Source organism: Staphylococcus sp. HMSC068C09 (genome assembly GCF_001813735.1).
Classification (GTDB): Bacteria; Bacillota; Bacilli; order Staphylococcales; family Staphylococcaceae; genus Staphylococcus; species Staphylococcus hominis.
Window position 1 is genome coordinate 255,390 of sequence record NZ_KV813756.1, and the last position, 40,704, is coordinate 296,093.

General features: G+C 31.4%; 36 protein-coding genes, 2 pseudogenes and 1 riboswitch. Of the genes and pseudogenes, 21 read left to right on the forward strand and 17 right to left on the reverse strand.

What is annotated here, in order from left to right:
• From HMPREF2930_RS06010 to HMPREF2930_RS06025, 4 genes are all read right to left on the reverse strand, one after another.
• Positions 1-3,170 (reverse strand): peptidoglycan recognition protein family protein (locus tag HMPREF2930_RS06010; RefSeq protein WP_256278346.1); only part of this gene is annotated, 3,170 nt, incomplete at its 3' end.
• A gap of 151 nt (positions 3,171-3,321) precedes the next feature.
• Complete coding sequence (locus HMPREF2930_RS06015; RefSeq protein WP_017175782.1) at positions 3,322-3,741, reverse strand: GNAT family N-acetyltransferase; 420 nt, start codon at positions 3,739-3,741, stop codon at positions 3,322-3,324.
• 117 nt (positions 3,742-3,858) lie between these two features.
• Positions 3,859-4,329: a DUF2538 family protein gene (locus tag HMPREF2930_RS06020; protein ID WP_002448219.1), complete on the reverse strand. Its 471-nt coding sequence runs from the start codon at positions 4,327-4,329 to the stop codon at positions 3,859-3,861.
• A gap of 19 nt (positions 4,330-4,348) precedes the next feature.
• Complete coding sequence (locus HMPREF2930_RS06025) at positions 4,349-5,587, reverse strand: LCP family protein (RefSeq protein WP_017175781.1); 1,239 nt, start codon at positions 5,585-5,587, stop codon at positions 4,349-4,351.
• A gap of 362 nt (positions 5,588-5,949) precedes the next feature.
• On the opposite strand from HMPREF2930_RS06025, the gene HMPREF2930_RS06030 reads away from it, so the two are divergent.
• The gene (locus HMPREF2930_RS06030; RefSeq protein ID WP_017175780.1) at positions 5,950-7,119 is read left to right on the forward strand and encodes a serine hydrolase domain-containing protein; all 1,170 of its coding nucleotides are present in this window, start codon (positions 5,950-5,952) and stop codon (positions 7,117-7,119) included.
• A gap of 47 nt (positions 7,120-7,166) precedes the next feature.
• On the opposite strand, the gene rihC is transcribed toward HMPREF2930_RS06030, so the two are convergent.
• The 6 genes from rihC to HMPREF2930_RS06060 form a co-directional block, all read right to left on the reverse strand.
• Positions 7,167-8,069 carry a ribonucleoside hydrolase RihC gene (rihC, locus tag HMPREF2930_RS06035; RefSeq protein ID WP_017175779.1) on the reverse strand — a complete coding sequence of 301 codons (903 nt, stop codon included), beginning with the start codon at positions 8,067-8,069 and terminating at the stop codon, positions 7,167-7,169.
• A gap of 132 nt (positions 8,070-8,201) precedes the next feature.
• On the reverse strand, positions 8,202-8,492 hold the full coding sequence (gene qoxD, locus HMPREF2930_RS06040) for a cytochrome aa3 quinol oxidase subunit IV (RefSeq protein WP_002448242.1): 291 nt from the start codon (positions 8,490-8,492) through the stop codon (positions 8,202-8,204).
• Positions 8,489-9,094, reverse strand: a complete 606-nt coding sequence (gene qoxC, locus HMPREF2930_RS06045) for a cytochrome aa3 quinol oxidase subunit III (RefSeq protein ID WP_017175778.1) — start codon at positions 9,092-9,094, stop codon at positions 8,489-8,491. The genes qoxD and qoxC overlap by 4 nt, the downstream gene beginning before the upstream one ends.
• Positions 9,084-11,072 (reverse strand): cytochrome aa3 quinol oxidase subunit I, encoded by a 1,989-nt coding sequence (gene qoxB, locus HMPREF2930_RS06050; protein ID WP_017175777.1) that lies wholly within the window; start codon positions 11,070-11,072, stop codon positions 9,084-9,086. Before qoxB ends, qoxC begins: the two co-directional genes overlap by 11 nt.
• Entirely contained in the window at positions 11,072-12,184 is a 1,113-nt protein-coding gene (gene qoxA / locus HMPREF2930_RS06055) for a cytochrome aa3 quinol oxidase subunit II (protein WP_017175776.1), read from the reverse strand. The genes qoxB and qoxA overlap by 1 nt, the downstream gene beginning before the upstream one ends.
• 297 nt (positions 12,185-12,481) lie before the next feature.
• Positions 12,482-12,799, reverse strand: coding sequence for a DUF5011 domain-containing protein (locus HMPREF2930_RS06060; protein ID WP_017175775.1), 318 nt, complete (start codon positions 12,797-12,799; stop codon positions 12,482-12,484).
• Positions 12,800-13,067: 268 nt separating this feature from the next.
• On the opposite strand from HMPREF2930_RS06060, the gene HMPREF2930_RS06065 reads away from it, so the two are divergent.
• Positions 13,068-14,213 carry a globin domain-containing protein gene (locus HMPREF2930_RS06065; RefSeq protein ID WP_017175774.1) on the forward strand — a complete coding sequence of 382 codons (1,146 nt, stop codon included), beginning with the start codon at positions 13,068-13,070 and terminating at the stop codon, positions 14,211-14,213.
• An 88-nt stretch (positions 14,214-14,301) separates the two neighbouring features.
• Here the strand turns inward: HMPREF2930_RS06065 and folD are convergent, their stop codons facing one another.
• On the reverse strand, positions 14,302-15,159 hold the full coding sequence (gene folD / locus HMPREF2930_RS06070) for a bifunctional methylenetetrahydrofolate dehydrogenase/methenyltetrahydrofolate cyclohydrolase FolD (RefSeq protein ID WP_017175773.1): 858 nt from the start codon (positions 15,157-15,159) through the stop codon (positions 14,302-14,304).
• A gap of 210 nt (positions 15,160-15,369) precedes the next feature.
• Between folD and purE the strand changes: the two genes are divergently transcribed.
• Genes purE through purD form a run of 11 tightly spaced genes read left to right on the forward strand, consistent with a single transcriptional unit; the run spans position 15,370 to position 26,607 of the window.
• Positions 15,370-15,852, forward strand: coding sequence for a 5-(carboxyamino)imidazole ribonucleotide mutase (gene purE, locus HMPREF2930_RS06075; RefSeq protein WP_002448044.1), 483 nt, complete (start codon positions 15,370-15,372; stop codon positions 15,850-15,852).
• Complete coding sequence (gene purK / locus HMPREF2930_RS06080; protein ID WP_070597260.1) at positions 15,839-16,963, forward strand: 5-(carboxyamino)imidazole ribonucleotide synthase; 1,125 nt, start codon at positions 15,839-15,841, stop codon at positions 16,961-16,963. Before purE ends, purK begins: the two co-directional genes overlap by 14 nt.
• Positions 16,964-16,966: 3 nt before the next feature.
• Positions 16,967-17,671 carry a phosphoribosylaminoimidazolesuccinocarboxamide synthase gene (purC, locus tag HMPREF2930_RS06085; RefSeq protein ID WP_017175771.1) on the forward strand — a complete coding sequence of 235 codons (705 nt, stop codon included), beginning with the start codon at positions 16,967-16,969 and terminating at the stop codon, positions 17,669-17,671.
• On the forward strand, positions 17,671-17,931 hold the full coding sequence (gene purS / locus HMPREF2930_RS06090) for a phosphoribosylformylglycinamidine synthase subunit PurS (protein ID WP_002448160.1): 261 nt from the start codon (positions 17,671-17,673) through the stop codon (positions 17,929-17,931). Before purC ends, purS begins: the two co-directional genes overlap by 1 nt.
• Before the next feature lies 1 nt (position 17,932).
• Complete coding sequence (gene purQ / locus HMPREF2930_RS06095; RefSeq protein ID WP_017175770.1) at positions 17,933-18,604, forward strand: phosphoribosylformylglycinamidine synthase subunit PurQ; 672 nt, start codon at positions 17,933-17,935, stop codon at positions 18,602-18,604.
• Complete coding sequence (purL, locus tag HMPREF2930_RS06100) at positions 18,597-20,786, forward strand: phosphoribosylformylglycinamidine synthase subunit PurL (protein ID WP_070597261.1); 2,190 nt, start codon at positions 18,597-18,599, stop codon at positions 20,784-20,786. Before purQ ends, purL begins: the two co-directional genes overlap by 8 nt.
• On the forward strand, positions 20,765-22,249 hold the full coding sequence (gene purF, locus HMPREF2930_RS06105) for an amidophosphoribosyltransferase (RefSeq protein WP_017175768.1): 1,485 nt from the start codon (positions 20,765-20,767) through the stop codon (positions 22,247-22,249). The genes purL and purF overlap by 22 nt, the downstream gene beginning before the upstream one ends.
• Entirely contained in the window at positions 22,242-23,270 is a 1,029-nt protein-coding gene (purM, locus tag HMPREF2930_RS06110; RefSeq protein WP_017175767.1) for a phosphoribosylformylglycinamidine cyclo-ligase, read from the forward strand. Before purF ends, purM begins: the two co-directional genes overlap by 8 nt.
• A 2-nt stretch (positions 23,271-23,272) precedes the next feature.
• The gene (purN, locus tag HMPREF2930_RS06115) at positions 23,273-23,839 is read left to right on the forward strand and encodes a phosphoribosylglycinamide formyltransferase (protein WP_017175766.1); all 567 of its coding nucleotides are present in this window, start codon (positions 23,273-23,275) and stop codon (positions 23,837-23,839) included.
• 15 nt (positions 23,840-23,854) lie between these two features.
• Positions 23,855-25,333 carry a bifunctional phosphoribosylaminoimidazolecarboxamide formyltransferase/IMP cyclohydrolase gene (gene purH / locus HMPREF2930_RS06120; RefSeq protein ID WP_017175765.1) on the forward strand — a complete coding sequence of 493 codons (1,479 nt, stop codon included), beginning with the start codon at positions 23,855-23,857 and terminating at the stop codon, positions 25,331-25,333.
• Positions 25,334-25,368: 35 nt separating this feature from the next.
• Complete coding sequence (gene purD / locus HMPREF2930_RS06125) at positions 25,369-26,607, forward strand: phosphoribosylamine--glycine ligase (protein ID WP_017175764.1); 1,239 nt, start codon at positions 25,369-25,371, stop codon at positions 26,605-26,607.
• Between the two features lie 71 nt (positions 26,608-26,678).
• Here the strand turns inward: purD and HMPREF2930_RS11235 are convergent.
• The 5 genes and pseudogenes from HMPREF2930_RS11235 to graF form a co-directional block, all read right to left on the reverse strand.
• Positions 26,679-27,800, reverse strand: a pseudogene (locus tag HMPREF2930_RS11235) (IS3 family transposase).
• A gap of 213 nt (positions 27,801-28,013) precedes the next feature.
• Positions 28,014-28,822, reverse strand: a pseudogene (locus HMPREF2930_RS06140) (energy-coupling factor transporter transmembrane protein EcfT).
• Positions 28,815-30,218 (reverse strand): ABC transporter ATP-binding protein, encoded by a 1,404-nt coding sequence (locus HMPREF2930_RS06145; RefSeq protein WP_017175760.1) that lies wholly within the window; start codon positions 30,216-30,218, stop codon positions 28,815-28,817. The pseudogene HMPREF2930_RS06140 and the gene HMPREF2930_RS06145 overlap by 8 nt, the downstream one beginning before the upstream one ends.
• 12 nt (positions 30,219-30,230) lie before the next feature.
• Positions 30,231-30,806: an ECF transporter S component gene (locus HMPREF2930_RS06150; RefSeq protein ID WP_017175759.1), complete on the reverse strand. Its 576-nt coding sequence runs from the start codon at positions 30,804-30,806 to the stop codon at positions 30,231-30,233.
• A 92-nt stretch (positions 30,807-30,898) separates the two neighbouring features.
• Positions 30,899-31,000: riboswitch (TPP riboswitch) on the reverse strand.
• 287 nt (positions 31,001-31,287) lie between these two features.
• Positions 31,288-31,407: a glycopeptide resistance-associated protein GraF gene (gene graF, locus HMPREF2930_RS11640; RefSeq protein WP_002448238.1), complete on the reverse strand. Its 120-nt coding sequence runs from the start codon at positions 31,405-31,407 to the stop codon at positions 31,288-31,290.
• 152 nt (positions 31,408-31,559) lie between these two features.
• Between graF and auxA the strand changes: the two genes are divergently transcribed.
• The 5 genes from auxA (at position 31,560) to ptsP (ending at position 37,046) form a co-directional block, all read left to right on the forward strand.
• Positions 31,560-32,855, forward strand: coding sequence for a lipoteichoic acid stability factor AuxA (auxA, locus tag HMPREF2930_RS06155; protein WP_017175758.1), 1,296 nt, complete (start codon positions 31,560-31,562; stop codon positions 32,853-32,855).
• 153 nt (positions 32,856-33,008) lie between these two features.
• A complete protein-coding gene (locus HMPREF2930_RS06160) occupies positions 33,009-34,181 on the forward strand; it encodes a class I SAM-dependent rRNA methyltransferase (protein ID WP_017175757.1) in 1,173 nt (390 codons plus the stop codon).
• A gap of 65 nt (positions 34,182-34,246) precedes the next feature.
• Positions 34,247-34,789, forward strand: coding sequence for a DUF697 domain-containing protein (locus tag HMPREF2930_RS06165; RefSeq protein WP_017175756.1), 543 nt, complete (start codon positions 34,247-34,249; stop codon positions 34,787-34,789).
• Between the two features lie 272 nt (positions 34,790-35,061).
• On the forward strand, positions 35,062-35,328 hold the full coding sequence (locus tag HMPREF2930_RS06170; protein WP_002448249.1) for a phosphocarrier protein HPr: 267 nt from the start codon (positions 35,062-35,064) through the stop codon (positions 35,326-35,328).
• A 2-nt stretch (positions 35,329-35,330) separates the two neighbouring features.
• Entirely contained in the window at positions 35,331-37,046 is a 1,716-nt protein-coding gene (gene ptsP / locus HMPREF2930_RS06175; RefSeq protein WP_017175755.1) for a phosphoenolpyruvate--protein phosphotransferase, read from the forward strand.
• Between the two features lie 51 nt (positions 37,047-37,097).
• Here the strand turns inward: ptsP and HMPREF2930_RS06180 are convergent, their stop codons facing one another.
• The gene (locus HMPREF2930_RS06180) at positions 37,098-37,331 is read right to left on the reverse strand and encodes a glutaredoxin family protein (RefSeq protein WP_017175754.1); all 234 of its coding nucleotides are present in this window, start codon (positions 37,329-37,331) and stop codon (positions 37,098-37,100) included.
• A 195-nt stretch (positions 37,332-37,526) separates the two neighbouring features.
• On the opposite strand from HMPREF2930_RS06180, the gene HMPREF2930_RS06185 reads away from it, so the two are divergent.
• The 3 genes from HMPREF2930_RS06185 (at position 37,527) to HMPREF2930_RS06195 (ending at position 40,672) form a co-directional block, all read left to right on the forward strand.
• Entirely contained in the window at positions 37,527-38,873 is a 1,347-nt protein-coding gene (locus HMPREF2930_RS06185; RefSeq protein WP_017175753.1) for a cytochrome ubiquinol oxidase subunit I, read from the forward strand.
• Positions 38,873-39,889, forward strand: a complete 1,017-nt coding sequence (locus tag HMPREF2930_RS06190) for a cytochrome d ubiquinol oxidase subunit II (protein ID WP_017175752.1) — start codon at positions 38,873-38,875, stop codon at positions 39,887-39,889. The genes HMPREF2930_RS06185 and HMPREF2930_RS06190 overlap by 1 nt, the downstream gene beginning before the upstream one ends.
• 123 nt (positions 39,890-40,012) lie before the next feature.
• A complete protein-coding gene (locus HMPREF2930_RS06195; protein WP_002448135.1) occupies positions 40,013-40,672 on the forward strand; it encodes a potassium channel family protein in 660 nt (219 codons plus the stop codon).
• Positions 40,673-40,704 lie beyond the last annotated feature (32 nt).

Consider the following 40,704-nt stretch of genomic DNA (forward strand, 5'->3'; position numbering starts at 1 on the left):
TTAGCTGAAGTAGGGTCGTCATAGTAAAAACTATTACCATTAGTTATAACTAAATCATCGTTATAGTCTTCTACTGTATCGAAAGATGAAGCGTTAGTTAAATCATTTAGTGCAATCCAACCTGTTTGATTATTAACTGTACCGTATAAATACGTTTTACCATCAACAATTGTCGATTTAGAAGCTGTGAAAGTTTGATTAGCAATGTTGTTTTTATCTAATCGTTGTTGATTAGTGCCCCAAGCAATCGTATACAAGCCCTTATTATTTTGATTGACAGTATAAGTACCTTTCACTTTTTGTTCTTTATCTAAATTTTTAATATTTAAGTCTTTAACATTATACCAACCTAATGGGGTATTTCCAGAAGTACTAGATAATAAAACATATGTATTATCATCTAATTTTTTTTCTTTAGTTACAACATATGTTTTGTTAGCATATTGCTTTGCATGCTTACCACTTGCATCGTAAATACTTGAACGTATACCATCATTTGTTGAATTTACTTGAGCAATTTTTGAAACAGTTTGAACACTACTTGTTTTTTGACTCGTTTTTACAGTTTGAACATCGTCTGATAAAATCCAGCCCCAAACATTATTGATAACACCGTGAAGATACGTATTTGAGCCTACTTTTAAAGCGTCTATAGATTTTAGAACATCTCCCTTTGAAGGAACAGTTGCTTTAATTTGAGACGAACTGCCCCAAGGTGTTTCATATATATTACTATTTCCTTTGATATTGTAATTTTTAATACCATCATTTATAGGTGTTGTAGTTTGAATATTAATTTCTGATGAAGGAATCCAACCGTGTGATTGATTACCATTAAAGTCAGAAATCAAATAAAAGTTTTTATTATTTAATGTCGCTTTTTTAGTTACACGATAAGTATTACCGTTAATAGAAGGATTTATTTTTCCTGATGAGTCATATACTGTTGTGTAAGCACCACTATTTTTTTTAGCTACTTGTCCTAAAGTGTTATTTAATTGAGAAACATTAAGTACATTAGTTGTATCCGCTTTGTTTTGAATATCATTTAAATAATATTTACTTACCCAACCAGTTAAACCATTTACTGAACCATATACATAAGTTGATTTACCTACTTGTTGTGATGCACTCGCTTTAAATGGAGATTGATTTGATTTAGATACTGTTCCAGCAATTTGATTATAATTACCCCATGGAACCGTGTATAGTGTCGTTCCAGGTTTAATAGTATACGATTTATTTACTTTTGTTTTAGAAGTAGTATTATTATAAATCGTTTCACTTTGTTTAACCCATCCATATAATTTTCCACTATTATAATCGGATACTAGGTAATATTTATCTTTACCAAGCTGTGCAGATTTTGTAACTGCTAAAGTATTATGAACTTGATTCGTTGTTTTTCCCTTAGAATCATATACAGTAGTATAAAGACCGCTATTATCTGATTTAATTTGAGCTAAGCCATTATTAGATGTTACTGTTAATTTTTTATTATTTACACTTGGTTTAGTAGTAGGAGTTGAATTATTTGTAGATGTTGTACCCCATGGTGCAACTTTACCCATTTTAATTAAATATTTTTCGTTAATTAAATCATATAATTCATCATAACTATAATTATGATTACTCAAGTAGGCATGTGGATCAGCGTGATCTGTACCTCCAAGATAACGACTAATAGCATAATGAGTCCATACTGTTCCATTAGCATCATATTCAGCACTATTTGGTTTTAATCCATAATATTGTAATTGTGTAGCAGCGTAATCTGCATAGTTATTCATTGAACGTGCAAATGAAGCATAATCATGTGTATGGACAATTTCAACATTAATAAAACGATTATTTCCATATGGTCCAGCTCCCCAAGATAAATAATCAGTAGGGGCAGTTTCAATAATACGATTTCCATCTACAAATGCATGTACAAACGCATTTGTATAATTATTTCTCATATAATTAATTTCGCCTTCAATCGTTGAATTGTCATTTGCAGTATCATGAACGACGATGCCTTCAGGTTTTCCTACTCCATTTCGATACCCATATTTAGGGAAGTAAGATGTATAATGTTCTTCAATCGAAGGAGCTTTCAAATTATTTGAGCGAATATAATTATTAATTGAAGATTTAACTTGTGGTACATATTTTGGTAGTGAAGAAGTAGTTGAATATGTACTTACTGTAGCTGGACCACCTTTTCCACCGATACCTTTATACACTGATGATGTAGAGTCAGAGACAGATGCATCATTTGATTGAGTTGAAGTTGTAGTTTTATTATTAACATTAGTATTATTTAAAGCTGCACTGTATGCACGTACTTTTAAAGTATTATGCATTGGTGAAGTTTGAGTATTATTATTTTGAAGAGTAGTATCTTCATTGTTAACTGTAGTGTTGTCTGATTTATTTGATAAATTGTTAGACGTACTGTCACTTTCAGTAGTAGAAGTAGAAGATGTTGATACTTTATTATTGTCATTATTTGTCGTTGTCGTATCATCATCTACTTTTTGTTGCTTATTATTAACGAAAGTAGTGCTTGATTGAGTTTTTGATATGCTATTGTTTTGACTATCTACGTTATTTAATGTTGTTTTAGGCTCATCTGTATTTAACTTTTGTGTATTTGAAACTTGAGCACTTTCATTATGAGTTGGTTGTGTTTCAGTAGTTACATGATTTGAATTTATTTTATTATTAGACTCTGCTGATGTAACTAATTTAGTTGAATCAGTTGAAGTAGTAGAGGTAGTAGCTACTTCATTATTATTATGTTTTGTATTATCAGATTGATAATTTGAAATTGTATCATTGTTTTTAAGTGTATCATTAGTATTAGAACGCGTTGAGTTATTTTGAGATGACGCTGATTGATTTAAGTGATCTAATTTTGCATCATATGTGTATGTATTATTAGTAGTATTTGATTTTACTAATGTAGGGTCTTGGTAAGTTTGCACCCCAGAGATATTTTGAGCTGCATTACTGACTTGATGTTTAGCTACATTGGCATTTTCAATATTTTGTTGATCATCGATTACATTATTAGCAGCCTCTTGTTTGTTTTCAGAGGCTTCAGCATGATGTGTAGTAAATGCTGCACCAAATAAAGTAAGGGCGATCATTGATGGGAATTTAAAGCTAAATTTTTTCGACATAATAGTTGCTCCTTTTTTAATTTACTTTTTTATTATAACGTCAAGAAAAGTAAGAGTAATTATTTTTAACTAATTTGTAAACTAAATTTAATTTTGTTTTTAAAAAATATCTAGCTGGTGTAAATGGAATTCAAGTATCGAAAAATATAATTTAAATTATTTTATACATTTTAATATGAACAATATTTTCTTCTTGAAAAGGAAGACCAATACTAACATAACCTAGTTTTTCATAGAACGGTTTAGCTTGTAGTTGTGCGTTTAAAATAAGTTTATGATGATGTTTTCGTTTTGCAATACTTTCAATCGTGTTCATTAATGTTTTACCGAATCCTTTATTGCGATAAGGTTTTAAAATTGCTACACGTTCTACTTTTATACCATCTTCATATGGACGAAATCGTGCACAAGCAAATGGATGATTATCGTGATATCCAATAATATGAGTAGAAGTATTTTCAAATGCATCTAATTCGTTTTCTAATGGAACCCCTTGCTCTTCTACAAAAACTGACTTTCTAATTTCAAAACAGTCAGAAAGCATAGATTGATTAATTACTTCTCTAAACATGTGACATTTACCTACTCTCTTAAATTAAATAAACTCAATCATTGTATAGAATCATTTTATATTATTTAAATATAGAAAAAAAACTCCTTTTACTAAAAAGTAAAAAGGAGTAATAAATTATAATGCTTCTTGGCGAACAATTGCGCAATATTGCCAAAAGATCCTTAATTGTGCGATGTTCCAGTTATTCATACCCATAGTGAAACCTGAAGGTCTAAAAAGATTAACGTCTGTCACCTCTAAAGCAGCTGCAATTAAATATTGCAAAGGAATACTAATGCTTTGCATTGTTTCTGTAATTCCATTTTCATCATATACCCAAGAAAAGGGTAAATCAGATTCAAATACATCTACTTTATTAAAAATTTCAGGTAAAGCAACAATGTAACAAGCTCCATTTACAATTGGATTCACTGAATTTTCACCATAGTATACTAATAATGCCTCATAGTTTTCACGATGTTCATGATTAACATAAAAGAATTCACTTCTGAATAAAGCCATGTCTTGACTATGAATAATTTGTTGTTCTAATACGTTAAACATACCGTTAATATTAGCAATTTTTTCATATGTTTTGCGTGACATTCTACGTGCTCCTCTCAAATTAATATAATTGATTTATTTCATTTTGATTGTTGAAGTCGTTTGAGTTGTCTGGATTGTTGCTATTGACTTGATTACTCGTTTGATCTTGCTGAACCATAGTACTATCAGATGGATTTTGTTCTGATTGTGATTGCGTAGAAGGGTTAGTATCATTATTTTGAATAGAGTTTTCATCTGTTGTGGTATCTTTTTGACTATTTTCTAACAGAAACGAATCAATAGGTGTTAACGGTACTAGATTGCCATAATGTTTAATGACTCTTTCATCCAATAAATCATTCTTATCTGTTATTTTAGATAGTCCTAAATCAGAACGCAATAAATTTGAATATTTTAATATGCTCTTAATGCTAGGGTGATAATAGTAGATACCATTTAAATAATCATTGTCACCTTTAAGTTGAGACTTTTTAAAGTCTATATTATCAGATAAATAAATTGAAGCTATCGATTTAATTTCTTCCGTTGTTAGGTTATGTTTAGCATTTTTACCTACTATTTGAACGAGTTCATCTAGTCTGTCATATGAATCTAAATTTTTTGCTTTCTGAAATAAAATTTTGATTAAATCCATTTGTCTCTCGCCACGTTTCAAATCTGAATCGTGATGACGCGTGCGTGCTACAGCCAAAGCTTCATCACCATTTAATTTGTGATACCCTTTTTTAACTTTGATTCTTCCAGTATCATCTGTGTTAGGTTCATCTAAATCATAAGGTACATCGTAATAAATACCACCTAATTTATCTACTGCTTGAACAAAGGCATCCATATTAATTCGAACATAATAGTCGACAGGGACATTAAGTGTGGCTTCAACAGTATCCATAGTAGCAATAGGACCTCCATAGGCATGTGCGTGTGTGATTTTATCGTAATAACCTACTTTAGGAATATAACTGATTGTATCACGAGGAATACTTAATAAACGGATTTGTTGTTTATTTGGACTAAGTGTTGCTAAAATCATTGAATCAGTTCTTGAATGTTCAGTCGTTTGACCATTTTTACGTCTACCTTCATTATCGTCTATCCCAAGAAATAATATTGATATAGCGTTTTTAGAAGGGTTTATTTTGCTATTTCTTAAAGTAGAATGACGTTTTGCATCAGATTTATTATATGAAGATTGCAAAGCATTCTCAGAATGATGATATAAATTGACAATAAAAATGACAGGAACAACAATAAGTAATAATGTTAATAGCATCATAAAATATTTTAAAAAACGATTCATAATTATGTGCTCCTATACGTATTTATTAAAAAAATAAGTTAATAATTTAATCATACCATTTTAATATAAAAGAATAATAATTATTACTCCCATAGCCATAAATTGTATTACTAATTGGCTAAAATTACAACTTAATTTTAATATAAAAAGATAATGTTTAAAAACTTTTATTTACAATGAAGCAGGCTTGAAAATTTACTTTATCGGTCTAAAGAATGATGTAATAAAAAATAGTCGGAGTAAGATATATTAAAGATGATATTTTAGGGGGGATAATATATAATATAATTTATTGAAAGAATAAAAAATTAATAAAATAGTGTAGAGTTAATAGTTTTTATTAAATTGTAATGAGGCAGCAAATGAAAAAAAGAATAGAAATAATAACATTAATCATAGTTTTAATCATCTTAGTAACATTATTCGTTATATTCTTAATGAAAGTATATAAAACAAATCATAAAGATACAGAATATAACAAAATTAATGATAATAAAACGTATTTACAAAAAAGAGATTATCATGTATCGAAATTGCCACATTTAAAGATAATTGAAGTCGAAGAACCACATATCAAAAATATTGATGAATATTTAAAAGCAATTCATTTTAATGGGGCAGTTACAGTTCTTGAAAATGGTAAATTAAAGTTGAATAAAGGATACGGTTATCAAAATTTTCATCATAAAACTAAAAACTCACCAAATACAATGTATTTAATTGGTTCCGCACAGAAATTTACAACTGGATTAATTCTAAAAAAATTAGAAAATGAAAATAAAGTGAATATAAATGATTCTGTCACTAAATATTTACCTTGGTTTGAAACGACAAAAAAGATAACTTTAAAAGATCTAATGTTACATAGAAGTGGGCTATATAAATTTGAAGCTTCTCCTAAAACTAAAAGTCTTGATGGTGCAGTACATGCAATACAAGCAAGGGGAATTGATGAAAAATTTTATCATAAACATTTATATAATGATGCTAATTACTTAGTGCTTGCTCAAGTAATAGAAGTAGTCACACATAAACCCTATGCTGCGAATTATTATGATGATTTAGCACAACCATTTAGTTTACAACATAGTGCTTTCTTTAATGAAAAACCATATAAAAAATATATGGCTACAGGATATAAAATGATTGACGGTAAATTAACTGCTATGAAACCAAATATATTAGCTCAATATTATGGAGCGGGTAATTTATATATGACAACATATGATATGGCTCATTTAGTAAATAATTTAAAAAATAATAATATTTTTAGTGAATCAGTGTCAATACCACTGACTCAGCAATTAGGAACAACAGCATATCCTGAATCTTATCGTTACGGATTTTATGTTACACCGCAATATAACAGAATTAATGGTGTATTCTATGGACAAATATTTACCGTCTATTTCAATCAACATTATGTCATCGTACTTGCTTCAAATATAGGTGATAATTCTAAAGTAACAAATGAAAATCGAATCTCATATATTTATCATAAAATACTAAATCAACAATCTTATTATCAATAAGAGTAAAATTAAATATTAAAAGGTCGGAACATTAATTGTTTCGACCTTTAATTTTTTAAAGTATTTAAAAATATTGTTTTATAATGTTCATTTATACTTGATACGACTACAGAACAATTAGGATAGGAAGATTCAAAATCAACTACAGTAGCACCACGAGTCAGTGACCCTTGTAATTCAATTTGCACATCTGCTTCTTTAATTTCATAACTCTTAGGATCAAGTAAATAAAGAATCGTAAATGCATCATATAGTTTTATTCCTTCTTTAAAATCTTCACCGCGATAGTGTTGGAAAATATGATACAACATTTGTGTTGTGTTGTTTTTATCTTTAAGAGTGTCTAAATAAGAATGAGTAAATAATGATTGACGCGCTAAATCTAAGCCAATCATCGTTAAAGGTAAACCAGCATTAAAAACGATATGAGCTGCTTCAGGATCACAATAAATATTAAATTCAGCTAGGGGAGTAACATTACCTCTTCCAGTACTACCACCCATCATAATAATTTCTTTAACATGGTTTTTGCATTCAGGATACGTATTAAAAAGTAGAGCTATATTTGTTAAAGGGCCTAAAGTTACAAGAGTAATAGGTTCATTAGAATGACTTAATATCTCATTCATAGCTTCTACAGCATGAGAAGACGCTAAATCTGAAGTAGAAATTGTAGGGAATTGATAGCCATCCATACCACTTTCTCCATGAATATGACTAGCATCTTGTATTTCACTTATTAATGGTTGAGAAGCTCCTCTATGAATAGGGACCTCACTGTTGAAAAAGGCTTTTAATTTTAAAGCATTCGCTGTGGTTTTCTCAACACCTACATTTCCATTTACAGTAGAAATCATTTTGACATCAAATTTTGTATGAGATAATGCAAGAGCGATTGCTGCTGCATCATCTATACCTGGATCAGTATCAATAATAATAGGTAATGACATGAATACACCTCCAAAGATTTTTACTTTTTCTTATATCTATCATACACAAAGAAGTAATTAATATAAACAAAACAAAAAGCCTGTACAAGTTAAAAAACTCGTACAGGCTTTTTAAGAAAGGTAGAAATTGAATTATAAGTGACTAGAATGTCCACCTTGCATAACCCAATAAGTACCAATAACTGTGATTAAAGTAATAATAATCGCAAAGATAACTTTGGCAGATTGTAAACGTCCATCTTTACCTTCAGTTAAGTGCATGAACATTAATAATTGTAATGCAGCTTGGATGAAAGCAAAACCAAAGATAATTGTTGTTTTAGCATGGAATGTCATGTTTGTGTATAGAGTTACAAAAACTGCTAATAACGTTAAAACGATTGAAGCAATAAAGCCAACTGTATGTTTTACGATTGTGTTCATCCGCTATACACCATCCCTATCATATATACGGCAGTAAAGATGAAGATCCATACAACATCTAAGAAGTGCCAGTATAAACTTACTATAAATAATTTTGGAGCATTAAATTTATTTAATCCACGTGTTGCTACTTGGATTAATAAACAAATAATCCAACCGATACCTAATGAAACATGGGCACCATGTGTACCTAATAGGATGAAGAAACTTGACCAGTAAGAGCCTACTTTAGGTGTTACACCTTCAGAAGCATAATGTGCAAATTCATAAATTTCGAATCCGACAAATACTAAGCCAAGGATTACTGTTAAAATCATCCAAAACATCATTTTACCTTTTTCTTCTTTACGTAAGTAGTAAATTGAAATACCACAAGTATAAGAACTGATTAATAAGGCAAATGTCATGATTAGGACAAGTGGTAATTCAAACAATTCAGTTGTCAATTTACCACCGTAACCGCCCCCATGTTGCAACGTTAATAACGCTGCAAATAGGGTACCGAATAATGCAAATTCGGCTGTAAGGAAAATCCAGAAGCCAAGTTTATTCAATTGACCTTCATGCGTACGTGAATCAATAGTGTTTGTATCATGACTCATGACCTACAGCCTCCCTTTCTTTAATACGTGCTTCTCTTAAACGTGCTTCGTTTTCAGCAACTTCAGAAGCTGGAATATGATAACCGTGATCTTGTACGAAACTTTGATAAATCATAGTTCCGAAGATACCAGCTACACAAATTAGGAATGGAATGATAGATTCGAAGATTAAGAAGAAACCACCAACTAACATGAATATACCCATAAATACACCAGTATGTGTGTTGTTAGGCATATGAATGTCTTTGTAGTTATGATTGTCTAAGAAATGACGACCATGTTCTTTCATATCAACAAATGTATCATAGTCATTCCAATCTGGAGTGATTGCGAAGTTGTATTTAGGTGGAATAGCAGAAGCTGTTGACCACTCTAAAGTACGACCTAAACCATCCCAGTTATCTCCAGTTGCTTCACGTGGAGATTTAATGTGGCTGTAGATAATGCTTGCTACTAAGAATAGGAAGCCGACTGCCATCATTAATGCACCGATAGTTGAGATGAAGTTTAATAACCACCAACCATCAGATGGCATATATGTGTATAAACGACGTGGCATACCGTCTAAACCAAGAATGAATTGTGGTAAGAAACATACGTTAAATCCAATCATGAATAACCAGAATGCCCATTTATTTAATTTTTCATTTAATTTGTAACCCATCATTTTAGGATACCAGAAGATTAAACCAGCTAGACAGGCAAATACTACACCAGTAACCAATGTATAGTGGAAGTGAGCTACTAAGAAATAAGTGTTGTGATATTGATAGTCAGCTGATGCCATTGCTAACATTACACCAGTAACCCCACCTAATAAGAAGTTAGGGATAAAGGCTAATGAGAATAACATTGGTGACTCAAAAGTAATACGTCCTTTATATAATGTTAATAACCAGTTAAATAATTTAACTCCGGTAGGTACACCGATTAACATTGTTGAGATTGAGAAGAATGAGTTAATTAAAGCACCATTACCCATTGTGAAGAAATGGTGAACCCAAACTAAGAAACTTAAGAACGCGATACCAGCAGTTGCCCACACCATACTTTGGTGACCGAATAAACGTTTACGAGCAAATGTTGGAATAATTTCTGAATAAATACCAAATGCAGGCAAGATAACGATATAAACTTCAGGGTGCCCCCATACCCAGAAGAAGTTTGCCCATAACATTGGCATACCGCCATCTGCTACTGTAAAGAAATGAGTTCCGAATACTCTATCAGCTGTCATTAAAGCAAGAACAACTGTGAATACTGGGAATGCTAAAATTACGATTAATGTCGTAATAAAAGTAGTTACAGTAAACATAGGCATTTGCATAAACTTCATAGTAGGTGTTTTACATCTAAGTATTGTTACAAAGAAGTTAATACCTGTCATTAAAGTACCGATACCTGAAATTTGAATTGCTACTAAGTAGTAGTTAACTCCTGGACCAGGACTAAATTCTCCTGCTAGTGGAGCATAGTTTGTCCAACCAGCTGCTGGTGATCCACCTACGATAAATGATAGGTTAAATAAAATCATACCAACAAAGAATAACCAGAAGCTGATGTTGTTCATTACAGGGAATGCCACATCACGAGCCCCAATTTGTAAAGGAACAACAACGTTCCATAAACCGAAAACGAATGGCATAGCCATAAAGATAATCATGATAACGCCGTGCGTACTAAAAATTTCGTTATAGTGATTTGATTCCAAGAAAGTATTATCCGGAATAGTTAATTGAGTACGAAGTAATAACGCATCAATACCACCACGAACGAACATTAATACTGCACAAATTAAGTACATTAAACCGATTTTTTTATGGTCTACGGATGTGAACCATTCTTTGTATAGATATTTCCATAATTTGAAATAAGTAATTACTGCGATTAAACCGATAACTAAGAATGGGGCACCAATTTGTGCCATAGTAATCATCCAGTTACCTTTAACGAGTAATTCATCCCATGGAAAATTCATTAATGTTCACCTCCATGATCATTATCTGCTTTAGACGCATTCTCGTCTTTAGCTCCTTTATTGATTTTTTCCATTTCCTTAGCGTTGTGAGTTTCTTCATCTTTGAACTCACTATCGTAAGGGTCATCGTTGCCTAAAATCATTGGCTTCATACCATGACGAGGATAGTTGACATTTGTAACTGTTACCTTACGAGCTGGTTTTTGAGGTTTATCTGTTACATCTTTGTAAAGATCTTTTTCAGCAACGAAGTTAGGATCTTTTTGAGTATAGTTGTAACGTTTATATGCATAGAAGATATACTCTGGATCAGCTGCAGGATCGACAAATGCCATGTGAGTACCACTAAATGTTAATTCTTTATTTGGAGTACTTGGTAAGATTTGTTTATCAAACTCATCTTGGCTAATAGTTTTCTTACTTTTAGCATCTTTAACCCAAGCATCGAAATCTTTTTGGTTTACAGAGTGAACTTTAAATGTTTGGCGAGAGAAACCTTCACCATTGAAGTTAGAGTTACGTCCTCTGAATGTACCAGTTTGATCGGCTGTTAAAGTCCAATTCATTGTCATGCCAGTCATGGCATATTTTTGACCACCTAATTGAGGAATCCAGAAACTAGTCATTGTATCCATAGATTGTAATTTAAATACAACTGGACGGTTTTTAGGAATAGTTAATGTATTCACTGTTTCAACCTTTTGTTCTGGATAAGCAAAGAACCATTTATATCCGGCACTAACTGCATAGACAACTAATGGGTCTTCTTTACTTTCAGGTGGTTTCTCGTAATCGTATAATGTTTTAACTGTTGGAATAGCTAAAGCAATTACGATTAAGATTGGTACCACAAACCAAATTGTTTCAATTAAAGAATTGTGGTGCATCTTACCAGATTCGTCATTTTTATTGTAACTATACTTGAAAATAAAAACAGCGAACATAGTAAGTACAACAGCAACAATAACAAGCATGAAGATGATTGAGTAAATAATCAAGAACTTCTGACTACTTGCTACTGGCCCTTTTGCATTAAACACTTCTATGTTTGAACAACCACTAAGTAAAATTAGTGTGCCAAACATAAGAAGCAACGACTTAAATTTTGACACTTTTTTGACCTCCTAATACTACAAATGTAGGGCTTACCATTAATTTTAGTTTATTACGCGATATTTACAAGACCTTATTAGAAAAAAATTACAATAATAAATAGGAAAAAACTAGTAACAATAGGAATGACGGGGAATGTAAGGTTTGTTAAAATTATGTGTCTATTCTGTGAAAAATGTCAAAAATAGAAAATTGTTCGTTACATTTGAGAAACATTATCAATTCTAGCGTTTACAATAAAAATTAAATAAAAAAGACGAGATATTCATCTCGTCTTTTTCAGAAAATTGACACATTTATTTAACTTTTATGTAACGTGTTGATGATTCTTCGGCTCCCTCTGAGTCGATGACATTATATCTTACTTTATAAGTACCTACTTTTGACGTATCTACGTGACCATCAACTGTAATTTTATGTGTTAAATCACCATCTTCTTTATCATAGGCACTAATTCCATTTAATACATTATAATCTTGACCTTTTTCAATAACAATATCGTTTACTCCTTTAAGCTGTGGAGTATGATTTGAAGTAGCTTCTGCACTTAAATTTGGAGTCACAAGAGTAGCGGAGACACCGAGAGCTGAAAGAGATTGTATGAGTTTATTCATTACGTTAACCTCCGAATGTAATAAGTCATTTGAATAATTTAACTATACTTTAATTTCTGATTTTTAACATCATACTATAGTCTTAATATAGCTTATTCAAGATTAAATTTAAATGAACTTAAGATAAATAAATATTAAATTTATGTAAAATGAAAGTTCTGTGAATTTAAAAAAATCTATATTACATTATAATAAGTATTGTACTAAAATATATTTGTAGTAAATAAATATATTTTACACATATAATTTTAAGTAGGAGTGGATTTGAATGTTAACAGAACAAGAAAAAGGAATTGTAAAAGAAACTGTTCCAGTATTACAAGAAAGAGGAACAGAGATCACTTCTTATTTTTACAATAGAATGTTTCAACAACATCCAGAGTTAAAAAATATGTTTAACCAAACTAACCAACAAAAAGGATTCCAATCTACTGCTTTAGCTCAAAGTGTATTAGCAGCTGCAGTTAATATTGAGCATTTAGAAAATATTTTGCCAGTTGTTAAAGAAATTGCATATAAACATTGTGCGTTGCAAGTACCACCAGCTGGATATGATATCGTAGGAGAAAACTTAATTGAAGCAATTAAAGCTGTTTTAGGATTAGAAGATAGTCATCCTATTATTCAAACTTGGAAAAAAGCATATCAAGAAATTGCTGATGTATTTATTCAAGTTGAAAAAGATATTTATAGTAAAATGTTATGGGAAGGTTTCCAACCATTTAAAATAGAAAAAATTGACCAACTTTCATCTGATATTAAATCCTTTACTGTAGTATCAGATAAATATGATTTAAGTCAATTTACACCAGGAGAATATATTACAGTTGATGTAAGTAGTGAAAAAATGCCTTATCGTGCAAAACGTCACTATTCAATTGTTAGTGGCGATAACAATCATTTAACTTTTGCTGTCAAACGTGATGTATCTACAGACCATGAAGGTGAAGTTTCAACTATTTTACATGATGAATTAAAAGAAGGAAATGATATTAACTTATCAGCTCCAGTAGGTCCATTTGGTGTGGTTAACCAAAATCAACCACAAGTATTTATTGGTGCGGGTATTGGTGTCACACCACTTGTTTCAATGTTTGATAAAGTAGCTGAAAATGGAAGTCATGCACAGTTTATTCAAGTAACTGGAGACGTTAACGATACACCATTCACTTCTCATTTAAAAGATATTTCAAAACGCTACGACAACGCGAAATATGAATTATATGATAGACAAGCTAAAGGTTATTTAACTAAAGAAACTCTTGAAAATTATGTGAATAATGATAGTGAAGTATATGTTTGTGGAAGTGCTAAATTTATTCAATCAGTGATTGAAGTATTAAAAGAAATAGGCGTAAGCCAAGAACATATTCATTATGAAACATTTGTTCCAAAATTAAGTGTTTCAGTATAAATGTAATATATTATTAAAAAAAGAGAGAGGCATAATTAATTTGAAATTATGTCTCTCTCTTTTTTAATAATAAACGTTTGAATTTAAATTATTCAATGCCTCTACGCATTTTTTCAGCTAATAATGTATTATTTAAAACCATCGTAATAGTTAAAGGACCTACACCGCCTGGTACTGGAGTAATAGCACCTGCAATTTCTTTTACTTCTTCAAATTCAACGTCACCTTTTAGTTTGCCATTTTCATCAGGAGTATTACCTACATCCACAATCACTGCGCCTTCTTTTACATCGTCTTTAGTAACTAATCCAGGTTTACCTACTGCACTGACGATAACATCTGCATGTTTTAAATGGCTATGCATATCTTTAGTACGTGAATGTAAGATTGTTACTGTCGCATTTGCTTGTAATAATAACTTAGACACGGGTTGACCTACAATGTGACTTCGGCCAATTACGACAGCATTTTTACCTTCTAAATCGATATCTGCATGTTTTAAAATTTCCATAATTCCTAATGGTGTACAAGGAACAAACGTTTGTTCATCAATGTATAATTTACCAATGTTTGATGGGTGAAAACCATCAACGTCTTTTTCTGGATTAATTGCTTCTAAAATTTTTTGTTCGCTAACCTGTTTAGGAAGAGGTACTTGGACTAAAATACCACTTACCGAATCATCATTATTTAAACGATCTAGTTCTTTTAATACGTCTTCTTCAGAAGTATCTTCAGATAAATGAACAATTTCAGATATCATCCCTATTTTTTCAGCAGCTTTCTTTTTAGAATTAACATAGCTTTGACTTGCACCATCATTCCCAACTAAAATAACGGATAATTTTGGTGTATATCCCTTTTCTTTTAAAGTTTCAACTTGGTCTTGCAACCCTTGTCTATAATCTTTTGCAATATGTTTCCCATCTAAAATTTTTGCAACCACAAAAAACTCCTCCTTGTTTATTAAACATCTGTCTATAGATTAACTTTAAAGGTATAAAAACGTCAAATTTTAGCTAAAAAGCGTAAATTAAGTTAAGAAACATAGATAAAGTTCGATTTTTGATTGAAATTAAATCTTATACTTGGTATGCTATACGTGTAATATACAACTAATAAGATTTATATTTTAAACTTTGAAAGGGTGTACAAAGTGAAAGTAGCAGTCATTATGGGTAGTTCCTCAGACTGGAAGATTATGCAAGAAAGTTGTGCAATGTTAGAACAATTTGAAATACCATATGAAAAGAAAGTAGTGTCAGCACATCGTACGCCAAAGTTAATGTTTGATTTTGCAAGTGAAGCACGTACAAACGGTTATGACGTTATTATTGCTGGCGCTGGTGGTGCAGCACATTTACCTGGGATGGTTGCTTCAATGACAACGTTACCTGTTATCGGTGTACCTATTGAATCTAAAAGTTTAAAAGGACTAGATTCACTATTGTCTATTGTTCAAATGCCTGGTGGAATTCCTGTTGCTACAACGGCAATCGGTAAATCTGGGGCTAAAAATGCTGGTATTTTAGCAGCGAGAATTTTAAGTATTGGAAATGATTCAGTTCGTAAACATCTTGAACAATATGAACAATCTTTAGTAGATAAGGTAGGCGAAATGCAAGATGAACTTCAATAGATTAAAGTTCGGAGCAACAATTGGTATTATTGGTGGAGGACAATTAGGTAAGATGATGGCACAATCTGCCCAAAAAATGGGCTTTAATGTAGCGTGTTTAGATCCTAATCCAGATAGTCCATGTAAATCAGTAGCAGATGTTTTTATCACGGCAGAGTATGATGATGAAGAAGCCTTAAACAAATTGGGTCAACAATCAGATGTGATTACTTATGAATTTGAAAATATATCTGCTCAACAACTTAAGCAACTAACTCAACAATTTAACATTCCTCAAAGTTATCAAGCAATTGAATTATTACAAGATCGTTTAACTGAAAAACAAACATTAGAATCTGCAGGTACGAAAATTGTTCCTTATGTATCTTTAAAAGATGAAAAAGATTTGAATCAAGCAATTGAAACATTAAGTTATCCATTTATCGTAAAAACACGTTTTGGTGGATATGATGGTAAAGGACAAATTTTAGTGAAAAATGATTCCAATGTTGAAGAAGCTAAAGTACTTGTTTCAAATCATGAATGTGTGGCAGAAAAATTTTTAGATCTCGATCGAGAAGTATCTTTAACTGTAACGATTGGTAATCAAAAACAAATTGCTTATTTCCCACTACAAGAAAACGAGCATCGTAATCAAATACTATTTAAAACTATTATTCCAGCTAGATGCGATAAAGAGCAAGAAGCGAGAAAAGAAGTAGATAAAATAATCGAAAAAGTTCACTTTGTTGGTACTTTTACCGTGGAATTCTTTATTGATAAATCAAATCACTTATATGTAAATGAAATTGCACCGAGACCACATAACTCTGGACATTATACGATTGAAGCATGTGATTATTCTCAATTTGATACACATATCTTAGCAGTAACTGGTCAAGATTTACCTCAAGAGATTGAAATTTTAAAACCAGCTGTGATGATGAATTTACTAGGACGCGATTTAGACTTATTAGAAGATAAATTTGGAGATCATCCTGAATGGCATGTCCACATCTATGGAAAAACAGAACGAAAATCGGATAGAAAAATGGGGCATATGACCATTCTTACAAATAATGTTAATGAAACTGAAAATGAAATGTTGAAACAATTTAAAGGGAGAGAATAATCAATGTCATTACTTTATGAAGGTAAAGCAAAAAGAGTATTTTCAACTGAAACAGTACATCAGTTGAGAGTTGAATACAAAGATGAAGTCACAGCAGGTAACGGCGCCAAAAAGGATAAGATGCAAGGGAAAGGACGTTTAAATAATCGAATTACTTCAATTATTTTCGAATATTTAAATAAACATGGCCTTGAAAGCCATTTTATTAAACAGCTTTCTGAAACTGAGCAATTAGTTAAAGAAGTAAAGATTATACCACTAGAAGTAGTTGTAAGAAATATTGCAACAGGTTCTATTACGAAACGTTTAGGTTTTGAAAAAGGCCATGTATTTGATGAACCACTTGTAGAATTCTTTTATAAAAATGACGATTTAAATGATCCATTGATTACTGATGATCATGTCAAATTACTTCATATTGCTAATGATGAGGAAATTAAGGCATTAAAAGATATGGCTAAAAATATTAATAAAGTATTAATTCAATTAATGAATGAAATGGATTTAAGATTAGTAGATTTTAAAGTTGAATTTGGAAAAACAGAAAATGGTGATATTTTATTAGCGGATGAAATTTCACCAGATACTTGTCGTATTTGGGATAAATATTCAGATACGAATTTCGATAAAGATGTATATAGAAATGATACTGGTTCTTTAATAGATACGTATCAAACATTTTTGGATAAATTGGAGGAACTAAAATAATGAAAACAATTGAACTTCACATTACATTACAACCACAGGTATTGGATACACAAGGTCAAGCATTAAATCGTGCTGTGCATGACTTAGGTTATAAACAAGTTAATGACATTAGAGTAGGTAAAGTATTATATATGACTGTTGATGAAGCTACAGATGAAGCAGTAAATAATATTATTACGACATTAAGCGAAAAGTTATTTGCTAATACGGTTATTGAAGAATATAGTTATAAAATTGTTGATGAAAAGGAGAATGCATAATATGAAATTTGCAGTTCTCGTTTTTCCAGGATCTAACTGTGATAGAGATATGTATAATGCGGCTATTAAAACAGGTGCAGAAGCTGAATATGTAGATTATCGTGAAACATCTTTAAAAGGTTTTGACGGGGTATTAATTCCAGGTGGTTTTTCATTTGGTGACTATTTACGTTCAGGGGCTATGGCAAGTGTCGCTCCAATTATTAGCGAAGTGAAACGTTTTGCCAGTGAAGGTAAGCCCGTTTTAGGTGTATGTAATGGATTCCAGATTTTAACTGAGATAGGACTATTACCCGGCGCCTTATTACATAATGATTCACATCTATTTATTAGCAGAAATGAAAAACTGAAAATTGTTAATAATCAAACTCCTTTTACTAATTTATATGGAGAAAATGAAATTGTTGTTTATCCTGTAGCACATGGAGAAGGACATTATTATTGTACAGATGATATGTACAATGAATTAGTTGAAAATAATCAAATTATTTTAACATATGAAGATAACCCGAATGGGTCTCATGAACATATTGCAGGTATTGTAAATAAAGCAGGCAATGTATGTGGAATGATGCCTCATCCTGAAAGAGCACTTGAAACACTTCTTGGTACAGACAGTGGTGTTAAATTATTCGAAGCAATGGTAAATAGTTGGAGGGAACAAAATGTCTAAGTTTATCGAACCTAGTATTGAAGAAATTAAACTTGAAAAACTATATCAAGACATGGGTTTAAGTGATGAAGAATATAATAAGGTACGTGAGATTTTAGGAAGAGAGCCTAACTTTACAGAAGTAGGTATTTTCTCAGTCATGTGGAGTGAACATTGCTCTTATAAACATTCTAAACCTTTCTTAAAGCAATTCCCGACAACTGGCGAGCATGTCCTTATGGGACCAGGTGAAGGTGCTGGAGTTGTAGATATTGGTGATAATCAAGCGGTAGTTTTCAAAGTAGAATCTCACAATCATCCTTCAGCAATCGAACCTTATCAAGGTGCAGCTACTGGTGTAGGAGGTATCATCAGAGATATCGTATCGATTGGAGCAAGACCCATTAACCTACTAAATAGTTTGCGATTCGGTGAATTATCAGTAAAACAAAATCAACGTTTATTAAAAGGCGTTGTCCGTGGTATTGGTGGTTACGGTAATTGTATTGGTATACCAACTACAGCAGGAGAAATCGAATTCGATGAACGTTACGATGGAAATCCGCTTGTCAATGCAATGTGTGTAGGTGTTATCGATCACGATATGGTACAAAAAGGTACTGCTAAAGGTGAAGGAAATTCAGTCATTTATGTAGGCCTTAAAACTGGACGTGATGGTATTCATGGTGCCACATTTGCATCTGAAGAATTAACTGAAGAAAGTGAAAGTAAACGACCTTCAGTACAAATTGGTGACCCATTTGTAGGTAAAAAATTAATGGAAGCCACACTTGAAGCAATCACATTTGATGAACTTGTAGGTATCCAAGATATGGGAGCAGCAGGTCTTACCTCTTCTTCATCAGAAATGGCTGCTAAAGGCGGTAGTGGATTAGTACTGTATCTAGATCAAGTCCCAACACGTGAACCAGGAATCTCACCATATGAAATGATGTTATCTGAAACACAAGAAAGAATGTTACTTGTTGTTGAAAAAGGAACAGAACAAAAGTTCTTGGACTTATTTGATAAACATGAACTTGATAGTGCAGTAATTGGTGAAGTAACGGATACTGACCGCTTCGTTCTTAAATACGAAGATGAAGTGTATGCAGATATTCCTGTTGATGCACTAGCTGATGAAGCACCTGTCTATATTTTAGAAGGTGAAGAAAAAGAATATAATACCTCAAAAAATGATTATAGTGAGATCAATGTACAAGATGTATTTAAGAAATTATTAAAGCATCCAACAATTGCTTCGAAACATTATTTATATGAACAATACGATCAACAAGTAGGTGCTAATACCATTATTAAACCTGGACTACAATCATCTGTAGTAAGAGTTGAAGGAACAAATAAAGCCATTGCTTCAACCATTGATGGTGAAGCTCGATATGTATTTAATCAACCTTACGAAGGTGGGAAAATGGTTGTGGCAGAAGCTTATAGAAATTTAATTGCTGTAGGCGCAACACCATTAGCTATGACAGACTGTTTAAATTATGGTTCTCCAGAAAAGAAAGAAATTTACCAACAATTGATTGATTCTACAAAAGGAATGGCAGAAGCTTGTGAAGTATTAAAAACACCGGTAGTATCAGGAAACGTTTCTTTATATAACGAAACTAGAGGAACTTCTATTTTCCCTACACCAGTAGTAGGAATGGTAGGACTCATTGAAGATATTCAATATTTAAATGATTTCCATCCAGAAACAGGGCATACATTATATCTTGTAGGAGAAACAAGAAATGATTTTGGTGGAAGTCAAATTGAAAAACTTTTATATAGTAAAGTCAATCATGAGTATGAAGAAATTGATTTAGGTGATGAAGTGGCAAAAGGCGAAGCAATAAAAACATCTATTAGAAATGGAATTGCTTCTCATGTACAAACTGTAGGTAAAGGCGGTTTACTTATTACGCTTGCTAAAATAAGTGCTTATTATAATTTAGGATTAGAAGCAAAAGTAGAACTCTCTGATGCACAATTATTTAGTGAAACACAAGGACGTTATGTCGTTGCAGTCAAAGAAGGACAAACACTAGATGTAGATGGAGCTATTAAAATTGGTGAATTAACAGATGTTGATGAATTTAAAGTATCTAATACTACATCTACAATGACAGAAAAAGTCTCAGATATTAAAGCAATTTGGGAAGGAGCTATTTCAGAATGTTTAACTACAGTGGATTAAACGAAGAATGCGGTGTCTTTGGCATTTGGAATCATTCAGAAGCAGCTCAGTTAACTTATATGGGATTGCATAGTTTACAACATAGAGGGCAAGAAGGTGCAGGGATTGTAGTTTCTGATGAAGATACTCTAAAGGGTGAACGTGGTTTAGGTTTACTTACTGAAGCCATTAAAGAACCACAACTTAATAAACTAAAAGATGGCAATCATGCTATTGGACATGTTCGTTATGCGACATCAGGAAATAAAGGTATCGAAAATATCCAACCATTTTTATATCATTTCTACGATATGAGTGTCGCAATTTGTCATAATGGTAATTTAATTAATGCACAAACTTTAAGACAGTACCTTGAAAAACATGGTGCCATTTTCCACTCATCTTCTGATACTGAAGTGATTATGCATTTAATTCGTCGTAGTAAAGCTCCTACATTTGAAGAGGCGCTAAAAGAAAGTTTACGACAAATTAAAGGCGGATTTACTTTCGCAATATTGACTAAAGACGCTTTGTATGGTGCTGTTGATCCAAATGCGATTCGTCCTCTAGTAGTTGGTAAGATGCAAGATGGAACATACATTTTAGCTAGTGAAACATGTGCCATAGATGTGCTAGGAGCAGAATATGTTCAAGATATTCATGCTGGAGAGTATGTTGTCATTAATCACAATGGCATTGAAGTAAAATCATATACAAGTCACACTAACACAGCTATTTCAGCAATGGAATATATTTACTTTGCGCGTCCAGATTCAACAATTGCTGGAAAAAATGTGCATGCAGTTCGTAAAGTTTCTGGTAAAAAATTAGCTCAAGAAAGTCCGGCTCAAGCAGATATGGTTATCGGTGTTCCAAACTCATCATTATCTGCAGCTAGTGGCTATGCTGAAGAGATTCAATTACCTTATGAAATGGGGCTTGTGAAAAACCAATATGTCGCACGAACTTTTATTCAACCTACACAAGAATTACGTGAACAAGGAGTACGCGTTAAGCTATCGGCAGTGAAAGATATTGTAGAAGGTAAAGACATTATTTTAGTTGATGATTCTATTGTAAGAGGAACAACAAGTAAACGTATTGTCAAAATGCTTAAAGATGCTGGAGCAAATAAAATACATGTACGTATAGCTTCTCCAGAATTTATGTTCCCTAGTTTTTATGGAATTGATGTGTCTACTACTGCTGAATTGATTTCTGCTAGTAAATCTCCAGAAGAAATTTGTGAGTATATTGGTGCAGATTCTCTTGCATATTTAAGTGTTGAAGGTCTTATAGAATCAATTGGATTAGATTTTGATGCACCATATAGTGGATTATGTGTAGAAAGTTTTACAGGAGATTATCCAGCAGGTCTATTTGACTATGAAGAAAACTATTTAAATAATTTAAGTACACGTCAAAAAGAATATATTGATAATCATAAACATTATTTTGATAGAGAGGGAAATATACATGTCTAAAGCTTATGAACAATCAGGTGTTGATATTCATGCAGGTTATGAAGCGGTAGAAAGAATGTCTAGTCATGTTCAACGTACAATGCGTAAAGAAGTACTTGGTGGATTAGGTGGATTTGGTGCGACTTTTGATTTATCCCAGCTTAATATGAAAGCGCCAGTATTAGTCTCTGGTACAGATGGTGTAGGAACAAAATTAAAGCTTGCCATTGATAATAATAAGCATGACACGATTGGTATTGATGCAGTTGCCATGTGTGTAAATGATATTCTTACAACGGGCGCAGAACCGCTATATTTTTTAGATTATATAGCAACAAATAAAGTTGTTCCGGAAGTGATAGAGCAAATTGTAAAAGGTGTGAGTGATGGTTGTGAAGCTACTCATACTGCTCTTATTGGTGGAGAAACAGCCGAGATGGGTGAAATGTATCACGAAGGAGAATATGACTTAGCAGGTTTTGCTGTAGGGGCAGTCGAAAAAGATGAATATATTGATGGATCTGAAGTAGAAGAGGGACAAATTATCATTGGTTTAGCTTCTAATGGAATTCATTCTAATGGGTATAGTTTAGTAAGAAAGTTAATTCAAGAATCCGGAATTAATTTGAATGATTCATTTGATGGAAGTACTTATCTTGATACATTTTTAGCTCCGACTCAATTGTATGTGAAACCTATTTTAACTTTAAAAGAAAAAGTTAAAATCAAAGGCATGAATCATATTACTGGTGGCGGATTTTATGAAAATATACCTAGAGGCTTACCTAACGGGTTAGCAGCTAAAATTGATACACAATCCTTCCCAACACCAAAAGTATTTGAATGGTTACAACAACAAGCTGACATTGAAACGAGTGAAATGTATAACGTTTTTAATATGGGCATAGGCTATACTGTCATTGTAAATAAAGAAGATGTATCTAAAGCACTTGATATCTTAAAAGAACAAGATATTGCTGCATATCAAATAGGGGAAATTGTTAAAAGTAATGATGCACCGATTTATCTTGAGGGGGTATAGATATGACTAAGGTGGCTATATTTGCCTCTGGATCAGGAAGTAACTTCGAAAATATTGTATCTAAAGTTGATAAGGGGCACCTTAATAATATAGAAATTACTTCTTTGTATACAGATCATCACGATGCTTATTGCATTGAGCGTGCAAAACAGTTGAAAGTGATGGTTCATATTAATGAACCTAAAGACTTTGAAAACAAAGCAGAATATGAACAAAAATTAATTCAACTTCTTCATAGTGAAGAGGTGGAGTGGATTATCTTAGCAGGTTATATGAGATTAGTGGGACCAGACTTATTAAATGCTTATGAAGGTAAAATATTGAATATTCATCCTTCATTATTACCAAAGTACAAGGGGAAAGATGCAATTGGTCAAGCATTTAATAGTGGGGATAAGGAAACAGGTTCAACAGTTCACTATGTAGATAGTGGAATGGATACGGGAGAAATAATTGAACAACGAAAATGTGATATAAAACCGGACGATACAAAAGAAGCGTTAGAAGAACGTGTGAAACAATTAGAATATGAACTTTATCCAAGTGTAATAGCTAAAGTTATTAAATAAGGAGCATAGTTAATCATGAAAAAAGCAATTATTAGTGTTTCAAATAAAAGTGGAGTCGTGGAATTTGCTAAATCATTAACGCAATTAGATTATGAATTATATTCAACGGGCGGTACAAAACGTGCTTTAGAAGAAGCTAATGTAACTGTTAAATCTGTATCAGAGTTGACGCAATTCCCTGAAATTATGGATGGTCGTGTAAAAACGTTACATCCAGCAGTACACGGTGGTATTTTAGCAGATCGTAATAAACCTGAACATTTAGAACAATTATCAGAACAACACATTGATTTAATTGATATGGTTGTGGTCAACTTATATCCTTTCCAACAAACTGTAGCTAATCCAGATGTAACTGAAGATGATGCAATTGAAAATATCGATATTGGTGGTCCAACTATGTTACGTGCTGCAGCCAAAAATTTTAAACATGTAACAACCATTGTCCATCCATCTGATTATAATGAAGTCATTCAACGAATTAAAGAACATCGACTTGATGAATCATACCGTAAGTCATTAATGATTAAAGTATTTGAACATACAAATGAATATGATCATGCAATTGTAAGTTTCTTCAAAGGAGATAGTGAAGAATTACGATATGGTGAGAATCCTCAACAATCAGCACGTTTTGTTCGTACTTCTAATAGTAAACATACTATTGCTGGTGCGAAACAATTACATGGTAAGGCATTGAGTTTTAATAATATTAAAGATGCAGATTCAGCATTAGCATTAGTGAAAAAATTTAAAGAACCAGCTGCCGTTGCAGTTAAACACATGAATCCATGTGGTGTAGGTATTGGCACTGATATTGAAACTGCATTTAAACATGCGTATGATGCAGATAATCAGTCTATCTTTGGTGGGATCATTGCACTCAATAGAACAGTTACCAAAGATTTAGCGGAAACGTTACATTCTATTTTCTTAGAAGTTGTCATTGCACCAAAATTTGATAAAGAAGCTTTAGATATTTTAACTCAAAAGAAAAATATTCGCTTATTAGAAATTGATATGACAATTGATAATCGTGAAGAAGAATTTGTTTCAGTCTCAGGTGGATATTTGGTTCAAGATAAAGATAATTACGAAGTGTCTAAAGAAGAAATGAAGGTTGTTACAGACGTTGAACCTACCGATGCTCAGTGGGAGGCAATGCTTCTAGGATGGAAAGTTATTCCATCAGTGAAAAGTAATGCAATCATTTTAAGTAATAATAAACAGACAGTTGGAATTGGTGCAGGACAAATGAATAGAGTAGGTGCAGCTAAGATTGCATTAGAGCGCGCAATTGAAATAAATGACAATGTAGTAATGATTTCTGATGGCTTCTTCCCAATGGATGATACTGTTGAACTTGCTGCAAAACATGGTATTAAAGCTATTATTCAACCAGGCGGTTCAATTAAAGACCAAGATTCGATTGATATGGCTAACAAACATGGTATTGCTATGGTTACTACTGGTATGCGTCATTTTAAACACTAATTTAAAATAATTGAGAGAATAGAGGGAGAAAAGAAATGAATGTTTTAGTTATAGGTGCAGGCGGTCGTGAACATGCATTAGTATCAAAATTACATCAGTCGCCACTTATTGAAAAACTTTATGCTATTCCTGGAAATGATGCAATGACTCATTTAGCTGAAATACACACTGAAATTGCTGAAACCGACCATAAGGCTATTTTACAATTTGTTCACCAACATCATATAGAATGGGTGATTATTGGTCCAGAACAACCATTGATAGATGGTTTATCTAATAAATTGAGAGACAATCATGTTAAAGTCTTTGGTCCTAATAAAGAAGCAGCCCAAATTGAGGGTTCTAAATCTTTTGCTAAAAGGGTAATGGAAAAATATGATATTCCAACTGCTGATTATAAAGAAATAGACAATAAAACTGAAGCACTTAATTATGTAAATGATTGCGAATTACCTATTGTAGTCAAAAAGGATGGGTTAGCTGCTGGTAAAGGCGTAATTATTGCTAATACACGAGATGAAGCAATTGAAGCGGTAGAAGTGCTATATCCACAAGAAGATGGAAAAGTTGTCTTTGAACAATTTCTTGAAGGAGAAGAATTCTCATTAATGACATTCATTAATGGTGATTATGCAGTTCCTTTTGACTGTATTGCTCAAGATCATAAACGTGCCTATGATAATGACGAAGGTCCTAATACTGGTGGGATGGGCGCTTATTGTCCTGTTCCTCATATTTCAAATGACGTTTTAGAACGTACAAACAAAGATATTGCTCAACCAATTGCTAGAGCGTTAAAAGAAGAGGGTTATGACTATTTTGGTTTACTTTATATAGGTGCAATTTTAACTAAGGAAGGTCCTAAAGTTATTGAATTTAATGCACGATTTGGTGATCCAGAAGCGCAAGTATTGTTAAGTCGTCTAGAAAGTGACTTGATGGCACAAATCGTTGCTCTAGACCGTAAAGAACCTATTCGTTTTCAATGGATTAACGATTATGTGGTAGGAGTAATGCTTGCTTCGAAAGGCTATCCTGGGTCATATGATAAAGGTGCAGAGGTTTCAGGCTTTGAATTAAATAACCATTATTTCGTTAGTGGTTTGAAAAAAGAAAATGATACATTTCTTACATCTGGCGGACGAGTTGTATTAGCCATTGGAAAAGGAAAAACTATTCAACAAGCACAAAAAGATGCTTATGGAAATGTAGAAAAAATTAAGAGTGATCAACTATTTTATCGTAAAGATATTGGAAATAAAGCACTCAAATAAACTAAAAATAATAACCCATAGATGATAGGCACTGAACCCTTAAAATGGGAACTTAATAAAAACACTATGTTCTAGGCTGCTAATTCTCTGTATTTTACAGAGGATAAGTAGCCTAGTTTTTGTTGAATTCGATTATTATTATAGTTTTTAATGTACTTTTCGACATTATCTATTACAATCTGATTAGAGCTATTAAGCTGATTATTGATGTAAAAAGTTTCAGACTTTAGCGAGGAATGGAAACTTTCTATCGAGGAGTTATCGGCAGGTGGTTTCTTTCGGGACATACTTCTGGTAATACCTTTTTCTTCGCATCATTGATAATAAGTATAAGATGTATAAACGCTGCCTTGATTACTATGTAATATACAACACTCAGGTATATCGATTTGATTTAATGTATCATTAACTAAACTTAGGTCTTGTTTATCGCCTATTTTATACGTCACAATTTCTCCGTTATAAATATCCATTATCGAAGATAAATACAATATAGAATGACCAAATAGTAAATAAGCAATATCGGTTGTTAATACTTCCATGGGCAACTCTCTTTAAATTATCTGTTTTATAATACGGTTTACCTCTCCTTGTCCTCTTTTTAGGTCTAACTCGGCAGTTCAAATGATGCTTCTGCATAATTCTTTGTACTCTCTTATGATTAATTAGTGATGTATAACATTGATTAATCAATGTTGTAATCTTACGATAACCGTAGGTATAGTGGTTAGCTTCACATAATTCAATAAATTTTTGTGTTACGGTATCATTTTTATAGGTTTTGTTTTTCCATTGGTAATATGTTGATTTAGGTATGCTTAATACTTCTAGTATCAATTTGATTGAATAGTTTATTTTTAATTGATCCACTAAATCTATGACTATTGTTGGTACCACTTCCTTTCCAATGTCTTGTACTTTTTTTAAATATCCAATTCTATATCTGTTCTCTTATTTTCTAACTTTAATTGTTCTACTTCTGACAGCTTTTCTAATCCTTTACCGTAGGTATATTGTTTACCAACGTGTTGTGAAAATCTATAACTTTCCCCATTTCGATACCATCGCTAAGTTTTCACTTGTGTTCTATTTCTAATATTTAATTCTTTCATAATTTCTTTCGTTGAAAAGCCTGTTGCTTTCATTTTAACTGCTTTATATTTTGTTTCTACTGAATAAGAAACTCTTTTCATAGAAAAAACACCTCCGTATGATTCATTTTAATATGAATTCAACGAAAGTGTGTTTATATAATTCCCACTAATTGGGGGCAGTCCAGATATTCATCTATGGGTTTTTTATAATGTTAGGGTTTAATATACGAGCAAGATAAATTTACTGTATTTTTGAAACTGTTTTTATCTTTGAACTCAATTTTTACTTTAGTTTGTCTTATGTTAGATATATTACTCTAACATTTCTGAAACACGAGCATCTTCAATACCAGTGATTGGAAAATATTGAGATAAATAAAAAGCAATAATAAGTAAAGCAATTGTCATACCAACAAAAAGAATATCTTTGTATGAGAAAGGTGCTTTATAATAATAGGTACGTGGGCCATCTTTAAATCCTTTGATTCCATAGCTACTGATAATTGATGTGCACGACGTATGTTTTGACTTAAAACTGGAATAAGTAAGTGTTTTATACGTTTAAATCCACGATAATTGGAAGCATCAATCATTTGGTAACGCATTTTTAAAGAACGTCTTAATTGGATAAATGATGTGAAAATAAGTGGTACCATACGAATAGCAGCCATAAATGCATAGGCGATTTTAGGTTTTACTTTTAAATGTTGCATTAAACTATAGAAAATCATTACAATTTGCGATGTTAATGCAATTAACACACCAAACATTGAAACAGTAATTGTTCTTAAAGATAAGTGAAGACCTCTTACAATGCTCTCAGTACTAATATGAATAATTCCCCATTCAAATAACATATGTGTACCATCACCATATAAAATCATGAATAATGATGATAGCAAGGCAAAGAGAATGGTTGCTGATAAAAATGCAGCAATGACTTTAAAAGCTGTACCATTAAAAGATAATAAAAATATAAACATTAATAAAGTAATATAAATCATGTAATCAAAATTATGCACAAAAATGATAAAAATAAATAATAAAACTCCAAGAATTAATTTCGTAATAATATTTACATCATCTACAAGTGTATGACGCTTTTTCCAACGTTCAAACATTTGATTCACCTGCCATTTCTAAAAGCTTATGATTTTCTACGACAAGTCGACGTGTTGGATAACGATGAATAATTTCAGGGTCATGCGTCACCATTACGATAGTTTGTCCTTGTTTTACACGTTCTTCAAATAGCTTAATCAATTGAAATGTATTATGACTATCAAGTCCAAATGTTGGCTCATCTAGTAAAACAATTTCAGCTTTTGAACTTAAAGCAGTTGCTACGCTTAATCGACGTTTTTGACCTGTAGATATTTCAAAAGGATGATGATGTTTAACTTTTTCTAAATGTAAAAGTTTCAAAAGATGCTCAGTTTCTTCTTTCGATTTTGCTTTATCAAGATGATTATAATGAATATTAATTTCGTCATAAACTGAATTTGTAATAAATTGAAGTTCAGGATTTTGGTATACAAGATACATATTTTGAGCAGCATCTTTAATTTTCTTCAGTAATCGCTTCTCATAAAACATTGTACCGTTGTATTTCACTAATTGCATCATAGATTCGAGTAAAGTAGTTTTACCAGCTCCATTTTTTCCAGTAATTGTAATCCATTCTCCAGGATGAATATTTAGTTCTGAAACTTCAAATAGTGTATTTTTACTACGAATTATTTGTCCGTTTTGAAATTTAAAAAGTGTATTGGAATATTGGGGAGTTAAATCTTTTCGAATAGGTGCATAATCCCAAGCATGAGGATGCCATACGCCAAATTCAGTGAGTAACGATTCACAATGTTTGAGTATGTATTCAGGTGTATTATCAGCTATAATTTCTCCATCATAGTTCATTAATATGACTCGATCTACATGATGCCAAATATGTTCCACTTTATGTTCTACAATTAATACCGTTTGATCAGTCCATAAGTGAATTAATCGTTGCCATAAGTCAGCAGTTGCTTGTACATCTAACATAGCTGTAGGTTCATCTAAAAAGAGTGTATCAGCTTTCTGTAAAATCGTTTCAACGATAGCAAGCTTTTGTTTCATACCACCACTTAAATTATTTACGAAAGTTGAATTATCCACATCTAAATCTACAGACGCAAGTGCTTTTTTAATTTGTTCATCCATGTCTTCTCTTGGCACTTTTTGATTTTCTAAGACGAAAGCTAATTCTTCGTAAACTTTTGGCATACAAAATTGTGTATCTGGGTCTTGAAAAATAACCCCGGAATTAGGATCAATGTCTAGTTCATCATATTTCATCGGTAATTCTATAAGATTAGGAACAATGCCACTAAGGACATTAAGCAATGTGCTTTTACCAGATCCTGAAGGACCTAGTAAAAGCACTTTTTCTTTATCTTTAATTTCTATATTTAGATTATCGAAAATTTTTCGATCACCATTTGGATATTTTAGACGTAAATTTTTGACTTTTAACACAATCATTTCCCCTTATAAGTTGTCGTAATCTTTTTGAGAGGCAGGACGGAATAATTTAGTTACTCCAGTTTGATCTAAGGCTTTTACAATTAAATAAGAGAGTATACCAGACAGTACAATACCACTAATAGCACGGAAAATGATGAAAAGTAGTAAGTTCCAACCCGCAACTTCGTTTAGATAGCCGTAAAAATAATCTACAGGGAAAGATACTAATGCTGTTACTAAACCAGCTAACATTGCTACCATTAAAGAACGTGATTTGTATTTAAAGATAGCAAACACAATTTCACATGCTAGACCTTGTAAAATGGCATATACTATAGTAGGAATATCAAATTTCCCCATAACAATAGTTTCACCTGCACCAGCAGCAAATTCAGCAATTAATGCAATACCTGGTTTAGGAATAATTAAGTAAGCCACAATAGCAGCCATAAACCAAATACCGTATGTAAGTTGCTCTAGATGTATACCAGCTACTTGAGCTAAATTATATGGCAACCACCATAAGTTATAAATGATTGCAAAAATAACAGCAATCAGCACCGTAACTAGAATTTCTGAAAGTTTTAAACCTTTAGACATAAAATAGTTCCTCCTAAAAAAACGCACAACCCTTCGTAGAAAAGTTGTGCGTAAATTTAAATAAAAATGCTATTGATTATTAAAAACATGATTTATTTAAGTTAACACTTTCCTACGCTAGTTTTTAACTAGATCAGGTTCAAAGGGTTTGAGGTTAAGCCTCATCTCAGTGCTATACACCCCTAGTGCATTTATATTTTATTTATTTTAAATGTATGACTTTTAATAGTAGATGTCAAGATGCTTTTAATCTATATTTAATTAAAAATAAATTATAATTAAACAGTTTACATATTTAACAATAAACAGTTTACATATTTAACAATTAAAATGTAATTAGTTCTAAAAATAATGAAAGAAAGTAGGATAGATTTATTTCCAACTCAGCCATCGATAGCCAATATATTAAAAATACCTGAGACAGCTTGTATGTCTCAGGCTTATTCATTAAATATTCTTAATGATGACATAAATAAGAAAATTAGTCTAATGTATTTTGAACATCTTGTTTAGTTTGTTCAATATCATCAGTTTTTTCTTCTTTTTGTTCTTTTAATTTTTCTTCATATTCTTTTGCTTTTTTTGCATCTTCATGTGTCATAGGACAACTCTCCTTTTTCATAGATTACTTTACAAAACTAATATACCCAATTAATAAAAGAATAAACTTCATCTCAGTCTAGAGAAGTATTTTATTTTTTATTAAAGACAAGAATAGAAAGTTCATATATAATTAATTTTGAGGTGAACTGTATGTCTTTTCTTAAGAAACACGCCGAGATTATCTATAGTTACTTGATCGGTATCGTTTCACTCTTCACAGGTCTCATTATCTTAATCAATTTGCCTTTAATCCATAAACTAAAAGATAAAGATAAAATTGATTTAAAAATACATAATATATGGGACTTTCTTAATGCATTTTTTAGTGAAATAATTAGAGTGATGAGTAGATTCATAGGCAACTTTCCAGTTGTAAGTGCAGTCATAATTATTCTATTTGGTATTCTAGTCATATTGATTGGATATACGTTATTTAGAACAACCAAATACGATTACGACATCTCAATTTTCTTTTTAGTTATTGGTATTTTATACTTCCTCATTACAATTACATTGATGACTCAAGTATATGGTTTTTGGGCAATTATATTCATTATTCCATTTGTGATTCATACAGGATATATTGTTTATAAAGATGAATTGTATCAAGAAAATAGAAAAGTTCATTATTTATGGATTATTATTTCATATGGAATAAGTTACTTGATTACTCAACTGTCATTGTATGGCAAAATCGATGCAAATGAGATTGAGCCTATTGATATTTTAAGTGTAAATACATTCTTCATCATTATGTGGTTATTAGCTCAAGCGGCAATTTGGAATTTCTTATTCTTACGCCGTGCGTTACCTTTAACAAAAGAAGAATTAGGGGAAGAAGAGCCTGAATTATCAAGAACTCAAAAAGGAAACGTTTCGACTCAATCAAAAGTTCATTTTAAACAACTTCAAGATAAAACATCAGAATATGCACGTAAGACAAGAAGAAGTGTAGATTTAGATAAAATTAGATCTAAACGCGATAAATTTAAAAGTAAATTTAAAAATATTGTAGATATAGAAGAAGATGATATTCCTAAGTGGATGAGACCTCCTAAATGGATTAAACCAGCATATGTGGAAATTTTCTGTGGTTTTATCTTATTCTTATTTACATTTATAGAATTTAATAATAGAAATGCTCTATTTGTATCTGGAGAATGGGAATTATCACAAACTCAATACGTGATTGAATGGATTACACTGTTAATATTACTCTTTATTATTATCATTTACATTGCGACGACATTTACTCATTTTTTAAGAGGCAAATTTTACTATTTACAGTTGTTTATGATTAGTATTCTATTCTTCAAATTGCTTACTGAATTTATTAATATAATGATTCATGGTCTATTACTTTCAATATTTATTACACCTACATTAATTATTATGTTAATACCTGTAATTATAGCATTTTCGTTGCAATTAAAAGAAAAACCATAATCTGAGTAAGGGAGTGGAACAGAATTCATTTTTGAATTCAGTGTTCCACTTCTTTTTTTAATTTAATATTTAGGTGAAGAATTTTAAATTTGTTAAAATAGTAGAGTAGATTACAATAGATTCGTTACAAAAATTAAAATAGGAGAAATTAAAATGAAAATAGCAACTTTAAATAAAGGCAAAGAAACTAAATATTTAAATCAATATCCTTTAGTTGAAGAAGAAGATATTTTTCAACACGATCATTTAAAAGAAGGTGACTTGTTTAATATAGTTACTGAAAATAACCAATATATTGCAACAGCTTATGTAGGACGTCAACATAAAGGATTAGGATGGGTAATCACATATAGCCAAGAAGAAGATATCAATATTACTTTCTTTGAAAATTTATTTAAAAAAGCGCTAGAAGAAAGAGAGTATTACTATAATATAGAAGGAACTAATGCTTTTAGACTATTTAACGCTGAGGGAGATGGCGTTGGAGGTTTAACTATTGATAATTACAATGGACATCTACTTATTCAATGGTATTCAAAAGGAATTTACAAGTTTCGTTATATAATTATTGAAGCAATAAAAAAAGTATTTAAATTTGAATCAGTTTTTGAAAAAATGCGCTTTAAAGATACGGAGTATACAGGAGGACATGTACTTGGAGAAACTCCGGAATTTCCAATAGTTATTGAAGAAAATTTTACATTTTACAATGTTGATTTAAACGATGGATTAATGACAGGAATATTTTTAGATCAAAAAGAAGTTCGTAAAAAATTACGTGATTATTTTGCCGAAAATAGAAGTATTTTAAATTTATTTAGTTATACGGGCGCGTTTTCAGTGGTAGCATCTAAAAATGCTAAAGTTACAACAAGTGTAGATTTAGCTAATCGTTCTCGTACATTAACTGAAGAAAATTTTGGGTTAAATGGTGTAGACCCTAAAAGTCAATATATCTATGTCATGGATACATTTGATTTTTATAATTATGCAGCACGTCATGGAAAACAATATGACACAATAGTCATTGATCCACCTAGTTTTGCGCGTAATAAAAAGAAAACTTTTTCAGTACAAAAAAATTATGATGATTTAATTAATGGTGCTTTAGATGTTTTAGCACCAGATGGTACATTGCTTCTATGTACAAATTCAAGTGCTTTTTCTTTAAAAGCATTTAAAAATGTAATTAAGAAAACATTGGAACAAGCTAACGTAGAATATGAAATAGAAGAAGTCATGGGATTACCAAAAGACTTTAAAACACATTCACATTATAAACCTTCTAAATATTTAAAAGCTGTATTCATAAATATTAAGCATTAAAGTACTGAAATAGGGTATTAAATGTATATTGAAAATATTATGAAAAACGAAAGGTGAGTCAGTAAGTGGGTATTATTAATAAAATTACAAATGGAGTTACTGATAAAGTTGGTAAAAAGGTCTTAGATATAGAAGAAATTAACGAAAAAGATATCTTACCTAAAAATGAAGAAGAAATTGCACAACGTAGAGAAAAAGCTAAAGCTGTTGTTAAGAAAAAATCTTTATTATCTTCAGGGATGAGTGTTGTGCCAATTCCAGGATTAGACTTTGGTGTAGATATCAAATTGATGAAAGATATTATTGAAGATATTAATAAAATTTATGGTCTTGATCAAAAACAAGTCAATTCTCTTGGTGAAGATGTTAAAGAACGTATTTTATCAGCAGCAGCAATTCAAGGTAGTTCAATGATTGGTGAAAAAGTAACTAGTGGTGCTTTGAAATTAATTATTAGAGATGTTGCTAAGCGTACAGCAGCAAAACAAACAAAATGGTTCCCAATAGTGGGACAAGCTGTTTCAGCTTCAATTAGTTACTACTTTATGAATAAATTAGGTCAAGATCATATAGAAAAATGTGAAAAAGTTTTACGTGATATTATTTAATTTTTTAAAAATGTAGTATAATAAAAGGGAAGAAATTTATATATAACATTAGAAAATTGACTAACATAACGCTATACCTATTATAAGTAATCAAACTTTGTTTGATTACTTATATAATGACTGCTACTTTATTAATATAAGTGTATTTTTCGATAATAATTCAATTATATAAGAATTGAATTTAGTTATATATTTTGGTAGTGTTAGGGTATGAATTTTTATGTTAGATAATAAGAAAATTAATTTTCTAACTTATGGAGGAGAAATAGATTATGGAACAAAAATCATATGTAATTGTTGACGAAACTGGAATTCATGCACGTCCAGCTACAATGTTAGTGCAAACAGCATCTAAATTTGATTCAGATATTCAATTAGAATATAACGGTAAAAAAGTAAATTTAAAATCAATTATGGGCGTTATGAGTTTAGGTGTAGGTAAAGATGCTGAAATTACTATCTATGCTGATGGAAGCGATGAACAAGATGCAATTCAAGCTATCAGTGAAGTTTTATCAAAAGAAGGTTTAACAGAGTAATTATGTCTAAATTAATTAAAGGTATTGCAGCTTCTGATGGAGTTGCAATTGCCAAAGCATATTTACTAGTAGAACCTGATTTATCATTTACAAATGAGAAAATTACTGATACTGATGCTGAAATTAAAAAGTTCAGAAATGCTTTAGAAGCTTCCAAAATTGAATTAACAAAAATTAGAAATAATGCTGAAAAATCATTAGGTGCAGATAAAGCTGCTATTTTTGATGCACATTTACTTGTACTTGATGACCCAGAATTAATTCAGCCAATTGAAGATAAAATTGCGAATGAGAAAGTCAATGCTCCAGAAGCATTAAATGAAGTTACGACTCAATTCATTACTATTTTTGAATCTATGGATAATGAATATATGAGAGAACGTGCAGCAGATATTCGTGACGTTTCTAAGCGTGTACTTGCTCATCTTTTAGGCGTGGAGTTACCAAATCCTAGTATGATTGATGAAAGTGTAGTTATTATAGGAAACGATTTAACACCATCTGATACTGCACAATTAAACAAAGAGTTTGTTCAAGGTTTTGTTACAAATATTGGTGGACGTACAAGTCATTCTGCAATTATGAGCCGTTCATTAGAAATTGCAGCCGTGGTTGGTACTAAATCGATTACTCATGAAGTAAAACAAGGAGATATGGTTATTGTTGACGGTATTACTGGTGACGTTATCATAGATCCAACTGAAGACGAACTCATTGCTTATCAAAATAAACGTGAGCGTTTCTTTGAAGATAAAAAAGAATTACAAAAACTTCGTGATGCCGAAACTGTAACTGTTGACGGTGAACATGCAGAATTAGCTGCTAATATTGGTACACCTGATGATTTATATGGTGTTATGGAAAATGGCGCTGAAGGAATTGGTCTTTATAGAACAGAATTTTTATATATGGGTAGAGATCAAATGCCAACTGAAGACGAACAATTTGAAGCGTATAAAAAAGTGTTAGAAACTATGAAAGATAAACGCGTTGTTGTACGTACTTTAGATATTGGTGGAGATAAAGAATTACCATATTTAAATTTACCTAAAGAAATGAATCCATTCTTAGGTTATCGTGCAATTCGTTTGTGCTTAGATCAACAAGACATCTTCAGAACACAATTACGTGCGTTATTACGCGCATCTGCTTATGGTAAATTAAATATTATGTTCCCAATGGTAGCCACTATTAAAGAGTTTAGAGATGCTAAAGCTATTCTTTTAGAAGAAAAAGATAAATTAACTAGCGAAGGACAAGAAGTTGCTGATGATATCGAAGTAGGTATCATGGTAGAGATTCCTTCTACTGCTGCGTTAGCTGATATCTTTGCTAAAGAAGTAGATTTCTTTAGTATAGGAACTAATGACTTAATTCAATATACTATGGCAGCTGACCGTATGTCTGAACGTGTTTCATATTTATATCAACCATATAACCCAGCAATTTTACGTTTAGTTAAACAGGTCATTGAAGCTTCTCATAAAGAAGGTAAATGGACTGGTATGTGTGGTGAAATGGCTGGCGATGAAACAGCAATTCCATTATTATTAGGTTTAGGATTAGATGAGTTCTCTATGAGTGCAACCTCTATTCTTAAAGCTAGAAGACAAATTAATGGTTTAAGTAAAAACGAAATGGCGGAATTAGCAAATCGTGCCATTAATTGTGCAACACAAGATGAAGTTAAAGAACTTGTTCATCACATTTCTAAATAATATTAAAAATACCTGAGACAACTTATGATGTCTCAGGTTCTTTTTTATGTATTACAGTTGGATATCAAATATTCTGTTGATTTTTTCTAAATCTACATGATACATAGGCTCTTCATTTAATAAGATAAATGGTGTAGAGAATGCATCATATTCTAACATTTCATTACGATAAGAAGGATACTTAATATTTTTTTCAATAAAATTAATATGATGTTCCGTTAAATAATTTTTTATAAAATTACAAGGTGGACAATCATCTTGTGTATAGATAATTATTTTAGACATAAATCATATTCTCCTTTTAATTATACTTTTCTTACTATATATAAGGTAATTAAAAAATGCAAATTTTGAATTTTATGTGAATTCCATTTAAATTATCTATTAAAAAGTAAACAAAAAAATTTTAGTTACTAATGTTTAGGTATATAATTTAAATCTATAGGCTTAAATTTTAAATTATAGAAAAGGTGGTTAAATATGAATTCTGTCGAAATTAGTCGTTTTTTGACAGGGATGACATTAGGCGTTCATATTATTTTTGCTACTATTGGAGTAGGAATGCCATTAATGTTTGCAATCGCAGAGTTTTTAGGGATCAAAAAGAAAGATCCTAAATATATAGCATTAGCAAAACGTTGGTCAAAAGGGTATACGATTACAGTTGCAGTTGGGGTTGTAACTGGAACAATTATTGGATTACAACTTTCACTTGTTTGGCCTACGTTTATGAAAATGGGTGGCCATGTTATCGCGCTTCCTCTTTTCATGGAAACATTTGCTTTCTTCTTTGAAGCAATCTTTTTAAGTATTTATCTGTATACATGGAATCGTTTTAAAAATCAATGGATACATTTTTTAATTAGTTTACCTGTTATTATTGGTGGTTCATTCTCAGCGTTCTTTATTACTTCAGTGAACTCATTTATGAATACTCCAGCAGGTTTTGAAATGAAAAAAGGTAAAATGGTGAATGTTCAACCATTTGAAGCAATGTTCAATTCTTCATTTTTAGTTAGAGCATTTCATGTTGTTGCAACAGCTGGTATGACGATGGCGTTTATTTTGGCAGCAATTGCTGCATTTAAATTATTGAAAAATAAATATAGTGAAGATGCGCCATATCATAAAAAAGCGTTAAAAATGACTATGATTCTTGGATTTATTCAAACATTATTATCAATGTTAGCGGGAGATTTGTCTGCTAAGTTTCTTCATAAAGTACAACCAGAAAAATTAGCTGCATATGAGTGGCATTTTGATACACATTCCAAAGCAGATTTAGTATTTTTTGGTGTCTTAAATGAAAACACTCAAGAAGTTTCAGGAGCTATAAAAATACCTGGATTACTGAGCTTTTTAGCTGATAATAATATTAATACTAAAGTAAAAGGTTTAAATGAATTTCCTAAAAATGATTTACCTCCATTAATCGTTCATTATTTCTTTGATTTAATGGTAGCTATGGGAATCTTTTGTTTTATCGTATCAGGCATTTTTATATTAGCATTATTGATAAAAAAACTACGTCCTATTATAACTAAAAAAGTAATGCTTTATGCAGTACTTTTAACAGGACCTGCTTCAATGCTTGCTATAGAGTTTGGTTGGTTCTTAACTGAAATGGGACGTCAACCATGGATTGTTAGAGGTTACATGCGTGTTAGCCAAGCTGCTACACAGGCAGGAGGAATTACATTAGTAACAATTTTATTCGGTTTACTTTATTTTGTACTTCTCTTTACATCTGCTTATGTATTATTGAGAATGTTTAGAAATAAACCAGCTCGCGAGGATATTGATAAAGTGATTGGAGGTCAAGAATAATGGATTATACTGGCATAGGTATTACAGTATTATGGACTTTCCTATTTTGTTATATTATCGTAGCGTCTATTGATTTTGGTGCTGGATTTTTAACTTTGCATACAAAATTAACGGGAGAAGAAAAAAAGATTAATCATCTTATAGAAAGATATTTAAATCCTGTATGGGAAGTAACAAATGTATTTTTTGTATTTTTCTTTGTAGGTTTTGTCGGATTTTTCCCAGATTCAGCTCTTTATTTAGGGACAGTGTTATTAGTTCCTGGTTCAATCGCTTTAATTCTTATTTCTATTAGAAGTAGTTTTTATGCTTTTGAACATTATGGACAAGATAATAAACTGCCTTGGATATTTTTATATGGTATTACTGGGCTTTTAATACCCGCAGCACTCGCAACTGTATTGACTATCTCAGAAGGCGGATACATTAATGAACAAGGCAATCATTTTGATTTGGATTGGGTACAATTACTATTAAGTCCTTTTGCATGGTCAGTTGTATTTTTAGCAATTGTAAGTGTGTTATATATATCATCGGGGTTTTTAACATATTATGCTTCTAAAGCAAAAGATAAAGTGGCTTATAAATTTATGCGTCAATGGTTTATGTTTTGGGGTCCACCGATGATTATTATTTCATTATTTGTATTCTTATCATTAAGAATACAAAACTCTAATCACTTTTATAATGCAATTACGCATTATTGGTGGATGTTTGCAATTAGTTTTATTTTCTTCTTAATTGCAGGAATTTTAAATATGATTAAAAAGTATCATGGTTTAGCATTTATTATGGTGATTTTACAAATGGCTTTCGCTTTTTACGGATACGGTATGAGTAAGTTACCTTATATTCTTTATCCATATATTAAAATTTCAGATTCAGGTGTAAACTCATCAATGGGCTTAGCATTAACGATCGTCTTTATTTTAGGTTTACTTTTATTACTTCCATCGTTAATATTGTTATTGAGATTATTCGTTTTTGATAAACAATATGTGGAAGGTAAAAAGTAATTTAAATTAAGAGAGGAGCTGAAATGAGAGTGATTTATATTTATAGAACTTTGAAGAAGTTTCTAGTATATAAATGAACTTATCATTTTAGCTCTTATTTTTTAGATAGGAGTTCCAGAATTCATGGAGAAAGAGTATGTAGTAATAGGATTAGGTCGTTTTGGAGGAAGTATTGTAAGAGAGTTAAACGCTTTAGATATGGATGTTATGGCTATTGATAGAGATGAAGCTCGAGTAAATGAATATAGTGAAATTGCGACACATGCTGTTGTAGCTGACACTACAGATGAAGCGGTAATGAAAAGTTTAGGTATACGAAATTTTGATCATGTCATTGTGGCAATAGGTGAGAATATTCAATCTAGTACATTAACAACTTTAATATTGAAAGAGTTAGGTGTTAAAAAAGTTACGGCCAAAGCACAAAACGATTATCATGCAAAGATTTTGAATAAAATTGGTGCAGACACTGTGGTACATCCAGAAAGAGATATGGGTCGTCGTATTGCACATAATGTAGCAAGTGCAAGTGTACTAGACTATCTCGAACTCGCAGATGAGCATTCATTAGTGGAGTTAAAAGTAAGCGAAAAATTAACTGGTCAAACAATCAGAGATTTAGATATTCGAGCACAATTCGGTATTAATATTATTGCAATAAAAAGAGGCCGAGAAATCATTGTGTCACCAGATCCAAATATGAATATTGAAATTGGAGATATTATGATAATGATTGGACACGATAATGATTTAAATCGTTTTGAGAAAAAAATAGTAAGATAAAAAAACACACGGTATTTCTTAAGAAATACCGT

What these genes read in the sequence shown, in the direction of transcription:
- purF (WP_017175768.1), top strand. Translation starts at nt 20,765, where the DNA reads ATGTTTAACTACAGTGGATTAAACGAAGAATGCGGTGTCTTTGGCATT.
- rihC (WP_017175779.1), bottom strand. Translation starts at nt 8,069, where the DNA reads ATGTCATTACCTATTATTATTGATACTGATCCAGGTATAGATGATGCA.
- qoxC (WP_017175778.1), bottom strand. Translation starts at nt 9,094, where the DNA reads ATGAGTCATGATACAAACACTATTGATTCACGTACGCATGAAGGTCAA.
- HMPREF2930_RS06195 (WP_002448135.1), top strand. Translation starts at nt 40,013, where the DNA reads ATGGAGAAAGAGTATGTAGTAATAGGATTAGGTCGTTTTGGAGGAAGT.
- HMPREF2930_RS06150 (WP_017175759.1), bottom strand. Translation starts at nt 30,806, where the DNA reads ATGTCTAAAGGTTTAAAACTTTCAGAAATTCTAGTTACGGTGCTGATT.
- HMPREF2930_RS06185 (WP_017175753.1), top strand. Translation starts at nt 37,527, where the DNA reads ATGAATTCTGTCGAAATTAGTCGTTTTTTGACAGGGATGACATTAGGC.
- purQ (WP_017175770.1), top strand. Translation starts at nt 17,933, where the DNA reads ATGAAATTTGCAGTTCTCGTTTTTCCAGGATCTAACTGTGATAGAGAT.
- HMPREF2930_RS06030 (WP_017175780.1), top strand. Translation starts at nt 5,950, where the DNA reads ATGAAAAAAAGAATAGAAATAATAACATTAATCATAGTTTTAATCATC.
- HMPREF2930_RS06025 (WP_017175781.1), bottom strand. Translation starts at nt 5,587, where the DNA reads ATGAATCGTTTTTTAAAATATTTTATGATGCTATTAACATTATTACTT.
- purN (WP_017175766.1), top strand. Translation starts at nt 23,273, where the DNA reads ATGACTAAGGTGGCTATATTTGCCTCTGGATCAGGAAGTAACTTCGAA.
- qoxB (WP_017175777.1), bottom strand. Translation starts at nt 11,072, where the DNA reads ATGAATTTTCCATGGGATGAATTACTCGTTAAAGGTAACTGGATGATT.
- HMPREF2930_RS06180 (WP_017175754.1), bottom strand. Translation starts at nt 37,331, where the DNA reads ATGTCTAAAATAATTATCTATACACAAGATGATTGTCCACCTTGTAAT.
- purH (WP_017175765.1), top strand. Translation starts at nt 23,855, where the DNA reads ATGAAAAAAGCAATTATTAGTGTTTCAAATAAAAGTGGAGTCGTGGAA.
- purM (WP_017175767.1), top strand. Translation starts at nt 22,242, where the DNA reads ATGTCTAAAGCTTATGAACAATCAGGTGTTGATATTCATGCAGGTTAT.
- purL (WP_070597261.1), top strand. Translation starts at nt 18,597, where the DNA reads ATGTCTAAGTTTATCGAACCTAGTATTGAAGAAATTAAACTTGAAAAA.
- HMPREF2930_RS06170 (WP_002448249.1), top strand. Translation starts at nt 35,062, where the DNA reads ATGGAACAAAAATCATATGTAATTGTTGACGAAACTGGAATTCATGCA.
- HMPREF2930_RS06065 (WP_017175774.1), top strand. Translation starts at nt 13,068, where the DNA reads ATGTTAACAGAACAAGAAAAAGGAATTGTAAAAGAAACTGTTCCAGTA.
- qoxD (WP_002448242.1), bottom strand. Translation starts at nt 8,492, where the DNA reads ATGAACACAATCGTAAAACATACAGTTGGCTTTATTGCTTCAATCGTT.
- HMPREF2930_RS06190 (WP_017175752.1), top strand. Translation starts at nt 38,873, where the DNA reads ATGGATTATACTGGCATAGGTATTACAGTATTATGGACTTTCCTATTT.
- HMPREF2930_RS06015 (WP_017175782.1), bottom strand. Translation starts at nt 3,741, where the DNA reads ATGTTTAGAGAAGTAATTAATCAATCTATGCTTTCTGACTGTTTTGAA.
- HMPREF2930_RS06160 (WP_017175757.1), top strand. Translation starts at nt 33,009, where the DNA reads ATGAAAATAGCAACTTTAAATAAAGGCAAAGAAACTAAATATTTAAAT.
- auxA (WP_017175758.1), top strand. Translation starts at nt 31,560, where the DNA reads ATGTCTTTTCTTAAGAAACACGCCGAGATTATCTATAGTTACTTGATC.
- HMPREF2930_RS06020 (WP_002448219.1), bottom strand. Translation starts at nt 4,329, where the DNA reads ATGTCACGCAAAACATATGAAAAAATTGCTAATATTAACGGTATGTTT.
- HMPREF2930_RS06060 (WP_017175775.1), bottom strand. Translation starts at nt 12,799, where the DNA reads ATGAATAAACTCATACAATCTCTTTCAGCTCTCGGTGTCTCCGCTACT.
- graF (WP_002448238.1), bottom strand. Translation starts at nt 31,407, where the DNA reads ATGACACATGAAGATGCAAAAAAAGCAAAAGAATATGAAGAAAAATTA.
- purD (WP_017175764.1), top strand. Translation starts at nt 25,369, where the DNA reads ATGAATGTTTTAGTTATAGGTGCAGGCGGTCGTGAACATGCATTAGTA.
- purC (WP_017175771.1), top strand. Translation starts at nt 16,967, where the DNA reads ATGTCATTACTTTATGAAGGTAAAGCAAAAAGAGTATTTTCAACTGAA.
- ptsP (WP_017175755.1), top strand. Translation starts at nt 35,331, where the DNA reads ATGTCTAAATTAATTAAAGGTATTGCAGCTTCTGATGGAGTTGCAATT.
- purS (WP_002448160.1), top strand. Translation starts at nt 17,671, where the DNA reads ATGAAAACAATTGAACTTCACATTACATTACAACCACAGGTATTGGAT.
- purK (WP_070597260.1), top strand. Translation starts at nt 15,839, where the DNA reads ATGAACTTCAATAGATTAAAGTTCGGAGCAACAATTGGTATTATTGGT.